Below are 57,671 nucleotides of genomic sequence, written 5' to 3'. Positions count from 1 at the left end.
CAGGGACAGGACTTCGACGAGGACACGCTGGAGCCTTCCGAGGTTGCTCAGGCCATCATGGAGTATCTGGACTGCGAGTGTACCTATTTCCCATCCATGGCAGATGATGACCCCATCATGTCGGCATACAGCTACGCCCAGCGGCTGGGGGTACGGGAGGGCTTTGTTCCCGTGCTCATCAAGGCGGATGATGAAACGCTGTTGGAGTGTCTGGTGATGAACGCCGACCCGGAGAACGATGCGGACTTTTATGAATTTGACCTCAAAACGGTAATGGAGTATCGAAAGAAGATGCTCTCCGCTCCCGTCAAGGACGGAAAGGCGGTTCTGGAGGAATTGACCGGCCAGCGCAAGGAAGAAGCCGAGGACGATGACATGGACTGGGAGGAGGAAGTCCTGGGCGAGATGGAGGGCGGCTATGACAATGACCGCTTCTCCTGCTATTGGGATTCGGATAGCCACATGACCTATCCGCTCATTCTGGCCAAAATTCCGGTCAAGAACCCCTGGGAGATCTTCGCCTACCTGCCCTTTGGAAACTGGAACGAGTGTCCCGACACGCCGGAGCTGATGGCGGTGGCGAAATACTGGTTTGAACAGCATGGAGCGGTCCCTGCCGCTATGACCCATGACGAGCTGGAGTTCCTGCTCCCGGTCCCCGTTTCCAAGGAGAAGGCCATGGAATTGGCCGCGGAGCAGTATGGGTTCTGCCCAGACATTGTGGATCAGGAGCAAGATGACCCGACGGTGGGCAATTTAGCAGATGTTCTGTGGCAGTCCACTGTCTGGTACTTCTGGTGGGATTGAGTAACATCACGGGAGGAGAAAGGCATGAACAAATCAAATCAACATAGCTTGCCCCAGTCGTTAGAAGTGGCCATCGCACTATGGGAGCAACACCTGAATGAATTTGCCGTTCTCCTCTCGGATGCCATCCCTTCCTTAAAGAACACAGACTGGATTATAGAGAAAAAGCGAGTGTTTGTTTGTGGCTCAGATGGTTCCAAGAAAAGAAGGCGAACCGCAAGCGGGCCCTCTTACCATTCTGGCGTTTCGCTGAACCGCTCTGATACAGAACAGATCTGGAATCACTTTCAGGCGTTTGCGGGAGCCATTGGCCTGGATGAGGTGGAGCGGATTCCTGCCAATGAGCAGGAACTGGGACGGTATGATTTCCGAGCGTCCAACAGCCAGACAGCGGATAGTTTCACTTGCCTGATCTATCTGCCGGGCGAGTGGAATCAGGCTGGGGTCCATATCTCTGTATTTATCGGGCCGAGATACCGGGATGCGGATTTGCATGAGACATAAGGAGCACCTATGATGAGAATATGGAGGGGGCACAATGAACTTTAGCGAAGCAATGCAAATGCTTGGAACCAAGTTGCAAGGAAAGTACGGGCATTTAGGATTCAAGTATAAAAAATCCGACAAAACACTTACGAGGCACAGTAAAAATTTCACCTATATGATTGCGTTTTCCTCATTCGGCGGGAACACAAAGGATAGCATAAGCATAGAGGTTTGCTATATAATCAACACCCGTCCATACGACCCTTATGGTTATGCCAAACCAGACGCCAACACACAACCACTGTTTTACAGTTTGAGAGACAATGAAATATATCTTGATATAGGAAATGAAGAAAAAATTGACATTGCCTTTGAGGTTGTTTGTCAATGGATGGATAAAATACTGATTCCAAAAATGAATGAGCTTTGTGCTACCGAGTAATGTGGAAGTGATGGCGGAGAAAGAGCGTGGACACCTATGAACACAGAATCATTGACAGCAAAGCTCCTGGACCTGGTCGAAGGCCGGGAAACACCAGAAAGTTGGCGGAACTGGTGGGACGAGCATGAGCCGGAACTGGAAACCCTGCTGAGTCGGGGCGAATTTCTGAAGCTAAAGCCCTGCCGGCATGGTTTCCAGTGGGTCCCGGTGTTTGGCAGCCAAAAGGGAGCCATCGCCATTCTGGAAAAGAGCGGCACAGCATTTGAGGCCAGCAATCTCTACCAGGAGCGGTATCTGGCGGAGCTGGATGCGTTCTGCAAGAAGCAGAAGCGAGTGCAGCGGGAAAAGCAAAAGGAATTCAAGGCCAGCCACCCAGAACTATTTGGCCGATACCCCAAGTTCTCCAAGGCGTTGGCAAAGGTGCTGGACCCCTCTGATGAGATCAAGCCCGCCACCACGGAGGAGCAAATCGGGAATCAAGAAAGCGTGATGGACTTCACGCTCCCGGCCCAGGTGCGGGAGTTTTTCCTGCTGACCGCAGGCATCAATGTATTCACAGGCGTAATCGTTGAACTCTCTGGAACATTTAATTTGACCATCCACGGAGAGCGGTATTGCGTGCTGGGCGAGTTCTGGAAAGAAGCGGACGGCGACCAGCTCCTGCTCCGCCCCGGAGAGGAAACCATCTGGTACTACGCCCATGAGCAGGACAAGGTCAAGCGACTCTGCAACGATATGACAGAACTGCTGGAGAAGAAATTGGCGAGGTATCTCAATGAACACTGAAAATATATTCGGGAGGAACTGCCATGTCACAGATTGCGTCCTTTTATCTGATAAAAAATAACCGGCGGCAGGAACTGTCCAACGGCGACTGCTCCGGTGCGGTCTATATGGCCATCTGGGACTGGTGTGAGAGCGTGCTGGATATGGATGTCCGTTTTCCTGCTCCCCAGACCGAGGACACCCTGGACTGCGCTCTGCTGGAGGGAGAGCTGGCGTCTAAACTGCTGGCAGCTCTGCGGGAGCGGGACCTCCCGGAACTGGCTGCTGAAATTGCCCCGGACTGGGACCTGCCCACCGAGGCGGTGCAAAGCGGACTGGAAACGCTGCGCTCCCATCTGGAACTGGTGCAGGACGACGCTGCCCTGCTGTATGAAATGATATAGACAAAAAAGGAGTGAAACTTATGGGACTTGACATTTACGCCGGGACGCTGACCCGGTACTATTCTCACAACTGGAAAACTGTTGTTCAGCAGTGGGCGGAGGAAAACGGATACACCTTTAACCGGATCACCCCGGATGGAGAACCCGCCGACAACGAGGAGGAGCTGTCCCCGGCTGAGATCCAGGCGGCAGTGGAGGACTGGCGGGATCAGATCTTAGCCGCCATTTCCCAGCCGAACCAACCGCCCTACACTCCATGGCCGGAGGACAACGAGCGGCCCTATTACACCGATAAGCCGGATTGGGATGCCTTTGGCGCTATGCTGCTGGTGGCCGCCTGTCATACATACGAGGAACCGGTGCCTCTCACCGTGGAGAAGGACTGGGACTTCGGGGAGCATCCCCTGATTGCCCGCCTTGCATCGGACGAGGAGCGGGTGTGGTCCCTGCTTCGGGGCGCGACTTGGTGGCTTCCCCTCACCGACAGCTTTCTATTCCAAGGCCCTCTGCCCACCGATGATCAAACGATGATCGCCACTTTGGGCGGTCTGCGAAAGGAACTGGAGAAGCTGAACCAGCTGGCATGGCAGGCCGATGAGGACACCATCCTTGGCTGGGCCGACACTGAAGGATACCCGGTAGACGGAACCATAGACTCAGATGGACAGTACAGCAAGGCAGACATCCCAGAACACACCCAATATGACACCCAATCCTTGGCCAAGTTTGCCTTCTCCGTGTTCTGGCGGGCCATGCGGTTTGCCGAGGAACAGCAGGTGCCTATCCTGCTTGACTATTAAAGAGAATTCGTCAGGGGGTGGAGACCGTGGAACAAAAACGGCCGGCAGATATAATTCAGGAACTTCTGGACTACCTGTGGAACGGCCTGGGCCTGGAGGAAAAGGGCTGGAAGCGTCTGAAAAAGGGCGACTTCAAAAAGAAAATGAAAAACGGGCTGACCTATCAGATCTGGTTTGACCGGAGCCGCTACAACTACATAGACTACGAAATCGGCCATGGGAATGTGGAGGTGGGCTTCAGCTGTATCATAAAGCAGGGAGATGACTACCTCTACTCTTTCAGAATTGAACCCACAACAGGCGGTTCATTCTTTCGGATGCTGACAGAGGACCTGCGGCTGAACACCGGGCTGCTGGACACCTTTCTGCCCCTGGTCAAAGCCAACTACCTCGACTTCATCGACCGCTTCGAGGCAGACCCCGTGGAGGCATTACAGCCGGTCTGCGCCCCCTTCACCGAGGCGGAGGACTACAGCTGGTTCATCTATGTGCGGGAGCAGATGGTGGAACGGTACGGAACGGCGGAGCAGATGGAGGGGTACCGCCGTCAGGCGGAATTGCGCGGAACGCCTGGACACAAGGCAAAGAACTGGATGGGTTCGATGTTGTTCCACCTCTCCCACGCCAATGATGTGGATCAAGCCTGGGCCTCAAGCCGCACCAGAGAGGAACTGGACCAGGTGGTGGAACCCTTTGTGCAGGCCAAGCGGCAGACAGGACAGTGGACACAGGAGGATGAGGCGGGCTATCAGCTCTACCGGCAGGAAACAGATCCGAAGAAGCGCACCTTTCGGGTATGGTATCTCATCGCCAACCCCCGCGGCCTGCCGAAAGAGTTTGTCCAGAAAGAGCTGGAGTTTCGGTGGAAACTGTTCCCAGAAAAGAAGGAGGAAACCAAATGAGCAATAAAGCTTTCCAGCAAAATCTGGACGACAAAAAAGGCCCCCAGCCCGGAGGTCCCTATCTCATTCAGATGCTGTTCAAAGAGCCGGTAGAAATGCCGGATAAAGAAAAAATGACTGCCATAATGGAGAAGCACATCGGATCAACAGAGTGCTTCTGTTATGATAAGAAAATGGCCGGCTTTGCCGCCCTGGATCATGTCGCGGAATTTCAGGACGGCAAGTGCCCGGTACAGCTGATGGTGATGAAATGCGACAAGTTCAAGGGCAAAGGCTTTGATGCCTTTCTGATGAGCCAGATGTGGGACTGCCAGGAGGACCGTGACCGGATCTTCCGGGAGTACAAATATCAGGTGGTGGCCACCGATATGCTGACTGCGGCGCTTTCAGCGCTGGAGCGTGCCAACCTGGATGCCGACTTTCTGGAGGCTCTGGCAGAGCTGTACCCCACCTGTGAGGCGTTCTATTTCCAGAACTGCGGCAAGCTGTTTCTGGCAGAGGATGTGCGCTCCCATCAGATTGAGGGGCCGGATCGGTTCATCCGCTTTGGCGTCAATGTCCGTTTCTTCAACATCGAGGGCACGGAGGATATGCTCATCGACACGGTGGGCATGAGCACCCTGTTTTTGCCGGATCTCCAGTACCACTTCCACGGCATGGACCCCAACTGGGTGGTAAACCACGCCTATAATGCAGCGTCCTATATTCTGGAGCATGATAACCCCATTGAGGATGGGGAAACCATAGACGGCGTGGCGGATGGCCAGATGTGCCGGGAGATCCAGTGGAAGTGCCAATATGAAGATGCCTTGATCCAGCCGCCCAGAGGGGTGCTGGACATCAACATGGGAAACTATGCTTCGGGAGGACGCTGAATGAATGGCGTTGTGCTCCTGGTAGGCGGACTTCTGCTTGTGGCGGTGATCAAGCTGATTATAGATCGAAATTGGATCGGCCTGCTTCTCTGTGCTGTCGCCCTGCTTCTGGTCTTTGGGGCTGGACACCATACAAAATAGGCCATTTTAAGAATCGAGGAGGTGAAGTATGCAGAATTCAACAAATATGCGGATACTGGAATTACTCCGGTTTCTCTATGAGCGGACCGATGAAAACCATCCCGCCACAGTATCTGACATCATTGCCCATCTGAATGGAAAAGGAATTCAGGCAGTGCGGCAGACTGTTTACGCAGATACCAATGCGCTGATCGATGCGGGGATTGATATTGTGGTGGTTAAGAGTACCCAAAACCAATATTTTATGGGAAACCGCCTGTTTGAGTATCCAGAACTGAAAATGCTGACAGACGCAGTAGCATCCTCGAAGATCATTTCTGCCAAGAAGTCTGAGGAGCTGGTGCAGAAATTATGCCGTCTGACCAGTCTACATCAGGCAAAGCAGCTTCAAAAATTTGCTGCTTTATCCAGCCGTGTCAAACCGCATAATGAAAAGGTTTACTACATCATTGACAATATCCAAACAGCGATTGGAAACCATCAGCAAATTCGGTTCCAATACTATGAATATACTCAAGAAAAAAAGAAAATCTTAAAGCATGATGGATATTATTATGTCGTAAATCCTTATGCGCTGGAATGGAAAAATGACCACTATTATTTAATTGGATATTCTCTGAAGCATCAGAAAATTGCTCACTTCCGTGTAGATCGGCTAACAAGCGTAGAAAACCTTGAAACTTGCTTTATGCCAGTAGAGGGATTTGATGTAGCCTCCTATACAAACAAAATGGTTGATATGTTTACATCAGAGTCATCGAAGGAAGTAACCCTGTTATGTGAAAACGAACTGATGCGTGTAATCATAGACCATTACGGAGAAGATGTCCCTGTTGAGAGGTATGATGACGGGCACTTCACAGCCAAAATTGAAGTGAACCCCAGTGGAACTTTTTATGGCTGGATATTCAAATTCAAGGGGAAAATAAAGATTCTATCCCCAAAAGAGTGCATTACAGAAATACAGCAAATCGCTCAGGAATTTATATAGCGCAAAAGAGGTGTTATTGATTTTTAACACCTCTTTTCAAATGAAATTTTTATCCTTGAAGTGAACAGATGTTCGATATACAATATAAGCAAGATGTTCGCAGTTCGTCGAACAAATGAGAGGTGAATGCTGTGGGCAATATAACTTTTGGATCATTTATAGCCGAGAAACGCAAGGCGCACAAATTCAATTTACGCGATACAGCCAAGCATTTGAATATTGCTTACGGTTATCTGTGTGATATTGAGCAAAGCCGCCGTCCTGCACCCAATGGAGATTTTGTGGAACGCATCTCTGCCTTTCTGAATTTGGATAAATCAGAACATGAGTTGCTTTTGGATCTGGCTGCAAAATCACGCAATACAGTATCTGCTGATTTGCCAGACTATATCATGGAAAAAGATATTGTTCGGGCAGCCTTGCGTGTGGCAAAAGAAGTAGATGCTACCGATGAAGAATGGCAGACATTTATGAAAATGCTAAAGGAGCGTAAACGATAGGGGGGAGAGCTTTGTCAATTCCACAAATCCGTACAGAAGCAATCGAGGCAGTAGGGCGAAAAATCCTGATGGAATATGATCCCTCTCTGCTATCCGGGCAACCATGTCCTGTGCCAATCGAAACCATTATCGAGACAAAGTTTGATCTAATCCTGGAGTTTCATACACTAAGAAAAAACCCCAAGATATTAGGGGAAACAATTTTCGATGACGGTGCTGTTGTCTTATATGACCAGATACAGAGACAGTATCGAATGATTGCAGTAAGAGCCGGTACAATCTTAATTGATGAACGGCTTTGTGATCCGTCAAAATTAGGGCGGCTCCGTTTTACCTGTGCCCATGAGCTGGCTCATTGGGTACTACATAAGAAGTTGTACTCTGGTACTGGAGATGTTGCTGCTTATAACGGAAATGTTTCTTCCGACGAAAGTCATGGCATAATTGAGCGTCAGGCGGATACTCTGGCTTCTGCTCTGCTGATGCCTTTACCGCAGATCAAAAAATGTTTTTACCGGCTTAAAATAGGCCGGACAGATGAACAGCTCATTGCTGAAATGGCAAATATTTTTGAGGTTTCCAAGCAAGCAATGCAGATTCGTCTAAAATCCAGAAACCTGATATAACCAAATGGGGGAATAGAGAGAGGCACTGCCCTCTCTCACGCTCCTCTGCTATGCTATTTTGTACCTAATATGTTCGCAATATTGCGAACAAGGAGGGATGTTCTATGAGAAAAGAAAGCACAACAATCCAAAAATGTAACAGCAGGCTAACAGCTTTGGGGCTTAACAGCGACGCTGCGTTTCATAGAAGTAAGCTGATTCTAAAGATTTACCGTGATGTAGTCTGGGTTCTGAGTGAACGGGCAGAAGAATTACAAGAAACTGCTTGGATTATGGGAGAACAAGATATAGAGTCTGGCCTCTGCTATCTTGAAAATTTTGCACCAGATATTGAACTGCAAGCCTTTGAAGAAAAAGTTTGCTGCCTTGTTCAAAATCAAATGCTAGTCAATATTATTGACCGTGCACTCCTTCGTCTGAAACGGTATCCGGATCGAGGAGAACTTTACTATGAAATTTTGACTAAGCAATTTATCTATCGGTTCAACAGTACAGAGAAAGAATTGCTGGAAGAACTAAATATAGAGCGCAGTGTCTTTTATGACCGAAAACGAGAAGCCATCTATTTATTTTCTGTTTGCTTGTTTGGATATTCTATTCCAGAAGTCCTGGAGGAGCTGCCCCGACTAAATCCCGACTAAATCCCGACTAAATCCCGACAAATCCCCGACCTAATCCCTACTCCCTTCCGACTTCCGACCTGCTATACTTGTTATAGTGGCAGGAATGCGCTAAATTGAATACTTTTCTACATAAGGCCCGGCATTAACCGGGCTTTTTTCATTCCTGCTGCAATATGGCGGCAGGAACATGGCTGGAGGTGAAAACACTTCCGGCCTTTTTCTTTGCCCGGTATTAGGAGGCCGGTATGCGCTGGGAGGCGTACATAGCAAAATATCCATGACACCGTTCAAATTCGCTGACTACCAAGAATTTGAACGGAGGAAAGGATATGACGAGAGTATTCATTTGGAAAAATAACAGCCCACAGGAATGGGAGGAAATCAGTTTTTCAGCGTTCAGTAAGGCACGCCGCAATGGTTGCTTTACTGGGCGCTTTTTTGTTGAAACAGTCAAAATGTTCCGTGATGAAGATGACCGCATTATCATGGAATGTTCTCGCAAAGATTTTGAAAAATACCAACAGGAGGACCGCCACAGCCGCTATCTCCAGGAACATGAGAAAAGTCGCTCTATATTCCCGGCTTCTCATGTGGGAGATCGTGACGGCACAGAGGAAGGTTATCAGGATACAGATTTGTTTGTGGATGAATCTGTTGATACTGCGGAACAAGCTATTCAGAATTTACTTCTTGAGGATTTACACCAAGCTCTATTGAAACTGAGTCCAGCAGAACGAGATTTTATATTGTCCTATTATGAAATGAAAATACCAAATGCAACTTGTTTAGCCCAACGATATGGTATTACTCGGCAAGCCGCAGATAAGCGATTGAAAAAAATTGAAGAAAAAATAAAAAAGTTGGTTGCGATTTTCTAAAAAAGTGGCAGTAGCAAGTGAGAGGGAAATCCTTTCACTTGCACCTTGACAACCTCATATACGAATCATTAAGTTTGATCCTCTTTGGGCGTAATAGCCGCTACATCAGCGGTATATTTTCTGAGAGCTGCCACTCGCATAACAGGCCAACCCATTTTTGCTGTATAGATGAGTTTTCGGTTTATCAGAAATATATCAGGCTGGAATACATCGGATGGCATCCGGTCATGGCATAACAAGGAGGAAAGCTCTCTTACAGCCATAGTCCGAGCGTGATAATAACCGTCGCAGGCCATGGGTAAGACCAAACGAAGTGGAGGTGAAACTCCTGAGAAGCAGGCCAGCCACCTGCGGCTTAATGATTACCCAAATCCCTGGGGTGTCGTGGACAAGTAAGGGATAAAACAGGCGCTAAATTGAAGGAGACTCTGTAATTTGCAGAGCCTCCTTCTTACATAATCAAATCTCAAAACATAGGAGGATGAACATGAAAGAAGATTGGATTTATAAGCGTGGGGATTTATATTATGCCAATTTGAACCCTTATTTTGGATCAGAGCAAGGCGGCACCCGTCCTGTCCTGGTTCTTCAAAACAATGTGGGGAATTTTTTCTGCCCCACTTTGATCGTAGCTCCACTCACCAGTAAATGGATTAAGAAAAAGGAGCTGCCCACACACTATGCATTGGAGAGCGTTCCAGAGCTTGGACTGAAATCTGTTGTTCTGCTGGAGCAAATTAAAACGATTGATAAAAGGCGTGTTTTATCGTACATTGGGCGCGTATCTCGCGAAGAAATGAGAGCGATTGATGATGCTCTGCAAGTTAGTTTAGATATTCATATTCCGGAGGAAATGGAGGCTCCGTAAGGCCACTTACCGGATAAAGGAGGCGTTTTTATGTTTGAAGCAAGAATTGCGGAATTGAACCGCTTTAATGAACAAAATCCTGTCAGCTATGACAAAAGAACCTATACGGTCGATGAGATTCAGGACATTCTGGGTATCAGTCGTCCCACAGCATATAATCTGGTAAAACAGGGTGTATTCCACAGCGTCAGAGTCGGCGGTCATATCCGCATTTCCAAAAAGAGCTTTGATGACTGGCTGGATCACGCAGATGAATGATTTGTCAAGGATGCCGATCTCCAAATCGACATCCTTAACTTTTTTTCTGCTTTCTCTTACAATGAGGCCATAGCAAGAAAAACTTTATAGAGGAGGCAAAAGCCATGCAAAAACAAAGAGTAAAGACCAGTATGTCTGTACCAGAGATGGGCAAAATGCTTGGGCTTGGTAAAGTAGAATCCTACTGGTTGGTTAAAAAGAACTATTTCAAAACAATTCAAGTGGCCGGACGAATGAGAGTTATGCTGGATAGCTTTGAAGATTGGTATGCCGGCCAGTTCCACTATAAAAAAGTGGATGGTACACCGCCCGGAGAGAAATGGAGGCATACTACGATGTCAGTTCCGGAAATGGCGGATCTTTTGGGGCTGAAATCTGGCACAGCTTATGACCTTGTTAAAAGGGGCTATTTTGAGACGACCTTGATTGATCGAAGAATTCGTATCATTACCAGCAGTTTTGAAGCCTGGTATCAAAAGCAAACTCATTATGTGAAAATCTCAGAAAGGAGCAATGAAAATGGCATCTATCGTGAAGCGTAAAAGCAAATATTCTGTGGTGTATGATTACACAGATGAAAACGGAAAACGCAGACAGCGTTGGGAAACCTTCAGCACAAATGCAGAAGCAAAAAAACGAAAAAAGCAAATTGAGTATGAGCAGGACTCTGGAACCTTCTTTATTCCTACGGCAAAGACCCTGAACGATCTGCTCGATGAATATATGTCCATCTATGGTGTAAATACCTGGGCAATGTCAACATATGAAAGCCGCCGTGGTCTGGCGAGAAACTACATAACTCCTATTATCGGAGATATGTTACTATCCGACATCACTCCAAGGATGATGGATAAGTATTACCGTGATCTGCTCTCTGTGAAAACGGTAAGCGTCAACAACCGCAAACCCACAAGCGAATATCTGACCCCGCATACAGTAAGAGAAATTCACAAGCTACTTCGCAGTGCCTTTAATCAGGCGGTGCGTTGGGAACTAATCAGCCGTAACCCTGTCCTGAATGCGACACTTCCCAAAGAAGAACATAAAGAACGGGATATATGGACTGCCGAAACGCTGAGCAAGGCTATGGAAGTCTGTGATGATCCTATCCTCTCCCTTGCCTTAAATCTGGCGTTCTCCTGCTCTTTACGCATTGGTGAAATGCTGGGCCTTACCTGGGACTGCATTGATATTGCACCACAGAGCATAGAAAATGGTTCAGCTTATATATTCGTCAACAAAGAGCTGCAACGGGTTACACGAGGTGCATTGGACGATTTGAGCGACAAAGGTGTTATTAAGAAGTTTCCACCTTGCATAGCCAGTACCCATACTGCTCTGGTCCTGAAAGAGCCTAAAACCAAAACCAGTATTCGCCGCGTGTACCTGCCGAAAACAGTTGCCTATATGCTGGTAGAGAGAAAAAAAGAAATTGATGAGCTGATGGATCTGTTTGGAGATGAATACATCGACAATAACCTGGTCTTTTGCTCCAGCAATGGCCGTCCGATGGAAAGCCAGGTGATTAACCGTGCTTTCAATAAACTTATCAAAGAAAACGGACTGCCTCATGTTGTATTCCATTCTCTCCGTCACTCCAGTATCACCTACAAGCTGAAACTCAATGGTGGCGATATGAAATCCGTCCAAGGCGACTCTGGTCATGCTCAGGTAAAAATGGTTGCAGATGTCTACTCTCACATCATCGACGAGGATCGCTGCATAAACGCTCAGCGATTGGAGGAAGCATTTTACTCATCCAAGACTCCTGACCCTGTTGAAGATACAGAGCCTAAAACTGCGGATACTGCCGTCACTGAAAGTGATGAAAGTGATGCAGCGAAGATACTGGAACTGCTTAAAAATCCCGAAACTGCCGCACTGCTCAAGCAGCTGGCAAAAGCTTTATAAAGTCCCTCCCTCAGAAGAACGCCTCTCACTTTGTGAGAGGTTTTCTTCGTTTGAACCACTTTGCACAGTGACCAAACACTTTTTTTGTTAGCAAGGTTCTGAAAGCATTTTTGAGCGATGTTAGCAAATTCGCGATTTTGTTTGCAACTTCCTCTAATTTCTGCTAACAAATGTTTGCAAGTTCCTTTGGTAAAAATCGAACCTCTGACTTACCGCCTTTCTTAGCAAAAGGCCAAATCTCGTTAGCAAATGTTAGCAAACCAAGGTTTTTTGCAAAAAAGCCACAAAAGCCGCAGAAATAAGAAAAGCCGAAAACCCTGATAAATCAAAGGTTTTCGGCGTGTTTGCTGGCGTCCCTGGCGGGATTCGAACCCACGGCCTTTCGCTTAGGAGGCGAACGCTCTATCCTGCTGAGCTACAGAGACTTATATTAAATTGAGACTGGCAACGATCACTTTTCCCCGTAAGGCAGCTGGTAGAGCACAACCTTAGGAGGGGGACGCTCTATCCAGCTGAGCTATTGGCGCGTATATCAAATGAAATTGTAAATAGTGAGGATTGAACAATTGCTTAGGAGGCGAACGCTCTATCCTACTGAGCTACAGAAACACAATCTTTAAATATTCTACCCTTTTTCCATGAAAAATGCAAGTCCTTTGTATTTCTGGGTAATTTTCCCAAAATGATAATTAAAGTTGCACAAAAACAATGCAGATAAATTGTATAGGATTAACGAAAATATAAAAGCTTGTCAACCACATATTTACAAGTATTATTAAATATGCTACATTTGAAACAACTTGTTGAACAACTTGATATACATGTACAGATAGAATGAAAAACATGTAGAATTTATTATTTTTAATGATCCAAAGGGAGGACAAAAAACAATGAGAAAGAACATTTTCACCAAAGCAACCATGAGACGTGCGGCAGCTTTCGGACTGGCAGGATGTATGGCAGCAGCATCTTTAACAGGATGCGGCTCTTCTAAGACAGAGAGCACTACAGCAGCAAACGCAGAGACCAAAGTCGAGGCAGAAGGCGAAAGCAAGGCAGAAGCAGCAGACGGAAGCGACATTCACGTAGGCATCATCTTTACTGAGGCTGGTTTAAGCGGCAACTCCTTCAACGACCTGGCTTTAGAGGGCGTTAAGAAGGCTGCTGATGATTACGGCATCACCTACGATGAAGTTGAGCCAAAATCCGTATCTGACGAAGAGATCATCCAGGACGAAATGGCTTCTTCCGGCGAATATGACCTGATCATCTGCGTAGGCGCTGAACAGGTAGATGCGCTGACCAACGTAGCAACTACTTATCCAGATCAGAAATTCGCTCTCTTAGACGCAAACTCCGATTTAGACAATGTAGCTTCTTATTCCTGTAAAGAGCAGGAAGGCGCATTCTTAGCAGGCGCTCTGGCTGTTTTAGCAAAGCAGGAAAAAATCGACGATAAATTAAACGACGGTAAAGTGATCGGCTTCATCGGCGGCGTAGACAACCCACTGATCAACCACTTTGCAGCAGGTTATCAGGCCGGCGCACAGTACATTGACCCGGATATGCAGGTTCTGATCGACTATGCAGGCAGCTTCAACGATCCTACCACTGCAAAGACCATTGCAAATACCTTCGTTGAAAAGGGCGCAGACGTGATCTTCCATGCTTCCGGCGCATCAGGAATGGGTATGTTCCAGGCAGCAGAAGAAAAAGGCTTTGTAGCCATCGGCGTAAACTTAAACCAGAATGAGATCGCTCCAGATTACATCATGGCAAGTATGTTAAAGAAGTTAGATTCCTGCGCATACCATGCAATTACCAGCGTTGTTGAAGGCACCTATACCGGTGAGAACCAGGTTCTTGGTTTAAGCGACGGCGGTGTTGATGTTACCACTGAAAAGAGCAATATCCAGGTTTCCGACAGCATCAAAGAGCAGTTAGATGACTTAAAGGCAAAAGTTATTTCCGGAGAGATCGAAGTACCTTACGAACTGAAGTAATAAGGAATGAGATACACATGTCACCTGACGGTGATGTTACCATGAATGAAAGTGAGCAAAACGCATAATTGCGGGAGGTTTAATTTTTATGGATGCGATCAGAATGATGGGGATCGTAAAATGTTTCGGGCCGGTGCGGGCAAATGACGGTATCGACCTGATCGTAAAGCAGCAGGAGATCCACTGTCTGCTGGGTGAAAATGGTACTGGTAAAAGTACCCTGATGAACATCCTGTTCGGCCTTTATCACCCGGATGCAGGAGAGATCTATATTAATGAAAAGAAGGCATCGATCACAAATCCAAATGATGCTTATGCTTTAGGGATCGGCATGGTCCACCAGCACTTTATGCTGGTGAACCAGCTGACTGTTTTAGAAAATATTATTTTAGGAAAAGAGTCCGGCGGATTTTTATTAAACAGAAAAGAAAGCCGCAAAAAAGTAGAAGAACTGGTAGAGCGCTTCGGTTTCCGGCTTCCATTGGATGAAAAAGTGGAAAACCTTTCTGTAGGTATGAAGCAGCGTGTAGAGATCTTAAAAACACTGTACCGCGGCGCAGATATCATTATCCTGGACGAGCCAACAGCCGTTCTTACACCTCAGGAGGTTGAGGAACTGTTTAAGATCCTCCGCCAGTTAAAGAAAAATGGAAAAACCATTATTTTCATTACCCACAAGTTAAACGAGACCATGTCTTTATCTGACCGTATCACTGTTATACGAAAAGGAAAGGTTGTATTTAACTGCGATACCTGTGATACAAACGAAAAAGAACTGGCAACCCAGATGGTAGGCCGTCAGGTTGAGTCTATTGTTACCAAGGCAGAAGATCCTCATGGTCCGGTAGTCCTGGAACTTAAAAATGTGCGTCTGCACAAGCGCGCCCAGGAGACTGTCAGCATCCAGGTACATGCAGGAGAGATCTTCGGTATTGCCGGTGTAGATGGAAACGGCCAGCAGGAACTGGAAGAAATGATCGTTGGAAACAGAAAGACAGAAGAAGGAACTATTTCCATGAACGGAAAAGAAGTCCAGAACCTGTCTGTAAAAGAGCGTAAGGCAATGGGACTGGGCTATATCCCATCTGACCGTCACAAAGACGCTATGGTTCCTGATTTTTCTATTACAGAAAACTTCCTGTTAGGTTATCAGGAAGATCCCAAATACTGCAAAAAAGGCTTTATCGATTACAAGGCACTGGAAGAGGATGCCAAAGTCCAGGTAGAGCAGTTTGAAATCAAGATCGCAGGCGTAAGCCAGCACATTGGACAGCTTTCCGGCGGAAATCAGCAGAAGATCATTTTAGGCCGTGAGACAAGCCATGATCCGTCCTTTATGCTGGTTGCACAGCCGGTACGTGGTCTGGATATCGGTGCTATTGAGCGTGTCCACAAAACACTGCTTCAGCTGAAAAAGGAAGGAAAAGCCATTCTTCTTATCTCTGCGGAGCTGTCTGAAGTCATGAACTTAAGCGACCGTATCGCTGTTCTCTATGAAGGAGAAATGAGCGCACAGTTTAAGGCCGGACAGTACACCAAAGAAGAGATCGGTTTATTTATGGCAGGAAAAAAACAGGAGGATGTGGCAAATGAAATGGATCAGCAGTAAACAGGCTGCAGAACTGGGAAAATCCCTTGCAGCAATCGTTTTGGCTTTTGTGATCGGAGCCTTGTTTATCCTTGTGGCTGGAGAGTCACCGGCAACTGCCTATTCTTCCCTGTTGAAAGGTGCTCTTGGAACACCTCAGGCAGTAGCCAATACAGTAAGTAAAAGTATCCCGTTAGCGTTTACCGGACTGGCAGTAGCCTTAGGTTCTCGCTGCGGTATGTTAAATATCGGTGCAGAAGGCCAGCTTCATGCAGGTGCCATGGCAGCTACACTGACCGGTCTGACACTGAGTTTCCTTCCGGCGCCGATTCTTTTGGTTGTAAGTATCGCAGCCGGTATTGCAGCCGGAATGTTAGTAGGAAGTGTGCCGGGTATCTTTAAGGCAAAATTCCAGACAAACGAAGTCATTGTAGCCATCATGTTAAATTATGTCTGTACTTTATTTACATCATGGCTGGTAAACGGACCGTTTAAGGTACCGGGTTCTACTGCACAGACAGAAATGCTTCCGGAGAACATCTGGTTTGCAAGACTGCTTCCAAAGACCCAACTGACCTGGGCGCTGTTCTTACTGTTAGCAACAGCCGTACTTATGTACATTTTCCTCTGGAAAACATCCGTAGGATACCAGTTAAGAGCCGTAGGTGCCAATGCATCTGCAGCGAAAACAGCGGGTATTCCTGTAAATTTCTATCTGATCATGGCTATGACCTTAAGCGGCGGTATCGCTGCCTTAGCCGGTGTTACAGAGATCTTCGGAAAATATCATCGTTTTATTGAAGGATTTTCTCCTTCCTTTGGTTTCACCGGTATTGCGGTTGCCATTCTTGGAAAGAACCACCCGGCAGGTGTTCTTTTAACGTCTTTACTTTTTGGTGTCCTGGAAATGGGTTCCCTGCGTATGAGCCGTGAAACCGCTGTTTCCACTAACATGGTAACGGTGATCCAGAGTCTGGTCATCTTGTTTGTAGCTGCTCCTGAGCTGATCCGCTGGAGCAGAAAGAGGAGGGGTTAACATGGGAATGATCAATAATTTTCTTGCCCTTACATTGCAGTTATCTGTTCCCATTATTTTAGGTGCTTTATGCGGCACCATTGCAGAGCGCGGCGGCGTAGTTATGCTGGGCGTTGAAGGCATGATGCTCATCGGTTCCTTTGCCGGTGCCGTTGGTTCTTATTTTACTGGTTCTGCACTGGCAGGAGCTGTGATTTCCGTTGTTTTAGGTGCAGTAATGGGCTGGATCTATGGCCTGTTCTGTCTGAAATGGAAAGCCCAGCAGTCTGTAGTTGGTGTCGGTGTAAACCTGTTTGCAAGCGGCATTACAGCCGTTATGTTAAAGGCAATCTGGAATACAGAGGGAATGAGCGGTTCTGTACCGTCTATCTCTAACATTACTGTTCCGGGATTGTGTAAAGTGCCTGTTTTAGGAGCATTTTTCTCTGAACAGTCTCCTTATCTGTACCTGACACTGCTTATTACTTTGGGCGTGTGGGTGGTATTTTACAAGACAAAATATGGTCTGCGTTACCGTGCCATCGGCGATCAGCCATTTGCAGTGCAGACAGCCGGTGTGGACGTAAACCGTTACCGTTATGTGGCAATGATGACAGCAGGCGCCATTGCAGGACTGGGCGGTTCCTATCTGTCCATTTCCCAGAATAACCTGTTCGTTATCGACATGGTTGCAGGCCGCGGTTTCATGGGTCTTGCGGCAAATATTTTCGGCGGCTGGCAGCCACTTGGCTCCTTAGGCGCAGGAATGGTATTCGCGGTAGCACAGGCAGCCAGGTTCTATCTTACCGGTCAGGCGATCCCGTCCCAGTTCGTACAGATGCTGCCATATGTGGTAACATTAGTGGTCCTGGTAGTAGTTGGAAAGCGTGTGAAGGGACCGGAAGCACTTGGCAAACTGGTGGATTAGTTCTATACTTAGTTATAATTGCAGATATGAACATGAATTAGACATAAAGGAGCTAAACCGCCAGTGAAAGAGAACGTTATTAAAGAAAAAAATGTAAAGATCCCCCTGTATGTAACTGTTTATGAGACCATCAGCGAATGGTTAAAAGAGGGAAAATATAAGCCGGGAGATAAGCTTCCAGGCGAAAATATACTGGCAGAACAGTTAAATGTCAGCAGGGGAACACTGCGTCAGGCTATGCTCCTTCTTCAGGAAGACGGGTTTATCGTCAATCAGCAGGGAAGAGGAAATATTGTACTTTCCGCCCAGCGTCCGGCAAAAGCAGGACTGGAAAAGATCGAAAATCCGCTGGTGGATTTCTGCCTGCAGCCAGTAGATAAGGTAGAGACCACCGTAGGCTTCCAGCCGGCCACACAGAAGCACCAGGAGGTATTGAAGCTTCGGGCTTCCAGCATTGTGGCTGTGATCAATATTACATACTACAGCGGTGATACAGTCGTTGGTTTTGCCATGGTATATATGCCATATGAGGTATTAGACAAGAGCAGTGTAGATTTAGAGAATCCGGATACAGTATACCAGTTTTATTCCAAACTGCTGACTTCCGGCGGCCTTTACAGCGATACAAAGCTGCGTCTGGGAAATGCCAGAGAGCGTCTGGCAGGTATTTTAAATATCCCGGAAGGAGAGCCATTTTTAATTCTGGAAGAAGAGCTTTATTCCGAATATGATACCCCGGTCCTTTCCCAGAAACTGTTCTTTACCCCGGACCAGCATGAACTGCATATTAACCGCAGAAATGACCGAAACATTCAAAAACATTAATCATCGTTGGGGAATTTGACCAGAAAATAAAACTGCCCCAACGGATAGGTATGAGCCCAAAGATAAGGGACATATACATAAAAACAGATGGGAGCAGTAAAAAATGAAGACATTTCATATAGAGGCAGAAGAGGGCCAGATCGCAAAGACCGTTCTTATGCCAGGAGATCCTATGCGCGCAAAATACATTGCAGAACACTATCTGACGGATGTGATCTGCTACAGCCAGGTGCGTGGGATGAACGGATATACCGGTTATTACAATGGAAAGAAAGTTTCAGTACAGGGAAGCGGAATGGGTATCCCGTCTATGGGCATCTATTCCTACGAACTGTTTAATACCTTTGGCGTGGATCAGATCATCCGCGTGGGCACCTGCGGGGCTGTAAACCGTGACGTGGAAGTAGGAAGCCTGATCCTGGCTATGGGCTGCTGCAGCAATTCCAATTTTGCTTCCCAGTATCATCTGCCGGGAATATTTGCACCTCTGGCTGATTACGGTCTGTTAGAGTCAGCGGTCAACCAGGCAAGAATCCTGGAAGCGCCTTTCTATGTGGGAAATGTATACAGTTCCGATGTATTTTATGAGGATCTGGCAGGCGAAAAGGGCCAGTGGGAGAAAATGGGCGTTCTGGCACAGGAAATGGAGACTATGTCCTTATACTGTACCGCAGCCAGAGCAGGAAAGAAAGCGCTCACCATGCTGACTGTAGGAAGCAGCATCCACAGCAGCAAAGCCCTTACAAATGAGGAAAGAGAGAAAAATCTGGACACCATGATCCGGTGTGCATTGGAGGTAGCTTAATGAAAGTCGTTTTTGATATGGATACAGGCGTAGATGACTCCCTTGCGCTTATCTACGCATTAAACAGACCCGCTTATGAGATACAGGGCATTGGCTGTGTTTACGGAAATGTGGAGTCATGGCTGGCAGCAGAAAATACCATGAAGATCCTGGATTTGGTAAATGCGCCGGATATCCCGGTAGTTATCGGTGCCAATGAACCTCTTACAGGAAAATGGGCCGGGCGCGTGTCTATTATCCATGGAGAAAACGGACTTGGAAATGTAGAACTTCCAAAAAGTGAGCGTAAGCCATTCGATAAAGGAATTGAAGAATTCTATCTGGAAACCGCAGAACGTTTACAGGGAGAAATGGTCCTGATCACAGTAGGACCTCTTACCAACATTGCAAGAACCATTAAAAAATATCCCCAGTTTGTAAAACTGGTAAAACATATGTACATGATGGGTGGAACACTTTCCATGCGTGGAAATGTATCACCGGTGGCAGAGGCAAATGTAGCCTGTGACCCGGTGGCAGCTGACTATGTTTTCCAGTCTGGAATGAAGATCACAGCTGTTGGACTGGACGTGACCATGAAGGTGCGCTTTAAACGCGCCTATCTGGACTGGATCCAGACACATTGCAGACCGGAGTTAAAGCGGGCTGCAGAGTATCTTGGAAAGGCCTTTGAATGGTATTTCATGGGAAACCAGGACAGAAACTACTGTATGGATGACAGCCCTCTTCATGATCCTTTAGCTGTCATGTGTGCCTCTGTACCGGGACTGGTACTGACACAGACCCGCAAAGCCAGAGTAGAGTGCGAAGGCCAGTATTGCAGGGGAATGATCGTTACAGATATGAGAGAACATCCATTTGAAGCAGAGACTGTGGAGTTTGCAGTGGAAGTAGATGAAAAGAAAGCGATTGGAGAGCTGCTTGCAGCTTTCTGGGAGAAATAGAAAGTGCAAAATACCCCCGCGGTTGCGAGGGTATTTTAAGTTTAATACAACATATCATTGACACCGAAATCAGCAATTCCCTGCATCCAGATCTGACCTTTAAAACGTCTGCCTGGTGCCGGTTCGCCTAAGAGATCGGCTTTGTTAATGGCAATTGTAAAGATCATATCATTGCATTCTATACGCAGGCGGTAGATCTCTTCGTTTGTGAGATCATTTGCCACCAGATTGACGCTTAAGATATTTCCGATAATGGAATACTGGTCACATTCGATACCGCTTGGCATGAAGCAGGTCTCGATAATGGAGTACATATCCTCTTTTATAATGCGCTTGGTGACCATGGAATACAGGTCGATATCCTCTACGGTCAGTGTTTCAATGGCTTGTTCATCGCCCCGGCGTGCGGCTTCTAAGAGGCTTCCACGCTTTCTGGCAGCCTGTTTCAAGTCTTCCGCCTGTTTGGGAGTCTTTTTTACCGGCAGCAGGATCTTTCCCTGGGAAGCAAGTCCGGAGAGGCAGATATTTTTTGCCAGCACTGGAAGACGCTTACTGCGGCGGCTCCTGTATTCAATGGAATTGGTCATATAAAAGATAAGGGAAATGCCTACGCGGTATTCATCTAAAAGACCGGCATATGTTTCCCGCTCCGCATGGCGCTGGATGGAGCATTCAGCAGTAGATGAAATATCACTGCCAGTTACATAAGGGAACGCATATTCCCGCTTAAAAGTCCCTTTTTCTGTCATCTGCCCGATCATGGCAATTCCCATTCCCGGTGCCAGTTCCGCCCGCAGATCATAAAGTGTGGGATGGTCATTTCTTTCTAATACAGCTGTTTTTGATGCTGTCTTTGCAAGCTTACGCATGATCTTATCCATTTCCAGATCACTGTCGCAGCCGCCAAATCCAATGGTGCGCATAAATTTGTGCATTTCCTTCACCCTCTTTCCCTAAGGTTTCTATGTCTATGGTTATTTATTGTTTCCTAAATGTTTTTCGCTTTATTATAGCCTACTTTATGTTAGATTACCAGAGATTTTTTAAAGAAACAAGAAGACGGCATGACGGAACGGTAACAGTATTAACAATGGAAACACCTTGATATAAAATCTTAGAAATATAAAAAAGGGGCTGTGTTTTAAACAGCCCCGGAAATGATTTTGAAAGGATCAGATCAGCCCCATTAACTTCGGTACGCCTAATGATAATGCAGGAATATAGGTAACTGCTAAAAGCAGAAGGAACAGTACCGCAAAGTACGGAAGCAGGGTTTTTGTTACTTCTTCAATACTGATCTTGCTGATTCCGCAGCCTACGAAAAGAACAGAACCAACAGGAGGTGTGATGTTTCCAAGACACATATTAAAGATCAGCATAACACCAAACTGGATATCCGTCATGCCAAGGCTCTGGGCGATAGGCAGGAAGATTGGTGTGAAAATAAGGATTGCAGGTGTAATGTCCATAAACATACCAACTACCATCAAAATAATATTCATCAGAAGAAGGATCACATATTTATTCGTTGAGATGGACATAATACCGGTGGAAATAGCTGCCGGAATTCCAGAGTATGCCATTACGAAAGACATAGCAGAGGATGCGGAGATCAGGAACAGGATAATACCACTGGTACAAGCACTGCTTACAAGGATCTTCATAAAAGATTTTACAGTGATACTACGGTAACAGATAGAGAGGATCAGGCAGTAAAGAACACAAATGCCAGCACCTTCTGTAGCGGTAAAAATACCGCCAACAATACCGCCGATAACAATGATGATAAGAAGCAGGCTTGGAATAGCATCTAAGGTTACCTTGATCGCCTCTTTCATAGGTGTTTTTCCGGAAGTAGGGTATTTATGCTTTTTTGCGTAAATAAAGGCAACTACCATGGAACCAACACCCATAAGGATACCAGGAATGTAGCCAGCCATAAATAAGGTTGAAATGGATACACCGCCTGCTACAGTGGAATATACGATAAACGCACTGGTAGGTGGGATCAGGAGGCCGGTAGGAGCAGATGCGATATTAACGGCAGTTGCAAACGCAGGATCATATCCTTCATCTTTCTGAATGGGATAGATACAGCCACCCATAGCAGATGCAGCGGCAACGGAGGAGCCTGAAAGTGCTCCGAAAAGCATATTTCCCACAATATTAGCTTGAGCCAGTGAACCTGGGATCCAGCCTACAAACAGTTTTGAAAAGTTTACCAGACGTCTTGCAATACCACCATTATTCATGATGTTTCCAGCCAGGATAAACAGAGGAATGGCAAGAAGGGAGAAGCTTTCTACACCGCTGTTCATCTTCTGCATGGTGATAAAGGTGATCTGATCCCATGAAAGAGAGGATATGGCAGTGACAATAGATGCAATAATAATACTTACAGAAATCGGACAGCTTAAAAACAGCAAAATTCCGAAAACTGCAAACAAGACAACGGTTGTAAGTCCGATACTCATGATTCATTCCCTCCTTCAACTGCAATTCCGGTTACATCTTCATAAATATTAATGATCTGAGCCAGAATGATAAATAATCCTGATATAGGAGCCATAGCGTATACAAGGCTTCTTGGAATACCTAAAAGGGCAGAGAATACCTTCTGCGCACTTAAAGCCAGTTTAAATCCACCAATGGTGATAACAAAAATAGCAAAAAGCAGGATTAGAATATCAATAACCGTCATTAAAATACGTTTTCCAGAAGGACTTAAGCTGTCACGTACCAGTACAAGGCACATGTGCTCCCTGGTGATGAAGGCATAGGCAGCTCCGATGAAGCCGGTCCAGATCAGAAAATAACGGACCAGTTCTTCTGTAAAAGCAGCAGGGCTGTTTAAAATATAACGTGTAAATACCTGATATAAAACCAGCAGTGTCATAATGGATAGAAGGACAGTAGCGATGCCGGCTAACAGGCGGGTCATCCATTTTTTGATCAGTGCTAAAAATTCTCTCATGACGAACCTCCCTTATTCTACTGAATCAATAATATCAAGAAGCTTTTTAACTCCTGGGTACTGTGTACAGTAATCATTGATCATGCCGCTTGTAGCTTCACGGAAGGCTTCTTTGTCTACATCATTGACAAATTCAACTCCCATTGTGTTCTTGGCTTCTTCAATCGCCTGGTCAATTGCAGTATCCCAGGCAATTTTGTGACTTTCAGTAGATTCTCTGGCTGCTTCAAGGATGATCTGCTGGTCTTCAGGACTGATCTCTTTCCATACTTTGGCACTCATGACCATAACATCCGGGATCATGGCATGCTGATCTGTTGAATATACTTTGCAGATCTCACCGTGCTTACCTGTGGTAAGAGCGGTTTCATTATTTTCCGTTCCGTCAATAATACCGGTCTGTAAAGAAGTATAAACATCACCATAGGACATAGCTACTGGAATACCGCCTAAAGCTTTCATCATATCTGTCTGGGACTTCATATCCTGGACACGGATCTTTAAGCCTTTTAAATCTTCTGGTTTACGGATCGCTTTATTTTTTGTGTAAAAAGAGCGGGCACCGGAAGTATAATAAGTCAGCGTTACAAAGCCGTCATCTTCCGATGAAAGGAAGAAATCATGCATCTGGTCAGAATCCATTACGTGGTAAAAATCTTCGGTGCTGTCAAATATATATGGAAGGCCGAAGGTATGGTAGGATTCATTATAAGTAGCAAGACCAGGTGCGGATACCTTTGTCATGGAGATAACGCCTGCCATCAGCTGCTCCATATTTTCATTTTCAGATCCCAGCTGTCCGTTTGGGAAGATCTGGATCTGGATTCTTCCATTTGTACGTTCCTTTACCTTATCTGCAAACTCAGTCATTGCAATATGGACTGTATGAGTTTCACTAAGACCGTGGGCAAGTGTAAGTATCATTGGATTTTCAGCAGTGGCTTGTGCACTGTTTTTAACTCCGCTTTGAGCACAGCCTGTAAGACTGCACAGAGACAGTCCTACAGCGGCTATAATTGCTGCCAGTTTTTTCATTTTATTTTATCCCCTTTCTTTCTTACATACCGATCAGATCGAACTGCTCAAAGGAAACGACAACCTGGTAATCCTTTTTCGGATTAGGATATTTTACCAGTACAGACTTTAAAGTCTGGCTGTAATACCAACCGCAGTCAGTCTCCTCAAACTTTCTTCTATGAAGAAAATGTGGAATTTCCTTTCCATCTACCGTTACCCAATATGGAGCTTTTTCTCTGTGGATCATGTCCAGAGACATGGTTTCTACAGAGGTAGTATAGGAACCTTCCTGTTTAAAGGTGAGAACGGTGCGCTCCCCAGCAGCCATGGAAATGAAAGTTTTTAAATAGCAGCCCTTTTCATAATCCATAGAAACACCGTCATCTTCATACAGGACAAAGGAACCATCACAGTCAGGCGCGCAAAGAATAGAAATTCCGTTTGGCTGTTCGGTCATAAGATTTTTCATCTGGTTCGTTGCCATTGGAATGATACTGCCGCCTTTTACAAACAGAGGGATACTTCCAAGGTCTACCGGTATTTCAATCGTCTGTCCACCATCGTAAGGAGTCCTTGTATAGAAATCATAAAATTTATTTCCTTCCGGCAGGTAGATCTTACGTGTTGTGGCGCCTTTTTCTACTACATTTGCTACCAGCAGTGAGTCACCAAACATGAAGTCAATGCCTTCTTCATAGCACTTCGGGTCATTTTGGAAAGCACTGCACATAGGCTCCATAATAGGAAGTCCGGTTTCATGAGCACGTTCCATAAGGGAATACAGATATGGGAACAGGCGGTAACGGAGTTTGATAGCGGTTCTGATATATTCTGTGCAGTTGCTGTACATCCAAGGTTCTGTAACCGTGTTGTCAATATTCGTGGAATGGATAGAGAAACGAGGCTGGAAAATACCATTCTGGATCCATCTGACTAACAGCTCTGCTTCAGGAGCAGGTCCGTAGAAGCCGCCAATATCGCAGCCCTGGTTTGCAACACCAGATAATCCCATACCAAGGATCGTGGCAATATTGTATTTTAAAGATTCCCAACAGGTTAAGTTATCACCGGCCCAGGTCTGAGCATAGCGCTGGATGCCTGCATGACCGGAACGGCATACAACGTAAGGGCGGGTATTGTCAAAGGTTTCATGTATCGCTTCATTGGTGATGTGGCACATAATATTGGACATAACAGACTTTAACTGGCCAATGGTTCCACCTTTTCCTTCAAAAGAGCAACGGCAGTCTTTATCAACCATGCTGTCATATTCGCAGTTGTCATTCCATATGGAACTTGTACCATAATCCAGGACATTCTCTTTTAACATTTCCTTCCAGTTATTGCGGGTTTCCTGGCTGGTAAAGTCTACAAACATGCCTTTTCCGCCCCACCAGGTGCCGATACCAGGTTCTTCTGTTTCACTGGCTTTTACAAACATGCCTTTTGCTTTCATTTCATCCAGTTTTGGATGGATCAGAAGAATTCCCGGCTTTACATTTGGTGATACACAGATGCCACGTTTTTTCATCTGGGCAAAAAAGTCTTTTGGATCTTTGAAGCGTTTTTTATTCCATGTAAATACGCAGCGTTTGATGCCCTGTTCTGTTTCAATGGCACAGTAACCGGAAGAAAGCTGGAAACCATCCACAGGAATTCCCTCTTCTTTGGTAGTGTCGATGAACTCTGCAATAGCATCATCGCAGTCAGCATCCAGTTCTGGATAATACATGGAGGAGCCAAGATATCCTAAAGCGTATTTAGGAAGCATGGCTGACTTTCCGGTAAGATCGGTATAGCGTTCTACAACCTGGCGGACTGAAGGTCCTGAGATCAGGAAAAGGTCAATATCTCCGCCGTTGGTGGAGTAGCTGCTGTAACGGTGCCAGTAATTGCGCTTTTCACGTCCCATGTTAAAGTCACATTCCCAGGTATTGTGATAGAAATATCCGGTTGCTTTTTTGGTAGTCTGATTTAACTTAATATAAAATGGTATGTGCTTATAAAGAGAATCGGTTTCTTTGGGGTCATATCCCATGGAATCACCCGGGCTTAAAACCATGTATTTCTGGGCTTTGTTAAATTCACCGCCTTTTTCTCCAAAACCAAAGAAACAATCATCTGCTTCAATCTGGCTGGTATGGATCCTGCGGTGGTTGCTGTCTTCACGGTAAGCAAGATCTACAATATCAGCATGGATCATGGTTCCTTCTTTATCGTAAACACAGATGCGGAAAGGATCTTTTTCTATAACTACTTTCAGTTCTTTTCCCTGGATCACGGCCTGATCTGTTCCATCTTCCAGAACAGCGTCAGCGGTCTGGATTTTTTTACGGTAGTCCTTTAAAAACGGATCCATTCTGTCTTCCCAGGCAGTTGTAACAAGACTGTAGGATTCTTCTGCAAAATCACCGTCAAATCCGGCTCTGATACGGATGATATAATCGGTGAGGAAGAAAATCCGGATCTCTGTGCAGTTGGTAGCTACAGAAAAGTAATTTTCCTTCTGTTTTACAGTTGTCGCATTCATGCATACTTTCATGAATCTTGGCCTCCTTAAACATAATTAACTTTATGGTTGTTTTGTGATATGATGATTTTCTAAGATATTTATTTGTTGTTTTGCATTGAAATGATAATAAAATAACAAGATAAGAACTAGACAAAAATTGCATATTACAGGTGGAAATTTTACATATCTTGCTATAATGTACGAGAAAAAGGACATTTAACAAAAAGAAAAATTGTTATAAGTACATAAAAATTGTATACAATAAACACAACTTCATTAAAAAATAACCATATAAATAGATATAGGAAAACAATATTGCACAGACAGGAGGATGGAATATGATAGATCAGGCAGGAATCCTGATGGCCCAGGGGAGTGGAATAGCCTGTGAGCGGATTCAGGGAGTAAATGACAATATGTCCCAGTCTCATTATCATGAATATTATGAGATTTATTATCTGGAAGCCGGAGAACGTTTTCATATGGTAGAAGACAAGCTTTATAAAATGGAAGCTGGAGAATTTATAATTTTTCCTCCTTATGTAATGCATCATTCCTATGGAGCGGAGAATATGCCGTTTAAAAGAGTACTGCTGTATTTTTCACAGGAGGAAATATTGTGGCCCTCCATCCTTTCTGAATTAAGAGAGGAAGGCGGCATTTATAAAGTGGGTATAAGGGAACGCCAGGAGATCCACCGGGCAATGGAGCTTATCCTAAAAGAACAGAAGAATCCAGGGGCATATCACGAAGAATATGCCCGCGGGGTATTAAATATGCTGTTATTGTTGATCGCAAGGGAAGAAAGACCGGAAAAAGCGCCTGAAAGAAAAAGCAGGATCGGTGAGGTGATCCGTTATATCCACAGCCATTATCAGGAAGAGATCAGTCTTGAAATGCTGGCACAGATGTTTTATGTCAGCCCATATTATCTGTGCCGCGAATTTAAAAAGAATACCAATAGTACGATCATCCGCTATATTAATGTAACACGTATTATGAATGCACAGCGTAAATTTATGGAAACAAGTAAGAATATTACAGACATAAGTAAAGAAACAGGCTTTTCAAACCTGACTCATTTTAACAGGGTATTTAAATCTGTGACTGGTATGAGCCCTTCTCAGTACCGAAAGCAGTTCAGGGATAATGTAAAATCATAATTTTCCTCATATTTTCTTAAACCTTTTTAGAAATACTTTATGACTGCTTCAAACTTAGGACACAACTTTTCTGTATACTCTTTTACATAAACAAGCAGTCAGAGCTTTTTACATAGAGAAAGACAGATACCCGTTCAGCAGAGTGAGAGGTATCTGTCTATAGAGAAAAATATGTTCGATTGGAATCTTTATGTGCCTGATTTTGTGAGAGGATTTTTTGTCATCTGTGTTCAGATTTTTGAGGCGTACGCGGTGCGTACGTTGATAAAATCTGGACGCAGTTGGCGGAAAATCAGCCACAAAGGCAGGTGCATGGAAGACTCCGATCGAACATTACACAGCCGGCGGGGTTGACGAAATGGGCAGCCTTGCCGGCTCAACCTAATCTCCCCTTTTTTATAAATTGCATAACAGATTACATAATGCATCCACATCTTCTTTTGTAGTCGCCCAGCTGGTGGCAAAACGGATCACCGTATGGGTATCATCATATTTCTCCCAGAAACCAAATTCAACCTGTTTTTCCAGACGGGTCATAAGAGCGTCATCTACAATACAGAATACCTGGTTGGTAGGTGAACCGAAGCAGAGGCTAAAATTCTGCTCTTTTAAAGTCTTTCGTATCTGGTCAGCAGCCTGGATCGCCGGTGCGCCTACTTTTTCATAGAGAGAGTCTGTAAATAAGGTATCAAACTGGATCCCCAGAAGACGACCTTTGGCAAGTAATGCCCCGTGCTGTTTGATGATGGTAAAGAAATGCGGGATCAGACCTGGTTTCGGAATGACCACAGCTTCGCCAAACAGTGCGCCGCATTTTGTTCCGCCGATATAGAAAATATCGCATAAACGGGCAATATCGGCCAGTGTCAGCTGGTTTTCGCTGCATGCTAGTGCATAAGCCAGACGGGCCCCATCCATATAAAGAGGAATGTGGTTTTCGTGGCATACATTGCTGAGCTCAGTCAGCTCTTCTAAGGTGTAAAGGGTGCCGTATTCCGTTGGATGGGAAATATATACCATTCCCGGCATGACCATGTGATCGTGGTTGGCATCATTATAGAAGCCGTCTAAAAGTCCGCGAACCTGGTCCGCGCTGATCTTTCCATTGTCATGTGGCAGAGTGAGTACCTTGTGTCCGTCTGCCTCAATAGCACCGGCTTCGTGGACGCTTACATGTCCGATCTCTGCTGCGATCACACCCTGATAGCTTTTAAGCAGTGCATCGATTACAGTAGCATTGGTCTGGGTGCCGCCTACCAGAAAGAAAACTTCTCCTTCCGGACAGCCACAGGCAGCTTTGATCTTTTCTTTGGCAGCGTCACAATATGGATCCAGTCCATATCCACCTGTTTTTTCAAGATTTGTCTCTACAAGTTTCTGAAGAATGGCCGGATGAGTCCCTTCCATATAGTCACAGGCAAAAGATAAATGTGTGTTCATAGTATTTTTATTATCCCTTCGTTAATGTAAATATAAAATGACCGGTTTTATGAAACCACATTTACAGGCTTTCCGTTGATAAATCCATCAATATTTCCCTTTAAGATGCTTAAAAGTCTCTGTCGGGTCTCCAGGCCCTTCCAGCCCATGTGAGGTGTAAGGATCACATTATCCAGTGTGTATAACGGATTGTCTTCTACAGGCGGTTCTGTTTCCTGTACATCCAGTCCGGCACCTGCGATCTTGTGCTCCTGTAAAGCTTTGATCAGTGCCGGTTCATCAATCAGAGCGCCTCTGGATGTATTGATCAGGAAAGCAGTTGGCTTCATCAGCACCAGAGTATCAGCATTGATCAGATGTCTGGTAGCTGGTGTCAGCGGGCAGTGAAGGGAAACATAGTCGCTGTTTTTCAGTACCGTTTCCAGATCAGTATAATGTACATTTTCCTCCTCTTCTCTAGGAGTTCTTGTATACACAAGAATGTTCATATCCAATGCTTTTGCAATCTTCATCACAGTGCGTCCAATATTTCCGGCGCCGATGATACCCAGAGTTTTTCCGTTTACTTCCACATGAGGAACCTGGAGATTTTTGGTAAAATTGTCATGGTTTCCCTTTGCCAGCATAGCCATCTGGGTCTGCATGGTGGAACTTAAATTTAAGATCATCATAATGGCAGTGTGTGCTACACGCTCCGAACTGTAAGCCGGGATATTGCATACAGTAATTCCCTTTTCCCGCGCTGCATCCAGATCCAGGTTGTTATAACCGGTTCCCGCTTCGCAGATCAGCTTCACTCTGTCCGGCAGCGCCAGGATCTGTTCACGGCTTACAGGCATTTCTTTAGTAACAAGGATTTCTGCATCTGCCACGCGCTCTAAAAACTGATCAGGTGTGGTGTCACTGTAGGTGACTACTTCTGAAGAAAGAACGGAAAAATCAAGATTTCCGTCAAAGTTCATTTTTGCTTCGTTGAAAACAACGGTTTTGTGGTTCATGGATCATTCTCCTTTACGCTCTATATTTGCGGTCTGTTGAGGCGCTTCGCTGTCTGCTTGCGCAGACGGTTCATTCGTTAATGGCTTGTAAAAAATAAATGTCTGCTTCGCAGCCGCTTATTTTTCACTACGCTTCATTATACTAGCAAATTTGGTTTTGCGCAAAGACTGAAGAAAAAATTAAATAAAATAAAAATAATAATGATTACTAATATTGACAAGAGAAGAATTATCATGTATAATACAGACATACAAAACAAAGCAACAAAATAAAAACAAAACACCGGAAGATCCGGTGGAATATCTGATAACAGAAATAAATAAAAATCGAAAAGGAGAATTGACTATGAAGAAATTTGAATGCGAACCATGTGGATATATTTACGACCCGGCAGTAGGAGATCCGGACGGAGGTATCGCTCCTGGAACTGCTTTTGAAGATATCCCGGATGACTGGGTATGTCCGATTTGTGGATTAGGAAAAGATGTTTTCATAGTTGTTGAAGGTTAAGCAGGGAAAAGCACTGAGACATTGAAACACACAAGAGAAAGATAAGCTAAACACAGCAAATAAAAGAAATGGAGGCCAGACTATGACTTACGATTTAAACATTACTTTTGATGACAATTTAGTAACCGGAAATAATACCATTGATACACAGCACAAAGAACTGATCGACCGTATCCGAAATTTCGTAGTAGCCTGTCAGAATGGTGACAGCAAGGTGAAAGCCATTAAAATGTTAGATTATCTGGATGAGTACACTGACTTCCATTTCAAAGAAGAGGAAGAGCTTCAGGAAAAAGCCGGTTATCCGGAACGCGGACAGCATCATGAGAAGCATGAAGAGTTTAAGAAGTCCATTCAGGAGCTGTATGAATATCTTCAGGATTATGAAGGACCTACAGACAAGTTCAGTGAACTGGTACAGAAGAACGTAGTTGACTGGCTGTTTGGACATATTAAGACATTTGACCGTTCTGTAGCAGAATTTATCTTTATGAGAGAAAATCCAGACAGATGTTAAATTAGATCAGGGGACGCGTGAGTAATGCGTCCCCTGTTATGTTGCTATGGATCTGGCAAAGGCTGCCAGTGGCAGCTTCTATAAATTTTTATGAATGCAACTTCATCACTTCATCAAATAAATCTTTATTTTCCTCGATCAACTTTTCATTTCCTACAACGGCAGCCGGACTGTTCTGCAAGATCTTGTGGATCAGCTTGGCAGCCGTTCTTTGGTCTTTCAAAGAACTGTTCCTGATATCCATTATCATTTTATTGATATGATCCGTTGAAATACCAAATAATCTGCGGCGCAGGAAACGCATCCGGCCGTTTAACATGCCGGACGGTGGCAGTGCCTGGGCATAGGCGCTTAAAATATAGCCCCGCAGGTCTTCCTCACTGATCGCCAGGTTTTCAAGCTGTTCTCCTGCAGAGGCGAATGTTTCAAGAGTAGAGCGGATCCGTGAGTCGGAAGTGCTCCACAAGGTAAAATACCGGTTTGGCAGGAGAAAATCCACACCGCTGTCATAGGCACAGCCCTGATAGCGGATAGCAGGTTTAATATATTTGTCAGCCGCAGCCAGCAAAAATGGAAGATGACGGCCCATAAATTCAGAAACATTGCCAAAATCACCGGTCATACGCACTTCTTCCAAAGGACTGTCAATAGCAGCGGCACTTCTGCGTGGGCAGGTGAAAATGCTGTCCGGAAGAGGTGCATCTTCTGTGACCTCATGAAGAGCTGAAAGCCGTTTTGTACTATGTTCCAGAATAGATGCCAGGCTGTTTTCATCTGCACAGGCAAGGAATACAAGCCTGTGTTTATTTAAAATGCAGTCAGCCACCCGGCGCAGGTTTTTAGAAATCTGTTTTGCGGCTTCCAGGGCTTTGACGTCCAGAGTCGCAGTCTCAGTGGTGCCTGGGGTATGTGAGCTGCTGAGTTGCATATCAGTATAATCAGTAGAATTGACTGACTTTTCAACCTCCTGCGCCCGCTCCAGCACATCCCGTATCTCCTTCAAAAAGTCATACATACCTGGCTGGTTCAGCAGATACCGGAAGCAACTGTCCCGCCTGATATACCGCTCTGTAAGGCTGTAAGCCAGAGATGGACCATTGTCAGACCTGGACATGTCATAATCCGGCAGATACTTGTCAATGACCCGTAAAATGGTCTCACAGTCCTCATAATCGCAGCCGCCCATAAGATCCAAAAGCAGTTCCAGACCTTCTTCAAAATCCTCTGTAAGTCCATACCAGAACACGCTCATCATAGGATGACTGTTCTTGCCAGCTTCCCTTTCCGGATACAGTTCATCAAAAGTACAGTCATAAAGCAGTTCCTGTTCCTTGTTTTTCTGCTGTTCTACTGTAAAATGACTGGTATCCAGTTCTGTTAAAAGCATCTGATAGAGGGTCAGGTAATTCCAGTCAGAAGGCTTCAAACCGCTGATATCAAAGAAAAGCTGATAGCAGCCGATCCCCTTTAAAGAAACCGCACTGGAAAGGCAGTGTATATCATGTAAAACGGTTTCAGAGATCACCGGCTCTGCTTCCGGGCCGGGCAGATCTTCCGGCTGTATGAGAAAGTCCAGATTGCACTGGTCATTCTGGTTCCAGATCTGGAAATCCTTTGTGTCCTCCATTAATTTTAAAATCTCTTTTTTGCTTAAAGAAGCCTTTTTTTCTTTCAAATACTGTTCCTTTTCTTCTTCCATGGCTTCCGCCAGACCCGGTTTGGGAACAGTGGTGACAACGGCACTTAAAGAAGGAGTTAAAGCATCTCCAGCAAGTCTGCGCAAAATATCCTGTTTCTCATCCTGAAAGAAGGTATCAAAACAGTTTTCATAAAGAGTAAAATATCCGGTCTTATCCGTTGTGCTCCAGTATTTACCGATCTCCTCAGAAATATGGAACCCAAGATGAGGCGCCTCTCTGGTAAGACAGTCAGAAAGACGGTTTTCTTTTAAAACTGCATGAAACAGATCTGAAGAAACGCCATTTTCGGAAACTTCTTTAAGACCTGTCTTTACAGCAGCTAAAAACTCCTCATCCTGTCCCGGTTTTGCATTGTGCAGGCGGAATTTTAAAGAAGGGAGAGCCGGTGCTGTATCCAGATAAACTTCGATCACATTGTTAAGACCCTTTTCACGGGCGGCACGATGAATGGCAGAGGTGTCCTGATCCAAAATATCTGTTACCATGTCCCAGAAAATCAGGTCCTGCTCACTGCAGCCGGAAAGGTCGATGCCATAATCAATGATCCCGTTATTATTTCCCGGATTTCCCTCATAAGCCGGACTTTCCGCCTGACGTTTGAAAAATCCCTGTTTTACCGGTTCATGGAAATAAGAAAGAAGATCATGATCCACTATGCCCGCTGCAACTGGAAAACGGGATAAATGTTCTTTGTCCAGAAAAGTCAGAACCCGGGCAATATCCATTTTTCCGTATAAAACGATCAGGCAGTTGGAATAACGGTAAAATTTTTCAAACCGCTCCCTGATCCGCCCAAAAGAAATATCCTTGTAATGAAAATGTGCACGGCCAAGTAAATGGGAAGCAGTCTGGCCTTCATAAAGAGTTTCCGCCATAAAGCTGTCTGCATTTTCCTGAATGTCCGTTAAATGCCCCCAGTCTTCATTAAAGACGGTTCCTTCTAAAGACAGTTCCTCATCTTCACTTTCCAGCTCATAGCGCAGTGCTTCCCGACGGAAGAAATAATCTTCTTTTAAGGCATCCGGTTCCTCCATACAGCATAAAAATACATCCATTATCTTTAATAACTGGTCCTCACTCTGGGAACACACCGGATAGCAGGTGTAGGTATTATCCGTAAGGCCGTTCATAAAGGTAGAATAGCTTTTGCTGTCCATATCAAAGAAAATATCCCGGCTGGGATAGCGGGAGCAGGAGCACAGCATCAGATGCTCTAAAATGTGGTTGCTGTCCGACTGGTCTAACTGGGGCGTGCGGTAGATCAGGTTAAAACCCAGTTCCCGGTCATCATTTTCTATATACAGGACTCTGGCACCGCTGCAGGCATGGGAGAGTTCCGTTATACGGGCTCCCAACATGGAAACAGTGGTCTGGTCCATCACTTTATATCCAAAAATCTCTTCGCCTTTTTCCGGCAGAGTTGTCATGTAAGATCCTCCTGATGTTTCAGTTTCAAAATTACTTTTTTCGTATTCGTTCCCAGTATCTCTATTCCCAACTATTTTAACACGGAGATCCTTTTTTTACAATTTTTACAATTCGCCGAATAAATGCAGTAAAAACTGATAAAAATACGTTAAAATATTACTACTATCCTTTGTTGACATTTTAACAAATTAGTGGGATAATCTGTAGTGCATGCGAAAAAATACAATCGCATCTATCCCTTATGATCAATTACGAAAGGAAAGAGGTTAGTAAGATGGCAGCAAAAATCGATTTAACAAAGTATGGCATTACCGGAACCACAGAGATTGTGTACAATCCTTCCTATGAAATGTTATTTGAGGAAGAAACCAAACCAGAACTGGAAGGTTATGAAAAAGGACAGGTCAGCGAACTGGGAGCAGTTAACGTTATGACTGGCATCTATACAGGACGTTCTCCTAAAGACAAATTCATCGTTGTAGACGAGAACTCCAAGGACACTGTATGGTGGACCTCTGATGAATACAAGAACGACAACCATCCAGCATCCCAGGAGGCTTGGAAGGCTGTTAAAGAGATCGCTCAGAAAGAGCTGTCCAACAAGAAACTTTACGTTGTAGATGCATTCTGCGGCGCAAACAAGGACACTCGTATGGCAATCCGTTTTATCGTTGAAGTAGCTTGGCAGGCACATTTCGTTACCAACATGTTCATCAAGCCAACTGCTGAAGAGCTGGAAAACTTCGAGCCAGATTTCGTTGTTTACAACGCATCCAAGGCTAAAGTAGAGAACTACAAGGAATTAGGTCTGAACTCTGAGACTGCAGTTGTATTCAACATCACAAGCCGTGAGCAGGTTATCATCAATACATGGTACGGCGGCGAGATGAAGAAGGGTATGTTCTCCATGATGAACTACTATCTGCCATTAAAGGGCATCGCTTCCATGCACTGCTCCGCAAATACAGATATGAACGGTGAGAACACCGCAATCTTCTTCGGTCTGTCCGGTACAGGTAAGACCACTCTGTCTACAGATCCTAAGCGTCTGCTGATCGGTGATGATGAGCACGGCTGGGATGACAATGGCGTATTCAACTTTGAAGGCGGATGCTACGCTAAGGTTATCAACCTGGATAAGGATTCTGAGCCAGATATCTACAATGCAATCAAGAGAAACGCTCTGCTTGAGAACGTTACTCTGGATAAAGAAGGAAAGATCGATTTCGCTGATAAGAGCGTAACCGAGAACACCCGTGTTTCCTACCCAATCGACCACATCGAGAAGATCGTTCGCCCAATCTCTGCAGGTCCTGCAGCAAAGAACGTTATCTTCCTGTCCGCAGATGCTTTCGGCGTACTGCCTCCAGTATCTATCCTGACACCAGAGCAGACCCAGTATTACTTCCTGTCTGGATTTACAGCTAAATTAGCTGGTACAGAGCGTGGAATCACTGAGCCTACACCTACCTTCTCTGCTTGCTTCGGTCAGGCATTCCTGGAACTGCATCCTACAAAGTATGCAGCTGAGTTGGTTAAGAAGATGGAAAAGAGCGGCGCTAAGGCATACTTAGTAAATACCGGATGGAACGGTACCGGCAAGCGTATCTCCATTAAGGATACCCGTGGTATCATCGACGCTATCTTAAGCGGCGATATCTTAAAGGCACCTACCAAGAAGATCCCTCACTTCGATTTCGAAGTACCTACCGAACTTCCAGGTGTAGATCCTGCAATCCTTGACCCACGCGACACCTACGCAGATGCAGCTGAGTGGGAGAAGAAGGCAGAGGATCTGGCAAGCAGATTCATCAAGAACTTCGCTAAGTACGAGAGCAACGAAGCTGGTAAAGCACTGGTAGCAGCTGGCCCACAGAAATAAAACGAAAAAAGACTGGATCTTACATCGGATGACCATCCGATGCATCTTGTGGGACCGACAGGTCACGCAAGATGAGAGCCGGCGTAACGTATAAGAAAAACGCAGTCCTGTAGCTTATGGGGCTGCGTTTTTTTGCGCTATAAATGAGAAAATTCCGCCTGCTTACGCAGGCGGCACAAGCACGCTAGTGCAGGGATTGTAAGTATGCTATAATGTTAAAAAATGCAAATGGGGGTTATTTACATGAAAATATTAAACTTCGGTTCACTGAATATCGATTATGTATACAGCGTAGACCATTTCGTACAAAAAGGCGAAACTATCTCTTCCAGCCAGATGAACATTTTCAGCGGCGGAAAAGGCTTAAACCAGTCTACTGCATTAGGACGCGCCGGGGCGCAGGTTTTCCATGCAGGAAGGATCGGAAAAGGGGGAGAATTTCTTGTAGAGCAGTTAAAAGAAGCTGGTGTGAACACAGATCTGGTAGTTTTAGATAGCCAGTGTTCCACAGGACATGCCATTATCCAAAATGATGCAGAAGGAGATAACTGTATCCTTCTCTATGGCGGTGCTAATCAGCGGATCACAAAAGAACAGATCGACGCTACATTAGACCAGTTTGATGCAGGAGATTATTTAGTCTTACAGAACGAGACCAGCAATCTGCCTTATCTGATGGAAAAAGCAGCTGAAAAACAGATGAAGATCGTGTTAAATCCGTCCCCAATGGATGAAAAAATAAAAGCGCTCCCATTGGACAAGGTAACGCTGTTCTTTGTGAATGAGATTGAAGCAGCCCAGATCTTAGGACAGAAGGAACTGGAAAGTACACAGGAAGCAGCGGCAGCTTTCCGCTCCATGTTCCCGCAGGCAGCAGTCGTCCTTACGTTAGGCTCTCAGGGTTCTGTTTATATTGACAAAGACCAGGTGATCCCACAAAAGTGCTATAAAGTAAAAGCAGTAGATACCACAGCTGCAGGCGATACTTTTACTGGTTTCTTCGTATCCGCCATCAGCAAGGGCAAAAGCCCAAAAGAGGCACTGGACTTGGCATCAAGAGCGTCTGCAATTGCAGTGTCAAGACCAGGGGCAGCACCATCTGTACCGACTTTAGATGAAGTTGAGAACTGGGAATTTGCGGAGTAAGCAGATCTCAGTTTCTCAATGTGCAAAACCAAATGTCAGTTTGTGGATAAAGCAATCATATTGAAGTATATCTGTTGAAAACTGCGGTTTTGACAGCAGGGAAATATTATTTACACGCATCCATAAATGCCTGAAACAGTCCCATAGCAGCCTCATCTCTGTCCCAGAGATATTCCGGATGCCACTGCACTCCCAGGAAGAAATTCGGGTAATCAGGCTTTTCAACAGCCTCGATAATACCGTCCGGAGCAACCGCAGAAACTACCAGTCCCGGTGCCGGAATATGCACACACTGGTGATGGCTGCTGTTTACAGCAATCTGGGTCTCACCGTGGCAGATGGAGTGAAGGAGAGTATTCTCTGTAATATTCACCCGGTGACATGGGATATTATAGTAAAACGGCTGCTGGTGTGCGATAGGAAATTCCCGTTCTGTCTGGGATGGGATATCCTGATACAGACTTCCACCAAGGCCTACATTTAATACCTGAACACCTCGGCAGATGCCAAAGATCGGCTTTCCGGCGTCCATAGCAGCCGAAAGAAGGCGAAATTCCAGGTGGTCTCTGGCAGCAGATATATTTCCACATTTTAAATGGGTATCTTCCCCAAAAAGAAATGGATTAATGTCCGGTCCTCCTGTAAAAAGAAAACCGTCACAAACGTCCATAAACTGTTTTATATCCTCATCGCTGCATTCCAACGGAAGCAGGATCGGCAGTCCGCCTGCTGCGGCGATGGCTTTTGGATAGGTAGGACGGAGGCTGGTATCATTATTTTCAGTGTTGTGTGATGGTGTGATGCCGATGATGGGCTTTTTTTGAGTCATGGTGTATTACGTCCTTTTTGACATTAATTATATGATAGAAAAAAAAACCACAAAGCAAATGCTCTGTGGTTTTCTTATGTAGCTTATAATTAGCCTTCGATAGCGCCGGTTGGACAGGCAGCAGCGCAGGTTCCGCACTCGATGCAGGAATCAGCGTCGATAACGTACTTGCCATCTCCCTCAGAGATTGCACCTACTGGACATTCGCCAGCACAGGTTCCGCAGCTTACACAACCATCAGTAATTACATATGCCATGATAAAATACCTCCTTATATATTTAGATGTTTTTGAAACTTCAAAAACAATCTCGTTTATTGTTTCTTTATTGTAAACGATTCTGGACAATTATTCAAGAGGAAAATACCCCCTAAAGCTGTATAAATTGTACAAATTTAGGAGCAAAATGGTTAGTCAAAACTATCTAAAACGCCAGTAAATACAAGGGTTTGCGGGTTTAAAGGTAAACCTACAAAAGAAATAGGCTTGCCAAAAAATCCAAAATGTATTATGCTGATAAAAGCGTATAGCATATTTACGTATAGTATATAGAATATAAGGAGGAAATACACATGAAGATCGAAAAGACAATGCTGATCGGTGAACTGATCCACATGGATGAGCTGATCCCTCAGATGCTGATGGGTGCAGGAATGCACTGCCTTGGATGCCCAGCTTCTCAGGCTGAATCTCTGGAAGAGGCATGCATGGTTCATGGAATCGACTGCGATGATCTGGTTTCCAAGATGAATGAGATCCTGGCTGACAGATAAGTTTATCCACAAGAGAACATGTACGGGTAAAGACCCGATGTAAAAAACCGTCTGCTGTAAAGTGCAAGTTGAAAAGCACTTTGCAGCAGGCGGTTTTTGCGTTTAATTTACAAAAGCACTCTTGACAATTGGGCCGATACTTAGTATATTGAGTAATATATTAGTATATTAACACAACACTGATTTGGGAAAATAAAAATAATTTAAAATTTTTAAACACTCAGGAGGTAAACATTATGGATATGACATTGCGTTGGTTTGGTGAAGGAGTTGACTCTGTTTCTTTAGAGCAGATCCGCCAGATCCCAGGAGTAAAGGGCGTTATCACTACTTTATATGATATCCCTGCAGGCGAAGAGTGGCCTATGGAGCGCATTCTTCAGATGAAGGAGAAGGTAGAAGCAAAAGGCCTTAAGGTAATGGGAATTGAAAGCGTAAATATCCATGACGCTATTAAGGTAGGAACACCGGACCGTGAAAAATACATTGCAAACTATATCACTACCCTGGAGCGCTTAGGACAGGCAGATATCCATGTAGTCTGCTACAATTTCATGCCTGTATTTGACTGGACCCGTTCTGATCTGGCAAAGGTACGCCCGGATGGTTCTACTGTTTTAGCATATGACCAGAAAGAGATCGACAAGATCAATCCGGAAAACATGTTCGAGTCCATGGGTGAGAAGTCCAATGGTTTTGAACTTCCTGGCTGGGAGCCGGAGCGTATGGCAAGAATTAAAGAGCTGTTTGAAATGTACAAGGATGTAGATGAAGAAAAATTATTTAACAACCTGGTATATTTCTTAAAAGCAATCCAGCCTGTATGTGAAAAGTACGATATCCGTATGGCGATCCATCCAGATGATCCTGCATGGCCTGTTTTCGGTCTTTCCCGTATCATTACCGATAAGGAGCACCTCTTAAAACTGATGAAGGCAGTAGATGCACCATTTAACGGCGTAACTCTCTGCACCGGATCTTTAGGAAGCAATCCGGAAAATGATATCCCGGACATCATCCGTTCTTTAAAGGGACGTATTCATTTTGCACATGTGCGCAACTTGCAGTATAATGGTTACAGAGATTTCCAGGAAGCAGCTCACTTATCAGCTGACGGAAGCATGGATATGTATGAGATCATGAAAGCGCTGTATGATATCGGCTTTGACGGCATTATCCGCCCAGACCACGGAAGAGCGATCTGGGGTGAGGTTTCCATGCCAGGATATGGCCTGTATGACCGTGCGTTGGGTGCATGCTACCTGAACGGACTGTGGGAAGCAATCGTAAAGCAGAATGGAAACGCACATCAGGAGTAGAAGCAGAAAACAGGAGAAATGAAACCATGAACGCACAGGGAAAAAGATCAGGAGAAACAGCCAGGGAATACGCATACCGTATGATACGGGAACAGGTTATTTCTCTGGAATTAAAGCCAGGTGAAGCCTTTAATGATATGGAATTTGCGGCAAAAATAGGCGTTAGCCGGACTCCTGTGCGGGAGGCGGTGATCCAGTTAAGCGAAGAGTCACGTATTATAGAAATATTCCCCCAACGCGGTATGCGCATTGCGCCAATCGATGTGGAACTGGTAGAAGAAGCCCGTTCCCTGCGTGTGCTTTTAGAAAAGCAGATCGCGGGAATGTGCTGTGAAATGGCAACCGAAGAAGATATAAAATGGCTGCAGGAAAATGTAGGACTGCAGGAATTTTATATGGAAAATTCCCGGCCGGAAATGGTAATGCAGTTAGATGATGAGATGCATCATAAGCTGTTTATGATCTGCCACAGAGAACTGACTTATGGTATGTGCCAGAAACTGGCTATCCACTATGACCGTATCCGCAGCCTTTCTGTAAATACAGTGAAAGATAATACCATTATCGAAGATCACAGGAAAATTATCCAGTTTATTGCCGAGCATAAAAAAGAAAATGCCATGGCCCAGATGGAAAAGCATTTGAGCCGGTGGCAGTTAAATGAAGGAAAATTCCGTCAGGAATTCCCGGATTATTTCAAATAAACAAACGCGCCCCGGATATCCGGGGCGTTAATTTTTACAGATTTTTTAGTTTCTGCAAAGCCTTTTCTCCGATCATTAATTCATAATGTTCTTTGTAATAGGCTTCTCCCGCATATTCATTTGGCAGTTTGGCCGCATATTCAGCCAGCACGTTGCAGACTCTGGAGAAATCCAGTTCATTGCAGTCCTTATTATTTAATACCAGATAATACTGACGGGTGGATGGTTTTTTATAAAGTGCGTTGTGAATGTCATCACAGCTGTCTTCGGCAGCTTTTGCAGCTTCACTGATCTGATCCAGACTGTCAAAACGGAAAGTGCGCAGTTGGATCTGTGGAGCTTTTGCATTCTCTGTTCCTGTGTTTTCGGCAGCTGTATTTACATTTGCCTTAAGTTCCTCTGTTCCGTTTTGTCCCAGAAGTTTAGCCAGGTCACCGGCGCCTTCCAGAAATTCATCTGCCAGCTGGGAAAGGAGATTTTCTGACTCTGCTTCTGCAAAAGGAGAAAACTTGGAGAAGCGGGTATCTAACTCTTCCGGATCTTCTACTTTTGTCACAATAAGCATAATGCTTTCGGAAGACAGAGGAATGGCTTCTACCATTAACGGAATATCTTCCGCTTCAAACCCAACTTCCTGTGCTGCCTGCTGGATCATTTCACGGAACAGGTTTCTGGCCTTTTCAGAGCCATAAGCCAGTTCCGCCAGATTGATCCCCCGTGAGCTTAGATCTAAGCTTGTCAGGGTGCAGCGTATCTGATTGTCACTAATTCGTTCTATTTTCATATAGGATCACTTCCTGTTCTCTTTGTGTTTTGTCGTGTGTTTTAGTGCCACGTGTTATGAAGATAAACTTCTACAATTAGAATATACTACATAATGGGTGGAAATATCAATTAAATATCAATAATATATATTTAAAATTTTTAGTGTGCATTTATCAACAGAAATGAGCTATATGAGCAGAAGATAAAAGAAAAAACACAGGAAATGGCGTTTTTCTTTGACTTCTAAGAAAGAATGTGAATGAAAAGATGTATACACCATGTCCCAGCTATATGTGTAGTCATTATATAGACCATAGACAAGTAACAGCTTATCAGATAAGATAGCCAAAGGAGATGATATTGTAACGAAAGAGAGGTGAAACGAAAGGGAGATCCTGTTTGGAAAATACCGGCTGATTCAAACAGTGGGAGCAGGACGCACGGGAACTGTATGGAAAGCAGTTCACCTGGGATTAAACGAGTACCGGGCCATTAAGTGCGTACCGAAAACGCATAAAGATTACGAAGAATTCAGAAGAGAAGCGTTGGTGCTTAAAGAACTTAAGTATCCGGGGATCCCACTGGTTTATGATCTGGAAGAGGACAGCCACTACTTTTATCTTATTGAGGAATATCTTGAAGGCAATTCTCTGTATGACCTAATCCAAGATCAGGGACCATTTCAGGAAGCAGAAGCCGTTCGCTATGGGCGGCAGATCTGTTCATTAGTTGAATATTTACATCATTCTTGTGATAAACCCATATTACATTTAGATCTACAACCGAAAAATCTGATGATCTGGAAAGGCACGGTACAGCTGATCGATTTTGACCATGCCGGAGACAGCGACAGCGCCAGTTTAAGAAAAGAACGGTATGGTACTGCAGGCTGCGCAGCACCTGAACTATATACAACTGACCAGCTTTTAGACCAAAGGACGGATATTTATGCCATTGGTGCCATCCTCCGGTTTATGCTATACGGAACCCTGAAAGCAGGGGCAGAAACAGACTGTGGGATCACAGTATCAGGGCCGCTTCAGAACATCATTAAAAAATGTATGGAACCAGACAGAACAAAGCGCTATCCATCAGCAAAAGAACTGGAACTGGCACTGGAGCGTTCTGTACGGGGCGGGCGCCTGATCAGCGCAGATAATAATGCGGTATCATCTCTGAATATTGTGATCGCAGGCAGTACACCGGGAGCCGGAGCTACCCATCTGGCTTTTGGCCTTTGCGTCTATCTTACCAAAATGGGGATAAAAGTCCTGTATGAAGAAAGAAATCAAACAGGAGCAGTAAGGCGCATGGCAGAAAGTACAGGCGGGGCGCGGATTGATGGCCGTGGTATCTATCATATTCAGGGATGTCTTATGAAACCCTGGTACGGTCCGGCTGTGAAGCTGGATACAAATACAGAGTTTGAAGTGGTTATAAAAGATTTTGGCACAAACTGGGAAGAGGCAGGACAGACATTAAAAGAGAAGGATCATTTTCTTACGGCAGTGATCAGTGAAAACCTGTGGGAGTACGGGAAGGCAAAAATGATGTTGGAGAAGATGACCGGATCGAAAGAAGAAAATATGGGCCCGATGGCTCTTGTCTGGCGGCATGCCCGGGGAAAGAAGAATAAAGATATGACTTTGGGGCATAAGCCCTTTCTTTTTCTGGAGCCGGAATACATAAGCCCTTTTGAACCTGGAGCAGAGGGAGTCAGCTTTTTAAGATCTCTCTGGGATTGTATACAGAAAGCGGAAAAAAAGCAGAGCATGAAAAAAAGGAGATTTTCGTGGTTTCGACAGTAAAAGTAACCGGGATCATAGGAGCTGGAAGGGGAACCGGGGTAACTCATTTCAGTATCCGGGCGGCTAATTATTTTTGCAGCTGGAAACAGAGGAAAACAGCTGTGATCCAGTGGAATTCCCATAAGGATACAGAACGGATGAGAAATTTTCTGGAGGCTTCCGGAAAAGAAGGAGGCCGCTTTAAGAAAGAACCTTTCCGGGTCCTGGAGGTGGATTTTTATTGTCAGGGCGGACCGGAGGTACTGGCTGCGTGTATGGAAAAAAAATATCAGGAGATCCTCATTGACTTTGGAGAAGTGAGAGATGAGGTCTTTCCGGAGTGGCTTCGGTGCTCTGAAAAGATCCTGATCGCAGACCTGTCAGAATGGAAACTGGAGTCATTTTTGGGGCTGTTTACAGAAAAGGAAAAAACGGGAAAAGACTGGATCTGCCTGACTGCTTTTGGCAGCGAGATCGTGAGAAAAGAAATAGAAAGACAGTTTCGCCTTTCTGTGAAACGGATCCCTCTTTCAGTAGATGCATTTTCAGTGGACATTCAGACCATGGAATGGTTTGCGGATATATTGGTATAAAAGAAAACTGGCCGTATCCTGGAAGATATATGTCACAGGGCCTCCGAAACAGGATGCGGTCTGGTGGGGGAAAGTTACAGTATGAAAAGCAAGAAAAGAAATGAAGATGCAAGACATCGAAAAGATTACCTGGATGGTTTAAAACGTTTTAAGAAACGGGGGATCCCTATTATCATTGACGGAAAAGAATGCAGGGAAGCAGACTGGACCAGGATCTTTGATGTGGGAGAAGACGGAGCCTTTTATATGGGAGACTATGTCTGTTCCGATAAAGGCGGTTTAAAAGAGATCCGTTTTGATAAGGTATATCTTTCAGAAGATCAAAAGAAAAAGAGAAAATAAAAGAAAAAGATAAAAAGATAAAATATCCGGTGGACAGTAAATCGAGAAAATAACCATCTCGGCCTGCAAGCAAATATGGCTGTCCACCGGGTATTTTTTTGTACCGGGAAATGGTTTCAAAACGTTTAAAGTTTTCTGATATATAGTTGTTACGTTTAAAAATAAGTGATAAACTGCATAATAGTTGGAAATATAGCAGAACAGATAAAAGTACGGCAGTAAGGGTTTTGAGAGTACATACAGAATGAAAAGGGAAAAGATATGCAGAACAGACCAACAGGACGAAGCAGAAAACGTACCAGAAGAAAAAAAGGCGGCTGCGGACCGGCGTTGCTTGCAGGTTTTATATTTCTTGCAGCAGGCTGTGGAGCCGGATTTTTATATGGAAAATATTTAAAACCGGGAACGGTGATGGCAGATAAGCGGGATGTTTTCCAGATCAAAGGGAATCAGGTGGCTCTGATCTTAGATAACGAGCTTCAGGAAGCAAAAGGTATTTACGAGGATGGACAGGTATATCTGCCGGTAGACTGGGTGGATGACTATGTAAACCAGCGTTTTTACTGGGATGACGGGGAGAAACTTTTAGTTTATGCCCTTCCGGAGGAGATCGTCTATGCGGATGAGTCCACAGAAGGGGAAGCAGGGCCTCTTTTAAAAGAAAAGGACGGGGAAACCTATCTTTCTTTAGGGCTTGTGAAAAATTATACGGATATCCGGGAAGAGGCTTTTGCTACCAGTGAGATCAAAAGAGTTTTCATTGATACGGACTGGGATACATATGAGACAGCCACACTCCGTCATAAAACAGCTCTTCGGATAAAAGGTGGTATCCGCAGTGAGATCATCAATACAGAAGAAAAGGGAACCTCTGTGCAGATCTTAGAGCAGATGGATAAATGGTCTAAAGTGCGCACAGAAGATGGTTATATGGGCTATGTGCCAAACAGCCGTTTAAGCAAAGTGGAGGAAGAAACACCGGTCAGCGAATTTAATGCGCCTGTGTATACAAACATTTCCATGGATGGAAAAGTACGTCTGGGCTTTCATCAGGTGACAACAAAGGATGCAAATGCTACCTTTGACAAGGTTGCAGATACGGCCCAGGGTATGAATGTAATCGTGCCTACCTGGTTTAATATAACAGACAACGAGGGCAATTATACGTCCCTTGCAAGCAAGGATTATGTAGATAAGGCACATGCTTTAGGAATTCAGGTATGGGCCATGTTTGACAATATCAGTACAGAAGAAAGCGTGAAAAATGTAGACTCCGGCAAATTGTTTTCTTCTACTGCGACCAGAAAAAAGCTGATCGAAAATCTGATGAAAGAGGCAGATACCTATGGCTTTGACGGTTTTAACCTGGATTTTGAAAGCCTGAAATCCTCAGCAGGTCCTCACTATGTACAGTTTATCCGTGAAATGTCCGTATCATGCAGACAGAAGGGACTGGTTCTGTCAGTAGATGATTATGTTCCTGCTGTTTACAGTGCATTCTACAACCGGAAAGAACAGGGAATCGTGGCTGATTATGTGATCGTCATGGGATATGATGAGCATTTTGCAGGAGGAGATGCAGGTTCCGTTGCTTCCATTTCCTATGTGGAAAATGGTATTACCGGCACACTTAAGGAAGTTCCAAAGGAAAAACTGATCAACAGTGTTCCCTTCTATACAAGAGTGTGGACGGAAAAAGACGGAAAGACTACATCAAAGGCCTATGGAATGACAGCTGCCAAAAAATGGGTAGATGAAAATAATGTAGAACTGACCTGGCAGGACAAGGTAGGCCAGTACTATGGTGAAATTGAAAATGAAAACGGGGTCCAGAAGATCTGGATGGAAGAGGCAAAGTCCCTGGGACTGAAAAAAGACCTGGTCAATCAGTATGACCTGGCGGGAATTGCCTGCTGGAAGCTGGGATTTGAGACAGCGGATATCTGGACGATTATGGATGAAGTAAAATAGTAGCAGTTCAGCCATGACTGAACTGCTACAGGAAATAGAGGGATGAAGGATGAAAAAGAAGAGACTTATAATGACGGCAGCGCTGCTGTCTGCTTTTTGCATGTCTGCGGCCGGATGCAGCCTGTATCCGGGAAATAAGGAAACACAGCCTGCAAATGCTTCCCAGGCAGAAACAGAGACAAAAGATGAAACAAAACAACAGCCCACCGGAGAGACAGAAGAAGAAACGGAGAAACCAACCGATGCCCATCCGGAAGATATAGAACCATTTCCACACGGGGAAAAAGAGACAAAAGCGGAACCGATGAAAAACGGAAAGCGCATTGTCCTGATGACGGATATTCATTATCTGGCAGATTCCCTTACAGATAAAGGGGAAGAATTTCAGTACATGGTAGAACATGGGGACGGAAAACTGACCAACTATGTGTGGGAGATCACAGACGCTGCTTTTGAACAGGTAGAAGCTCTTTCTCCGGACGTGATCATTTTAAGCGGGGATCTGACTTTAAACGGAGAAAAAGAAAGCCATAAGGAGCTGGCTAAGAAGCTGGAACAGGTGGAAAAAGACGGGATCCAGGTGGTGGTTATTCCGGGAAATCACGATATCAATAACAGGAATGCAGCTTCTTTTGATGGAAGGTCAAGACAGATGGCAGAGGCAGTTTCTGCCAATGAGTTTGCAGAGATCTACAATGATTTTGGATACGATGAGGCACTGAGCAGGGATCCGGCTTCCCTAAGTTATACTTATGATCTTGGACCGGATATGCGCCTTTTAATGCTGGACAGCTGTCAGTACAGTCCTACGAATAAAGTGGGGGGAATGATAAAAACAGAGACCTATGACTGGATCGACGACCAGTTAGATGAAGCCTGGGATGACGGTGTGATCCTTCTTCCTGTTGCCCATCACAACCTGTTAGACGAAAGTAAGATCTATGTGGAAGACTGCACCATTGAACACAGTGAAGAACTGGTAAACCGTCTGGAAGAGGAAAATGTACCGTTGTTTTTAAGCGGCCATCTCCATGTACAGCATTATATGAGGAATGAGGAAGACAGAGGTATTTATGAGATTGTTACCAGTTCCCTTTCTACACCTCCCTGCCAGTACGGAGCGCTGGAATACCGGGATGATGAAAGCTTTTCCTATCACACACAACAGGTAGATATGGAAAAATGGGCCAGAAAGCATAAAAGTACAGACGAGAACCTGTTGAATTTTAATACCTATGCGCCGGCTGCATTAAGGACCATTTTTTATAACCAGTCTTATGATGCAATGAAGGACTCTGAGGAAGAGGAAACAGGCGATCTTTTTGTAAAACTGACCCAGCGTCAGAAGGAGCAGATGTCCGAGGTATATGCACAGTTAAATGCAGCCTGCTATGGTGGAAAAGCCTATGAAGTGGTAAAAGAGGCTACGACAACACCTGCATATAAGATGTGGCAGGAATATTGTTATCCTATGGTGCTGTTTGAATATCTGGAATACATTGTAGATGATGCAGTAAAGGATTATAACTATCTGGAAGTAAATTGATCGTTAATTATTCTCCGGCCGGATTTTTGACTGATTTCAGGAAAAAGGGAATATACTGGATAAAAAGAAGGTAGCAGGTCTGGAACATGAAACAGTCTCCTTATCAGCTGCTTATGGGAGTAGTCCTTCTTGGAACCGTTGCTTTTTTATCCTGGCAGGCAGGAGGACTGGCGGCAGCCGGGATGCAGTATATACAGTCAGAAAATGGACCCGGAGAGCAAAAACAGGCGGTTGTTGTAATTGATCCGGGACACGGGGGCACAGATCCCGGAAAAGTAGGGATCGATGGTCAGCTGGAAAAAGATATTAATCTGGCAGTGGCTAAAAAGCTGAAAACGTATTTGGAGGCTTCGGATGTAAAGGTGGTACTTACCAGAGATGTGGATACCGGGCTGTATTCCAGCAAAGATACTCATAAAAAAATGGCGGATATGAAAAAGCGCTGCCAGCTGATCGAAGAGGCAAAGCCGGATCTGGTGATCAGTATCCATCAAAACAGCTACCATGAAGAGGCCATCCGGGGCGGACAGGTATTTTATTATAAGACTTCTGTCCGGGGAAAGAAACTGGCAGAAAGTTTGCAGAAACGGTTTGACTATGTTTTAGGAGATAGTAATAAAAGGCAGGCAAAAGCCAACGATAATTATTATCTCCTCCTTCATGTGAAAGAACCCATTGTCATTGCAGAGTGCGGCTTTTTATCCAACCGGGAAGAGGCGAAAAAGCTGGAAACAGAGGAGTACCAGGACCGGCTGGCCTGGACCTTACATATGGGGATCATGGAATATCTGAACCAGAACCAGTAAGAAGGGGCTGACCGGCTAAAAAATGGTGTTGTAAGTGACGTACAAAATATACTGTATACAGATATAGTGTATTATAGAAAGTGACGAAATGTAAAAAATACAAAAAAAGTACTTACGAAACCGGAAAAGAGCCGCTATAATAGTGTTTTGTCAAAACAGAATGCGCAAGCGTATGACGCAGTGAGATTGCATACGAATATATGAGATATAGCAGTAGAGATCAAACGAGTCACCGTGAAACATGAAAACATGTTTCCAGGTCCCCGTATGGTCTCTTTTTTTGCGCTGACGATGCGCATCTGCCTGATCAGGCAGGTTGTCGTATGCAAACATAAAAAAGTACATGAAAATGAAAAAGGAGAAATGAAAAATGCCGCAGAACAAAAGAGAAAGTCTGATCTACAGTGTAATGATGTGTTTTACCATGGTGCTCTGGATGAGCATGTATAATGTTACCCTTCATATGGGTGGCTTCAGCACAGAGGTGCTTCGTGAAGGATGGCTGGGATTTCCAATTGCCGTTGTGTTTGCTTTCTGTATGGACTGGTTTGTAGTATCCGGACCTGCTAAGGGAGTTGCTTTCCGTTTCTTTGTAAACAGAGACAGCAGTGTGTTAAAGAAAGTGATCGTTATCTCTACCTGTATGGTAGTTCCAATGGTGATCATCATGTCTTTCTATGGCGGACTGGAAGCCTGTGTCCGTTCCGGACAGTGGAACCTGCTGCTGATCATCTGGCTTACCAACATTCCTAAAAACTTTATTATGGCGCTGCCTTTCCAGCTGATCGTTGCGGGACCGTTAGTAAGAACTGTATTCAGAAGCCTGTTCCCGGAAGGAAAAGTGCTGGCTTAGGAAAAAGGTGCCGATCTTATTGTACCATGAATGGCAGGTTCTTCGGAGCCTGCTTTTTCATTTTTATACACAAAAATAAAAGATCCTGCAAAACCAGGATCTTCAGAAAATAAAAAAAGCGCGAGACGGGATTCGAACCCGCGGCCCCCACCTTGGCAAGGTGGTGCTCCACCCCTGAGCCACTCGCGCATAATTGAAAATATTTAATTTTCAAAGCAGGTGATGGGAATCGAACCCACGTATCTAGCTTGGAAGGCTAGTGTTCTACCATTGAACTACACCTGCACAGTGCCCAAAGTCGGAATCGAACCAACGACACGAGGATTTTCAGTCCTCTGCTCTACCAACTGAGCTATCTGGGCATCCCGGTCAGCAATGATTTGTATTACCGACAACGGTGATATCATACCTTTTTTTAGAAAAAATGTCAAGCATTTTTAAAAACTTTTTTAAAAACTTTTTCAGAGGGCTATATCAGGTATATTCTTTCCGGCCGCTGGCATCGGGAATTCCTTCTTCTTCCCGGTATTTTGCAACGGTGCGGCGGGAGATGGAGATCCCCTTTTCCGTCAGCTTTTCTCCAAGAAGGCGGTCGCTGTAAGGCTTCTTTTTATTTTCCTCAGCAATGATCTCATGGAGCAGCTGTTTGATCTTACGGGCTGTCACTGCTTTGGAAGGATCGTCGGACTTCTCTGTCGATGAAGTTGAAGTTCCCACATTTCTGGAAAAGAAGAAATTCATGGGATATACGCCCCAGGAGCACTGGAGATATTTCTTGCTTACTGCACGGCTGACAGTGGACTCATGGATCCCTAAGATTTCCGCGATATCTGTCATACGCAGTGGTTTTAAATAATTAGGACCATGGGAGAAAAATGCTTCCTGGCGCTCTAAGATCACTCTGGATACGTCCATCATGGTCTTACTGCGCTGGGTGATGCACTGTTTGACCCATTCGGCCTGGCGGATCTTATTTCCAAGGTATTCTTTTAATTCCTGGGAGTCAGGTGCCTGGTTCATCTGGCGGTAGTAGCTGTTGACTTCAATGCCCGGGTACATGGACTCATTTAATAAAATGTCAAAATGGTCCTTGAACTTTACAATGGTCACATCCGGTATGATATAGCGCAGCTGGTCACGGCTGCTGAAGGATACTCCTGGTTTTGGATTTAAGGATTTGATGATCTGGCAGTAACCGGCTGCTTCCCCGGAAGAAAGATGGAGGGCTCTGGCAATGGCCGGGATCTGGTTTTTCGCTACCATATCCAGGTGATTGTCGATCAGGGACTCCATAACAGGTGTGAGCATTTTTTTACGTTCTAACTGAAGCTTTAGACATTCTTCCAGGTTAAAGGCACAGACCCCTGCAGGATCTAAGGATTTTAACTCTTCTAAAATACGGTCGATGGTTTCTGTATCCGTTTTAAAATAAGCGGCAATGTCTTCCTGTGTTTCCGTCAGGTATCCCCGGTTATCCAGACTGTCCAGACAGAAGTGGATGATCTCGGTTTCCTGTTCGGAAAAATCTTCACTGATCAGCTGGGACCATAGATAGTCAGCTAATGTTTCCCCTTCGTCTGTATTAATGTTCCAGGTGTCTTTAAAGTCGTAGTCGTCATCATTATTCTGACGCTGATATAAATAATAGTTTTCCTCATTAAAAGAATTCAGCCACTGCTGCTGTTCAATAGACTCTTTCTGGCTGTCCCCGGCAGCCGGTTCTACAATGTCGATCACCGGATTTTCCAGTGCAAGATCATTTATGTAGGTATTTAATTCCTGTGATGTCATCTGAAGGATCTCAGCAGACTGGATCATACGTTGTGACAAGACCTGTGACTGTTTGACCTGTAGTTTCAGATCCATAGTGTTTCCCTCTCTTTTTCGGTTAGTGTGTGATAAATTGATCCACAAACACATGCTGACGCGCTTCTTATAGTATAACATAAATCCAAAATGGCTACAATGGCGGGGATTTTATCTGACAGTAATCTAATAGTAATACGGCAGATAATTTGCTATAATAAAGAAAGCAGGCAGCTGTAAAATGTAAGAAGAAAAACAGTTAAGAACAGCTTAAAATAACAGGAGGAGGAAAAAGAATGAAGTACAGAACCATGCGCTTTATTGGAGGAGAGGAGAATGTATCCCTTTTGGGACTGGGATGTATGCGTTTCCCTTTAAATGAGGACGGGACCATTGATGAGGCGCAGGCAGAGGCAATGATCGGAAGAGCATTAAATGCAGGCATCAATTATATTGATACGGCCTATCCTTATCATAAGGGAGAAAGCGAGCCATTTTTAGGCAGAGCCCTGAAAAAATATCCGCGAAACAGCTTTTATCTGGCAACAAAACTGCCGGTATGGCTGGTGAATTCTGTGGAAGATGCGGAAAGACTGTTTAAGGAGCAGTTATCCAGGCTCCAGACCAAATACATTGACTATTACCTGCTTCATGCCTTAGATGCCGGCAGATGGGAAAAACTGGTAAAAGAAGGGATCATTGAATGGGCAGAAGCGAAGAAGGCAAGCGGAAAGATCCGTCATCTGGGCTTTTCTTTCCACGATACATACCCGGTATTCAGAGAGATCCTTACTTACCGTCAGTGGGATTTCTGCCAGATCCAGTATAATTATATTGACACCCAGGTACAGGCCGGGGATAAAGGCTATGAGCTTGCAGCAAAAATGGGCGTTCCTATGGTGATCATGGAACCTGTAAAGGGCGGCCGTCTGGCAAACCTGCCGGAAGAGGCAAAAGAAGCCTTAAATGAGGCAGATCCGGACCGTTCTGCTGCTTCCTGGGCTCTGCGCTGGGTAGGAAGCCATGAAAATGTAAAAGTGATCTTAAGCGGAATGTCCTCTATGGAACAGTTAGAAGATAATCTGGAAACATTTGGAAAATTTCAGCCGCTGACAGAAGCGGAAGAGGAAGCAGTTGAGAAGGCAGCAGACCTGATCCGCAGCCGGGTGAAAAATGGCTGTACTTCCTGCCGTTACTGTATGCCATGTCCATTTGGGGTAAACATTCCGGAAATGTTTTCCATCTGGAATAACTGTGCCATGTTTGATGAGGAAGAAAAAGCGAAGAAAGCATACGCAGAACAGAAGGTCCAGGATGCATCTGCTGACCTTTGCAAAAAGTGCGGGGCATGCGAAAAAGCCTGTCCTCAGGGATTATCCATAAGGGCAGACCTTGAAAAAGTGGCAAAGGAACTGAATACAGAAGAGGCTTAATTTGCAAGGAAGCCTTTTCCGATGATCTCGCTGGAATTGGAGATCAGCATAAATGCAGTTGGCTCTACACGTTTTATGTAATTGCGAAGTTTTAATGCCTGGCTGCGTTTCATGGTGGTCATGATAACGGTCTTATCGTGATGGGTGAAAGCGCCTTCTGCGTGGTATACAGTAGCACTGCGGTTTAAACCATTGATAATGAAATCGCAGATTGGTTTTGGATCATCACAGATGATGTTGAAACATTTGCAAAGATTGATATTTTCAATTACATCATCGATCACCAGTGATTTTGCTGCAAGACCGATGGTGGAGAACAGGCCGGTCTCTACTCCGAAGATAAAGTAGGAAGCAACAACGGATGCAATGTCTACTAACATCAGCACGGTACCGATGTTCATGCTGGAATATTTCTTTAAGATCATGGCAATGATGTCGGTGCCGCCGCTGGATGCTCCAATATTAAAGAGGATCGCGGTTCCTACAGCCGGAAGGAAAATGGCAAACATCAGCTCTAAGAGCGGCTGGCTGGTGAGCGGTGCACTTAATGGGCAGAAACGCTCAAGAAGTGATAAGCTTACTGACATGACCATGGTTGCGTATACAGTCTTTAATCCAAAGCCTTTGCCCAGGAATAAAAATCCTAACAGCAGAAGGGCTGTATTGGTAACAGATGTAAAATCACTGGCGGACCAGTGTGTAAGCTGGCTGACTACAGTGGAAAAACCGGTAATTCCGCCAAATGCGAAGTGGTTTGGGAATTTGAAGAAATAAATTCCTACTACCATGATCCAGATGCTGACGGTAATTAATCCATATTCATAAATGGTACGCCAAAATGGACTTTTTATTTCTTTCATCATCATAATGACTTAAATGCTCCTTGATCATATTTCTTAATTTTATTAAGTGGGCTTTTCATATTCTTAACCCTCTCTTATAATAGTAGGGTAAAGCTACAAGTGCAATCACCTTTTTTACTAACATTGCCACAATAAAATGACTGTGATACGCGGGAGCGCGCAGGTATGAGTCATTCAGGAAGGAGAAGATAAATACTATGGAAAGAGAAGAACAGGAAGCCTGGGAACTGGCAAAACAGCTGGTGCAGATCGACAGCTCAGACCCGGGAGCCTATGAAGAGGAGATCGGTCTGTGGATCACAGACTGGTTTAAAAAGCAGATCACAGACTTTGGAGGTAAGCTGGCAGACCAGATCCATGTAAGTCGTCTGGAAGTTCTGCCTGGACGTTATAATGTAATGGCAAAGATCCCTGGAAAAACAGAGGGACCGGGACTTATTTATATCTGCCATATGGATACGGTTATGCTGGGTGATGGCTGGGATGAAGATATTTCCCCATTAGGTGCTATGGTACGTGACGGAAAAATGTATGGCCGCGGAGCCTGCGATATGAAATCCGGTCTTGCCTGCGCTTTAACTGCCTTTAAAAACATGGTAAAGAAAGTGGGAGAAAGGGGCGAACTTCCGGAGAAGCCATTTTCCATGATCTGCTCTGTAGATGAAGAGGACTTTATGCGTGGCGTAGAAGCTGCTATTAAGGCCGGCTGGGTCACAAAAGATGACTGGATCCTGGATACGGAGCCTACAGACGGACAGATCCAGGTGGCTCACAAGGGAAGAACCTGGTTTGAACTGACCATAACAGGAATTACCGCCCATGCAAGCAATCCATGGAAGGGAGCTGATGCCATTGCAGCCATGGCAGAAGCCATCAGCAGTATCAGAAAAGAGATCAAGGCATGCCCGAAGCATCATGACCTAGGAATTTCTACTGTTACTTTCGGTCAGATCACAGGCGGCTACCGTCCTTATGTAGTGCCGGACAGCGCGAAAGTATGGATCGATATGCGTCTGGTGCCGCCTACAGATACAGCGGCAGCCAAAGCCATTGTAGACCGTGCAATCAGGAAAGCAGAGGAAGAGATACCGGGAGTAAAGGGAAGTTATATCATTACCGGTGACAGGCCTTATGTGGAAAAAGATGATCATTCTAAGCTTTTAGCAAATTTAAAGGCAGCAGTAAAGCAGACAACAGGAGAGGAAGCAGTGGTAGGTTCCTTTAATGGCTATACCGACACAGCAGTGATCGCAGGAACATTAATGAACCATAACTGTATGTCTTATGGACCGGGAAGTCTGGAGCTGGCGCACAAACCAAATGAGTTTGTTCCTTATGAAGATGTGTGCAGAGTGCAGAAGGTTTTAACAAAACTGGCAGAAAACGTATTGTTTGGATAGAAATCCATTAAAATTCCCCTTTATCCTCTTATGTTCTCTCGGAGTCTTTCATGCACCTGCTTTTGTGGCTGATTTTCCGCCAGTTGCACCCGAATTTCATCAACGTACGCACCGCGTACGCCTCAGAAATTTGGGCACAACTGACAAGAAATCTTCTCACAAAATCAGGCACAGAAAGATTCCGAGAGAACATTTTGCCTTTTACTGGAAAGTGTGTTATAGTGTAACCGATACAAAAACTTATAGTTTGGCGAATGACTGAACTATATTTAGAAATCAAGGAGAAGAATTATGAAAGAGACCGCATTAGTGATCATGGCAGCTGGTATTGGCAGCCGTTTCGGCGGCGGCATTAAGCAGCTGGCGCCTGTAGGACCAAGTGGTGAGATCATCATGGATTATTCCATTCATGACGCTATCGAAGCCGGATTTAATAAAGTAGTATTTATTATCCGTAAGGATCTGGAGAAAGACTTTAAGGAGATCATCGGAAACAGGATCGAAAAGCAGATCCCTGTTATCTATGCATACCAGGAATTAAATGCTCTTCCAGAAGGATATGAAGTAACAGAAGGACGTACTAAACCATGGGGAACCGGCCAGGCAGTTCTTATGGTAAAGGGACTGATCGACTGCCCATTCCTGGTAATCAATGCAGATGATTACTACGGAAAAGAAGGCTTCCGCAAGATCCATGAATATATGGTAAATGAAATGACCGAGGACGGCGATGTATATGACATCTGCATGGGCGGTTTCATTTTAAAGAATACCCTTAGCGACAACGGCGCTGTTACCAGAGGCGTTTGCGAAGAGGAAAACGGTATCTTAAAGAAAGTAACTGAGACTTATGATATCCGTATGATGGAAGATGGACTTCATGCAGCTGACGAAGCAGGAAATCCTGTAAAGGTTCAGCCAGAGCAGCTTGTTTCCATGAATATGTGGGGACTTCCAGTAAGCTTCTTAAATGAGCTGGAAAAGGGCTTCCCGGAATTCTTAGACAGCTTAAAGCCAGGTGATATCAAGGCAGAATACCTGCTTCCAAAGATCATCGACAAATTAGTACATGAAGGTAAGGCAAAAGTCCGCGTTCTGGATACACCAGATAAGTGGTTTGGTGTTACTTACAAAGAGGACAAGCAGGCAGTTGTAGACGCAATCAAGGGTCTGATCGATGCCGGAGTTTATAAAGAGAAATTATTTGATTGATCAAATGGATCAAATTCAGGATGAGAAAAGGGCTTTCCGCAATGGAAGGCTCTTTTTTGTATCTGAATTTTATATCTGAAAAGAATAAAACCAACTTTCCCCGCCTATACTATAAAAACGAAACCAGTTACAGGATAACAGGTAAAGTATTTATCATTTATAGTAAACAGATACCGGGGTGGAGAACTTGGCGATGAGATTGTGGAAGTCTTTTCGGGTACAGCGAAGGGACGAGATTTCTTATTATGATACAATGGGAGAGTTTGAAGCGGAGCGGTTTGCCGTAAATTTAAACCAGCTGATCGCAGAGGCAATGGCGGAAAAACAGAAGGCCGGAGTGATATTTCTCTGTATTGGAACGGACCGTTCCACAGGAGACAGTCTGGGGCCTTTGGTAGGTCATAAGCTGCGAAAATGCAGATTAAAAAAAGCAGCTGTGATCGGGACGTTAGACAAACCGGTCCATGCTATGAACCTGGAAGTTTATGCAGCTTATATCCGTACTCATTTTCCGGATCATGTGATCGTGGCCATAGATGCTTCTGTGGGAAGTCCGGATCACGTTGGATTTGCAACATTGGGGAAAGGCGCTCTTCAACCGGGGCTGGGAGTTTCCAAAGAACTGATGGAAGTAGGAGACATTTCCATAACAGGGATCGTGGGAGGTCCCGGAAGCCATGATCCGGTGATGTTACAAAGTGTGCGTCTTTCCATGGTAATGAAAATGGCAGACTGCATTTGCGAAAGCATTACCCTTGTCGAACGATTTTGGGAAAATACAGCCATAATATGACAAAATTTTTGCATTCCTTTTGCTACTCTTAGGTGAGAACGTAAACAGATAAGAACAGCAAAAGGGGTGTTAAAATATGGGCGAATTATATGAACTTTATCCCAAACTGCCAAAGAACATCCGGCAGATCGGGGAACGCGATACAGTGCTGCGGCTTTATGTGGAAGATTATGTAAATACATATTTAAAACGGTTAAAGCCTAC

58 protein-coding genes and 4 tRNA genes (2 of these 62 cut by a window edge) are annotated in these 57,671 nt (G+C 44.9%); 45 read left to right on the top strand and 17 right to left on the bottom strand.

Going from position 1 to position 57,671, the window contains the following annotated elements; all coding sequences use genetic code 11:
• The 18 genes from DW251_RS06000 to DW251_RS05915 all read left to right on the top strand — a co-directional run.
• Positions 1-807: the 3' end of a DUF2185 domain-containing protein gene (locus tag DW251_RS06000; RefSeq protein ID WP_243034887.1), read on the top strand. The gene continues 5,418 nt to the left of window position 1, outside the view; 807 of the gene's 6,225 nt are visible here — the last part of the coding sequence; its start codon lies beyond the left edge, outside the window; the stop codon is at positions 805-807.
• 24 nt (positions 808-831) lie between these two features.
• Positions 832-1,311: a hypothetical protein gene (locus tag DW251_RS05995; RefSeq protein WP_002592905.1), complete on the top strand. Its 480-nt coding sequence runs from the start codon at positions 832-834 to the stop codon at positions 1,309-1,311.
• 34 nt (positions 1,312-1,345) lie between these two features.
• The gene (locus DW251_RS05990; protein WP_002592906.1) at positions 1,346-1,735 is read left to right on the top strand and encodes a hypothetical protein; all 390 of its coding nucleotides are present in this window, start codon (positions 1,346-1,348) and stop codon (positions 1,733-1,735) included.
• 36 nt (positions 1,736-1,771) lie between these two features.
• Positions 1,772-2,521, top strand: coding sequence for an SMI1/KNR4 family protein (locus DW251_RS05985; protein WP_117440299.1), 750 nt, complete (start codon positions 1,772-1,774; stop codon positions 2,519-2,521).
• Between the two features lie 23 nt (positions 2,522-2,544).
• Complete coding sequence (locus DW251_RS05980) at positions 2,545-2,904, top strand: hypothetical protein (protein WP_002592908.1); 360 nt, start codon at positions 2,545-2,547, stop codon at positions 2,902-2,904.
• A 20-nt stretch (positions 2,905-2,924) separates the two neighbouring features.
• Positions 2,925-3,704 carry a hypothetical protein gene (locus DW251_RS05975; RefSeq protein ID WP_117440300.1) on the top strand — a complete coding sequence of 260 codons (780 nt, stop codon included), beginning with the start codon at positions 2,925-2,927 and terminating at the stop codon, positions 3,702-3,704.
• Positions 3,705-3,730: 26 nt separating this feature from the next.
• Entirely contained in the window at positions 3,731-4,606 is an 876-nt protein-coding gene (locus DW251_RS05970; protein WP_118300490.1) for a spondin, read from the top strand.
• Positions 4,603-5,481, top strand: a complete 879-nt coding sequence (locus tag DW251_RS05965; RefSeq protein WP_118300489.1) for a DUF4261 domain-containing protein — start codon at positions 4,603-4,605, stop codon at positions 5,479-5,481. Before DW251_RS05970 ends, DW251_RS05965 begins: the two co-directional genes overlap by 4 nt.
• Positions 5,482-5,622 (top strand): hypothetical protein, encoded by a 141-nt coding sequence (locus tag DW251_RS17885; protein WP_006059618.1) that lies wholly within the window; start codon positions 5,482-5,484, stop codon positions 5,620-5,622.
• 28 nt (positions 5,623-5,650) lie between these two features.
• The gene (locus tag DW251_RS05960) at positions 5,651-6,613 is read left to right on the top strand and encodes a WYL domain-containing protein (protein ID WP_117499825.1); all 963 of its coding nucleotides are present in this window, start codon (positions 5,651-5,653) and stop codon (positions 6,611-6,613) included.
• 131 nt (positions 6,614-6,744) lie between these two features.
• Positions 6,745-7,113: a helix-turn-helix transcriptional regulator gene (locus tag DW251_RS05955; RefSeq protein ID WP_002569119.1), complete on the top strand. Its 369-nt coding sequence runs from the start codon at positions 6,745-6,747 to the stop codon at positions 7,111-7,113.
• Between the two features lie 11 nt (positions 7,114-7,124).
• Positions 7,125-7,739, top strand: a complete 615-nt coding sequence (locus DW251_RS05950; protein WP_002592912.1) for an ImmA/IrrE family metallo-endopeptidase — start codon at positions 7,125-7,127, stop codon at positions 7,737-7,739.
• A gap of 104 nt (positions 7,740-7,843) precedes the next feature.
• Positions 7,844-8,380 carry a hypothetical protein gene (locus DW251_RS05945; RefSeq protein WP_002592913.1) on the top strand — a complete coding sequence of 179 codons (537 nt, stop codon included), beginning with the start codon at positions 7,844-7,846 and terminating at the stop codon, positions 8,378-8,380.
• Between the two features lie 311 nt (positions 8,381-8,691).
• Positions 8,692-9,240, top strand: coding sequence for a sigma-70 family RNA polymerase sigma factor (locus DW251_RS05940; RefSeq protein ID WP_006059623.1), 549 nt, complete (start codon positions 8,692-8,694; stop codon positions 9,238-9,240).
• 487 nt (positions 9,241-9,727) lie between these two features.
• Complete coding sequence (locus DW251_RS05930; RefSeq protein WP_002569115.1) at positions 9,728-10,108, top strand: type II toxin-antitoxin system PemK/MazF family toxin; 381 nt, start codon at positions 9,728-9,730, stop codon at positions 10,106-10,108.
• 30 nt (positions 10,109-10,138) lie between these two features.
• Positions 10,139-10,366: a helix-turn-helix domain-containing protein gene (locus DW251_RS05925; protein ID WP_002569114.1), complete on the top strand. Its 228-nt coding sequence runs from the start codon at positions 10,139-10,141 to the stop codon at positions 10,364-10,366.
• 104 nt (positions 10,367-10,470) lie between these two features.
• Complete coding sequence (locus tag DW251_RS05920) at positions 10,471-10,908, top strand: helix-turn-helix domain-containing protein (protein ID WP_002569113.1); 438 nt, start codon at positions 10,471-10,473, stop codon at positions 10,906-10,908.
• Positions 10,886-12,277 (top strand): tyrosine-type recombinase/integrase, encoded by a 1,392-nt coding sequence (locus tag DW251_RS05915; RefSeq protein ID WP_007862346.1) that lies wholly within the window; start codon positions 10,886-10,888, stop codon positions 12,275-12,277. The genes DW251_RS05920 and DW251_RS05915 overlap by 23 nt, the downstream gene beginning before the upstream one ends.
• A 348-nt stretch (positions 12,278-12,625) precedes the next feature.
• Here DW251_RS05915 and DW251_RS05910 read toward each other — a convergent pair.
• Positions 12,626-12,702 (bottom strand) — tRNA-Arg (locus DW251_RS05910).
• Positions 12,703-13,167: 465 nt separating this feature from the next.
• Here DW251_RS05910 and DW251_RS05905 point away from each other — a divergent pair.
• The 7 genes from DW251_RS05905 to DW251_RS05875 all read left to right on the top strand — a co-directional run bounded on the left by DW251_RS05905 (position 13,168) and on the right by DW251_RS05875 (position 20,385).
• The gene (locus DW251_RS05905) at positions 13,168-14,280 is read left to right on the top strand and encodes a BMP family ABC transporter substrate-binding protein (protein ID WP_182433585.1); all 1,113 of its coding nucleotides are present in this window, start codon (positions 13,168-13,170) and stop codon (positions 14,278-14,280) included.
• An 88-nt stretch (positions 14,281-14,368) separates the two neighbouring features.
• Positions 14,369-15,889: an ABC transporter ATP-binding protein gene (locus DW251_RS05900; RefSeq protein WP_118300488.1), complete on the top strand. Its 1,521-nt coding sequence runs from the start codon at positions 14,369-14,371 to the stop codon at positions 15,887-15,889.
• On the top strand, positions 15,870-16,904 hold the full coding sequence (locus DW251_RS05895; RefSeq protein WP_118300487.1) for an ABC transporter permease: 1,035 nt from the start codon (positions 15,870-15,872) through the stop codon (positions 16,902-16,904). Before DW251_RS05900 ends, DW251_RS05895 begins: the two co-directional genes overlap by 20 nt.
• Before the next feature lies 1 nt (position 16,905).
• Complete coding sequence (locus DW251_RS05890) at positions 16,906-17,811, top strand: ABC transporter permease (RefSeq protein ID WP_118300486.1); 906 nt, start codon at positions 16,906-16,908, stop codon at positions 17,809-17,811.
• A 63-nt stretch (positions 17,812-17,874) separates the two neighbouring features.
• Positions 17,875-18,636 (top strand): GntR family transcriptional regulator, encoded by a 762-nt coding sequence (locus DW251_RS05885; RefSeq protein ID WP_021869693.1) that lies wholly within the window; start codon positions 17,875-17,877, stop codon positions 18,634-18,636.
• Between the two features lie 103 nt (positions 18,637-18,739).
• Positions 18,740-19,441, top strand: coding sequence for a purine-nucleoside phosphorylase (gene deoD / locus DW251_RS05880; protein ID WP_118300485.1), 702 nt, complete (start codon positions 18,740-18,742; stop codon positions 19,439-19,441).
• Positions 19,441-20,385 (top strand): nucleoside hydrolase, encoded by a 945-nt coding sequence (locus DW251_RS05875; RefSeq protein WP_118300484.1) that lies wholly within the window; start codon positions 19,441-19,443, stop codon positions 20,383-20,385. Before deoD ends, DW251_RS05875 begins: the two co-directional genes overlap by 1 nt.
• Before the next feature lie 41 nt (positions 20,386-20,426).
• On the opposite strand, the gene DW251_RS05870 is transcribed toward DW251_RS05875, so the two are convergent.
• From DW251_RS05870 to DW251_RS05850, 5 genes are all read right to left on the bottom strand, one after another.
• Positions 20,427-21,320: a DUF3881 family protein gene (locus tag DW251_RS05870; RefSeq protein WP_021869696.1), complete on the bottom strand. Its 894-nt coding sequence runs from the start codon at positions 21,318-21,320 to the stop codon at positions 20,427-20,429.
• Positions 21,321-21,557: 237 nt separating this feature from the next.
• Positions 21,558-22,859: a TRAP transporter large permease gene (locus DW251_RS05865; RefSeq protein ID WP_118300483.1), complete on the bottom strand. Its 1,302-nt coding sequence runs from the start codon at positions 22,857-22,859 to the stop codon at positions 21,558-21,560.
• Positions 22,856-23,359: a TRAP transporter small permease gene (locus DW251_RS05860; RefSeq protein ID WP_021869698.1), complete on the bottom strand. Its 504-nt coding sequence runs from the start codon at positions 23,357-23,359 to the stop codon at positions 22,856-22,858. Before DW251_RS05860 ends, DW251_RS05865 begins: the two co-directional genes overlap by 4 nt.
• Positions 23,360-23,371: 12 nt before the next feature.
• Positions 23,372-24,394 carry a TRAP transporter substrate-binding protein gene (locus DW251_RS05855; RefSeq protein ID WP_021869699.1) on the bottom strand — a complete coding sequence of 341 codons (1,023 nt, stop codon included), beginning with the start codon at positions 24,392-24,394 and terminating at the stop codon, positions 23,372-23,374.
• A 22-nt stretch (positions 24,395-24,416) separates the two neighbouring features.
• A complete protein-coding gene (locus DW251_RS05850; RefSeq protein WP_118300482.1) occupies positions 24,417-26,918 on the bottom strand; it encodes a TIM-barrel domain-containing protein in 2,502 nt (833 codons plus the stop codon).
• A gap of 308 nt (positions 26,919-27,226) precedes the next feature.
• Here DW251_RS05850 and DW251_RS05845 point away from each other — a divergent pair, with 308 nt between their 5' ends.
• The gene (locus DW251_RS05845) at positions 27,227-28,051 is read left to right on the top strand and encodes an AraC family transcriptional regulator (RefSeq protein ID WP_118300481.1); all 825 of its coding nucleotides are present in this window, start codon (positions 27,227-27,229) and stop codon (positions 28,049-28,051) included.
• Positions 28,052-28,447: 396 nt separating this feature from the next.
• On the opposite strand, the gene DW251_RS05840 is transcribed toward DW251_RS05845, so the two are convergent.
• Positions 28,448-29,491, bottom strand: a complete 1,044-nt coding sequence (locus DW251_RS05840; protein WP_021869702.1) for an aminotransferase class I/II-fold pyridoxal phosphate-dependent enzyme — start codon at positions 29,489-29,491, stop codon at positions 28,448-28,450.
• Between the two features lie 47 nt (positions 29,492-29,538).
• The gene (locus DW251_RS05835) at positions 29,539-30,489 is read right to left on the bottom strand and encodes an NAD(P)-dependent oxidoreductase (protein ID WP_118300480.1); all 951 of its coding nucleotides are present in this window, start codon (positions 30,487-30,489) and stop codon (positions 29,539-29,541) included.
• A gap of 346 nt (positions 30,490-30,835) precedes the next feature.
• Between DW251_RS05835 and rd the strand changes: the two genes are divergently transcribed.
• Both rd and DW251_RS05825 read left to right on the top strand, forming a co-directional pair.
• Positions 30,836-31,000: a rubredoxin gene (gene rd, locus DW251_RS05830; RefSeq protein WP_021869704.1), complete on the top strand. Its 165-nt coding sequence runs from the start codon at positions 30,836-30,838 to the stop codon at positions 30,998-31,000.
• 82 nt (positions 31,001-31,082) lie between these two features.
• Positions 31,083-31,517 (top strand): hemerythrin family protein, encoded by a 435-nt coding sequence (locus tag DW251_RS05825; protein ID WP_021869705.1) that lies wholly within the window; start codon positions 31,083-31,085, stop codon positions 31,515-31,517.
• Positions 31,518-31,605: 88 nt separating this feature from the next.
• On the opposite strand, the gene DW251_RS05820 is transcribed toward DW251_RS05825, so the two are convergent.
• Entirely contained in the window at positions 31,606-34,644 is a 3,039-nt protein-coding gene (locus tag DW251_RS05820; protein ID WP_118300479.1) for an insulinase family protein, read from the bottom strand.
• 275 nt (positions 34,645-34,919) lie between these two features.
• On the opposite strand from DW251_RS05820, the gene pckA reads away from it, so the two are divergent.
• Both pckA and DW251_RS05810 read left to right on the top strand, forming a co-directional pair.
• Positions 34,920-36,527, top strand: coding sequence for a phosphoenolpyruvate carboxykinase (ATP) (gene pckA, locus DW251_RS05815; RefSeq protein ID WP_021869707.1), 1,608 nt, complete (start codon positions 34,920-34,922; stop codon positions 36,525-36,527).
• A gap of 243 nt (positions 36,528-36,770) precedes the next feature.
• Positions 36,771-37,673, top strand: a complete 903-nt coding sequence (locus DW251_RS05810) for a ribokinase (protein ID WP_118300478.1) — start codon at positions 36,771-36,773, stop codon at positions 37,671-37,673.
• Positions 37,674-37,779: 106 nt separating this feature from the next.
• On the opposite strand, the gene DW251_RS05805 is transcribed toward DW251_RS05810, so the two are convergent.
• Positions 37,780-38,502, bottom strand: coding sequence for a gamma-glutamyl-gamma-aminobutyrate hydrolase family protein (locus DW251_RS05805; protein WP_118300477.1), 723 nt, complete (start codon positions 38,500-38,502; stop codon positions 37,780-37,782).
• A gap of 89 nt (positions 38,503-38,591) precedes the next feature.
• Positions 38,592-38,759, bottom strand: coding sequence for a 4Fe-4S binding protein (locus DW251_RS05800; protein ID WP_021869710.1), 168 nt, complete (start codon positions 38,757-38,759; stop codon positions 38,592-38,594).
• 314 nt (positions 38,760-39,073) lie between these two features.
• Between DW251_RS05800 and DW251_RS05795 the strand changes: the two genes are divergently transcribed.
• The 3 genes from DW251_RS05795 (at position 39,074) to DW251_RS05785 (ending at position 41,297) form a co-directional block, all read left to right on the top strand.
• A complete protein-coding gene (locus tag DW251_RS05795) occupies positions 39,074-39,274 on the top strand; it encodes a DUF1858 domain-containing protein (protein WP_021869711.1) in 201 nt (66 codons plus the stop codon).
• A gap of 236 nt (positions 39,275-39,510) precedes the next feature.
• Entirely contained in the window at positions 39,511-40,593 is a 1,083-nt protein-coding gene (gene uxuA, locus DW251_RS05790; RefSeq protein WP_118300476.1) for a mannonate dehydratase, read from the top strand.
• A gap of 26 nt (positions 40,594-40,619) precedes the next feature.
• Positions 40,620-41,297 carry a GntR family transcriptional regulator gene (locus DW251_RS05785; RefSeq protein WP_021869713.1) on the top strand — a complete coding sequence of 226 codons (678 nt, stop codon included), beginning with the start codon at positions 40,620-40,622 and terminating at the stop codon, positions 41,295-41,297.
• A gap of 34 nt (positions 41,298-41,331) precedes the next feature.
• Here DW251_RS05785 and DW251_RS05780 read toward each other — a convergent pair whose 3' ends face one another.
• The gene (locus DW251_RS05780) at positions 41,332-42,081 is read right to left on the bottom strand and encodes an adaptor protein MecA (protein ID WP_118300475.1); all 750 of its coding nucleotides are present in this window, start codon (positions 42,079-42,081) and stop codon (positions 41,332-41,334) included.
• 373 nt (positions 42,082-42,454) lie between these two features.
• Between DW251_RS05780 and DW251_RS05775 the strand changes: the two genes are divergently transcribed.
• The 7 genes from DW251_RS05775 to DW251_RS05745 all read left to right on the top strand — a co-directional run bounded on the left by DW251_RS05775 (position 42,455) and on the right by DW251_RS05745 (position 49,960).
• Complete coding sequence (locus DW251_RS05775; protein ID WP_347474624.1) at positions 42,455-43,870, top strand: serine/threonine-protein kinase; 1,416 nt, start codon at positions 42,455-42,457, stop codon at positions 43,868-43,870.
• Positions 43,855-44,442, top strand: a complete 588-nt coding sequence (locus tag DW251_RS05770; protein WP_021869716.1) for a hypothetical protein — start codon at positions 43,855-43,857, stop codon at positions 44,440-44,442. The genes DW251_RS05775 and DW251_RS05770 overlap by 16 nt, the downstream gene beginning before the upstream one ends.
• Positions 44,443-44,523: 81 nt before the next feature.
• On the top strand, positions 44,524-44,784 hold the full coding sequence (locus DW251_RS05765; RefSeq protein WP_118300473.1) for a hypothetical protein: 261 nt from the start codon (positions 44,524-44,526) through the stop codon (positions 44,782-44,784).
• Positions 44,785-45,045: 261 nt separating this feature from the next.
• Complete coding sequence (locus DW251_RS05760; RefSeq protein ID WP_021869718.1) at positions 45,046-46,755, top strand: glycosyl hydrolase family 18 protein; 1,710 nt, start codon at positions 45,046-45,048, stop codon at positions 46,753-46,755.
• A gap of 49 nt (positions 46,756-46,804) precedes the next feature.
• Positions 46,805-48,301 (top strand): metallophosphoesterase, encoded by a 1,497-nt coding sequence (locus tag DW251_RS05755; protein WP_243034886.1) that lies wholly within the window; start codon positions 46,805-46,807, stop codon positions 48,299-48,301.
• An 86-nt stretch (positions 48,302-48,387) separates the two neighbouring features.
• Positions 48,388-49,107 (top strand): N-acetylmuramoyl-L-alanine amidase, encoded by a 720-nt coding sequence (locus DW251_RS05750; protein ID WP_021869720.1) that lies wholly within the window; start codon positions 48,388-48,390, stop codon positions 49,105-49,107.
• Positions 49,108-49,477: 370 nt separating this feature from the next.
• A complete protein-coding gene (locus tag DW251_RS05745) occupies positions 49,478-49,960 on the top strand; it encodes a hypothetical protein (protein WP_021869721.1) in 483 nt (160 codons plus the stop codon).
• A 117-nt stretch (positions 49,961-50,077) separates the two neighbouring features.
• On the opposite strand, the gene DW251_RS05740 is transcribed toward DW251_RS05745, so the two are convergent.
• The 4 genes from DW251_RS05740 to rpoN form a co-directional block, all read right to left on the bottom strand.
• Positions 50,078-50,149, bottom strand: a tRNA-Gly gene (locus DW251_RS05740).
• 25 nt (positions 50,150-50,174) lie between these two features.
• Positions 50,175-50,245 (bottom strand) — tRNA-Gly (locus DW251_RS05735).
• A gap of 4 nt (positions 50,246-50,249) precedes the next feature.
• Positions 50,250-50,322: transfer RNA gene (locus tag DW251_RS05730), tRNA-Phe, on the bottom strand.
• 112 nt (positions 50,323-50,434) lie between these two features.
• On the bottom strand, positions 50,435-51,826 hold the full coding sequence (gene rpoN, locus DW251_RS05725) for an RNA polymerase factor sigma-54 (protein WP_021869722.1): 1,392 nt from the start codon (positions 51,824-51,826) through the stop codon (positions 50,435-50,437).
• Between the two features lie 236 nt (positions 51,827-52,062).
• Here rpoN and DW251_RS05720 point away from each other — a divergent pair, with 236 nt between their 5' ends.
• Positions 52,063-53,199: an aldo/keto reductase gene (locus tag DW251_RS05720; protein ID WP_021869723.1), complete on the top strand. Its 1,137-nt coding sequence runs from the start codon at positions 52,063-52,065 to the stop codon at positions 53,197-53,199.
• Here the strand turns inward: DW251_RS05720 and DW251_RS05715 are convergent.
• The gene (locus tag DW251_RS05715) at positions 53,196-54,059 is read right to left on the bottom strand and encodes a YitT family protein (protein WP_118300517.1); all 864 of its coding nucleotides are present in this window, start codon (positions 54,057-54,059) and stop codon (positions 53,196-53,198) included. The two genes, DW251_RS05720 and DW251_RS05715, sit on opposite strands and share 4 nt — an antisense overlap.
• Positions 54,060-54,259: 200 nt before the next feature.
• On the opposite strand from DW251_RS05715, the gene DW251_RS05710 reads away from it, so the two are divergent.
• The 4 genes from DW251_RS05710 to DW251_RS05690 form a co-directional block, all read left to right on the top strand.
• A complete protein-coding gene (locus tag DW251_RS05710; RefSeq protein WP_021869725.1) occupies positions 54,260-55,462 on the top strand; it encodes a M20 family metallopeptidase in 1,203 nt (400 codons plus the stop codon).
• Between the two features lie 291 nt (positions 55,463-55,753).
• Positions 55,754-56,674, top strand: a complete 921-nt coding sequence (locus DW251_RS05705; protein WP_118300471.1) for a sugar phosphate nucleotidyltransferase — start codon at positions 55,754-55,756, stop codon at positions 56,672-56,674.
• Positions 56,675-56,867: 193 nt separating this feature from the next.
• Positions 56,868-57,467 (top strand): spore protease YyaC, encoded by a 600-nt coding sequence (gene yyaC, locus DW251_RS05695; protein WP_021868667.1) that lies wholly within the window; start codon positions 56,868-56,870, stop codon positions 57,465-57,467.
• Positions 57,468-57,543: 76 nt separating this feature from the next.
• Positions 57,544-57,671 carry the start of a LysM peptidoglycan-binding domain-containing protein gene (locus tag DW251_RS05690; protein ID WP_118300469.1) on the top strand. Its footprint extends 1,051 nt past the window's final position, so 128 of the gene's 1,179 nt are visible here — the first part of the coding sequence; the start codon lies at positions 57,544-57,546; the stop codon falls past the right edge of the window.

Source organism: Clostridium sp. AM22-11AC, assembly GCF_003473545.1.
Taxonomy (GTDB): Bacteria; Bacillota; Clostridia; order Lachnospirales; family Lachnospiraceae; genus Enterocloster.
The sequence above is the reverse complement of the archived record's forward strand: the minus strand, read 5'-3'. Positions and strand labels throughout refer to the sequence as shown.

What these genes read in the sequence shown, in the direction of transcription:
- DW251_RS05995 (WP_002592905.1), top strand. Translation starts at nt 832, where the DNA reads ATGAACAAATCAAATCAACATAGCTTGCCCCAGTCGTTAGAAGTGGCC.
- DW251_RS05990 (WP_002592906.1), top strand. Translation starts at nt 1,346, where the DNA reads ATGAACTTTAGCGAAGCAATGCAAATGCTTGGAACCAAGTTGCAAGGA.
- DW251_RS05985 (WP_117440299.1), top strand. Translation starts at nt 1,772, where the DNA reads ATGAACACAGAATCATTGACAGCAAAGCTCCTGGACCTGGTCGAAGGC.
- DW251_RS05980 (WP_002592908.1), top strand. Translation starts at nt 2,545, where the DNA reads ATGTCACAGATTGCGTCCTTTTATCTGATAAAAAATAACCGGCGGCAG.
- DW251_RS05975 (WP_117440300.1), top strand. Translation starts at nt 2,925, where the DNA reads ATGGGACTTGACATTTACGCCGGGACGCTGACCCGGTACTATTCTCAC.
- DW251_RS05965 (WP_118300489.1), top strand. Translation starts at nt 4,603, where the DNA reads ATGAGCAATAAAGCTTTCCAGCAAAATCTGGACGACAAAAAAGGCCCC.
- DW251_RS17885 (WP_006059618.1), top strand. Translation starts at nt 5,482, where the DNA reads ATGAATGGCGTTGTGCTCCTGGTAGGCGGACTTCTGCTTGTGGCGGTG.
- DW251_RS05960 (WP_117499825.1), top strand. Translation starts at nt 5,651, where the DNA reads ATGCAGAATTCAACAAATATGCGGATACTGGAATTACTCCGGTTTCTC.
- DW251_RS05945 (WP_002592913.1), top strand. Translation starts at nt 7,844, where the DNA reads ATGAGAAAAGAAAGCACAACAATCCAAAAATGTAACAGCAGGCTAACA.
- DW251_RS05940 (WP_006059623.1), top strand. Translation starts at nt 8,692, where the DNA reads ATGACGAGAGTATTCATTTGGAAAAATAACAGCCCACAGGAATGGGAG.
- DW251_RS05930 (WP_002569115.1), top strand. Translation starts at nt 9,728, where the DNA reads ATGAAAGAAGATTGGATTTATAAGCGTGGGGATTTATATTATGCCAAT.
- DW251_RS05925 (WP_002569114.1), top strand. Translation starts at nt 10,139, where the DNA reads ATGTTTGAAGCAAGAATTGCGGAATTGAACCGCTTTAATGAACAAAAT.
- DW251_RS05920 (WP_002569113.1), top strand. Translation starts at nt 10,471, where the DNA reads ATGCAAAAACAAAGAGTAAAGACCAGTATGTCTGTACCAGAGATGGGC.
- DW251_RS05915 (WP_007862346.1), top strand. Translation starts at nt 10,886, where the DNA reads ATGGCATCTATCGTGAAGCGTAAAAGCAAATATTCTGTGGTGTATGAT.
- DW251_RS05905 (WP_182433585.1), top strand. Translation starts at nt 13,168, where the DNA reads ATGAGAAAGAACATTTTCACCAAAGCAACCATGAGACGTGCGGCAGCT.
- DW251_RS05900 (WP_118300488.1), top strand. Translation starts at nt 14,369, where the DNA reads ATGGATGCGATCAGAATGATGGGGATCGTAAAATGTTTCGGGCCGGTG.
- DW251_RS05895 (WP_118300487.1), top strand. Translation starts at nt 15,870, where the DNA reads ATGAAATGGATCAGCAGTAAACAGGCTGCAGAACTGGGAAAATCCCTT.
- DW251_RS05890 (WP_118300486.1), top strand. Translation starts at nt 16,906, where the DNA reads ATGGGAATGATCAATAATTTTCTTGCCCTTACATTGCAGTTATCTGTT.
- deoD (WP_118300485.1), top strand. Translation starts at nt 18,740, where the DNA reads ATGAAGACATTTCATATAGAGGCAGAAGAGGGCCAGATCGCAAAGACC.
- DW251_RS05875 (WP_118300484.1), top strand. Translation starts at nt 19,441, where the DNA reads ATGAAAGTCGTTTTTGATATGGATACAGGCGTAGATGACTCCCTTGCG.
- DW251_RS05870 (WP_021869696.1), bottom strand. Translation starts at nt 21,320, where the DNA reads ATGCACAAATTTATGCGCACCATTGGATTTGGCGGCTGCGACAGTGAT.
- DW251_RS05865 (WP_118300483.1), bottom strand. Translation starts at nt 22,859, where the DNA reads ATGAGTATCGGACTTACAACCGTTGTCTTGTTTGCAGTTTTCGGAATT.
- DW251_RS05860 (WP_021869698.1), bottom strand. Translation starts at nt 23,359, where the DNA reads ATGAGAGAATTTTTAGCACTGATCAAAAAATGGATGACCCGCCTGTTA.
- DW251_RS05855 (WP_021869699.1), bottom strand. Translation starts at nt 24,394, where the DNA reads ATGAAAAAACTGGCAGCAATTATAGCCGCTGTAGGACTGTCTCTGTGC.
- DW251_RS05850 (WP_118300482.1), bottom strand. Translation starts at nt 26,918, where the DNA reads ATGAAAGTATGCATGAATGCGACAACTGTAAAACAGAAGGAAAATTAC.
- DW251_RS05845 (WP_118300481.1), top strand. Translation starts at nt 27,227, where the DNA reads ATGATAGATCAGGCAGGAATCCTGATGGCCCAGGGGAGTGGAATAGCC.
- DW251_RS05840 (WP_021869702.1), bottom strand. Translation starts at nt 29,491, where the DNA reads ATGAACACACATTTATCTTTTGCCTGTGACTATATGGAAGGGACTCAT.
- DW251_RS05835 (WP_118300480.1), bottom strand. Translation starts at nt 30,489, where the DNA reads ATGAACCACAAAACCGTTGTTTTCAACGAAGCAAAAATGAACTTTGAC.
- rd (WP_021869704.1), top strand. Translation starts at nt 30,836, where the DNA reads ATGAAGAAATTTGAATGCGAACCATGTGGATATATTTACGACCCGGCA.
- DW251_RS05825 (WP_021869705.1), top strand. Translation starts at nt 31,083, where the DNA reads ATGACTTACGATTTAAACATTACTTTTGATGACAATTTAGTAACCGGA.
- DW251_RS05820 (WP_118300479.1), bottom strand. Translation starts at nt 34,644, where the DNA reads ATGACAACTCTGCCGGAAAAAGGCGAAGAGATTTTTGGATATAAAGTG.
- pckA (WP_021869707.1), top strand. Translation starts at nt 34,920, where the DNA reads ATGGCAGCAAAAATCGATTTAACAAAGTATGGCATTACCGGAACCACA.
- DW251_RS05810 (WP_118300478.1), top strand. Translation starts at nt 36,771, where the DNA reads ATGAAAATATTAAACTTCGGTTCACTGAATATCGATTATGTATACAGC.
- DW251_RS05805 (WP_118300477.1), bottom strand. Translation starts at nt 38,502, where the DNA reads ATGACTCAAAAAAAGCCCATCATCGGCATCACACCATCACACAACACT.
- DW251_RS05800 (WP_021869710.1), bottom strand. Translation starts at nt 38,759, where the DNA reads ATGGCATATGTAATTACTGATGGTTGTGTAAGCTGCGGAACCTGTGCT.
- DW251_RS05795 (WP_021869711.1), top strand. Translation starts at nt 39,074, where the DNA reads ATGAAGATCGAAAAGACAATGCTGATCGGTGAACTGATCCACATGGAT.
- uxuA (WP_118300476.1), top strand. Translation starts at nt 39,511, where the DNA reads ATGGATATGACATTGCGTTGGTTTGGTGAAGGAGTTGACTCTGTTTCT.
- DW251_RS05785 (WP_021869713.1), top strand. Translation starts at nt 40,620, where the DNA reads ATGAACGCACAGGGAAAAAGATCAGGAGAAACAGCCAGGGAATACGCA.
- DW251_RS05780 (WP_118300475.1), bottom strand. Translation starts at nt 42,081, where the DNA reads ATGAAAATAGAACGAATTAGTGACAATCAGATACGCTGCACCCTGACA.
- DW251_RS05765 (WP_118300473.1), top strand. Translation starts at nt 44,524, where the DNA reads ATGAAAAGCAAGAAAAGAAATGAAGATGCAAGACATCGAAAAGATTAC.
- DW251_RS05760 (WP_021869718.1), top strand. Translation starts at nt 45,046, where the DNA reads ATGCAGAACAGACCAACAGGACGAAGCAGAAAACGTACCAGAAGAAAA.
- DW251_RS05755 (WP_243034886.1), top strand. Translation starts at nt 46,805, where the DNA reads ATGAAAAAGAAGAGACTTATAATGACGGCAGCGCTGCTGTCTGCTTTT.
- DW251_RS05750 (WP_021869720.1), top strand. Translation starts at nt 48,388, where the DNA reads ATGAAACAGTCTCCTTATCAGCTGCTTATGGGAGTAGTCCTTCTTGGA.
- DW251_RS05745 (WP_021869721.1), top strand. Translation starts at nt 49,478, where the DNA reads ATGCCGCAGAACAAAAGAGAAAGTCTGATCTACAGTGTAATGATGTGT.
- rpoN (WP_021869722.1), bottom strand. Translation starts at nt 51,826, where the DNA reads ATGGATCTGAAACTACAGGTCAAACAGTCACAGGTCTTGTCACAACGT.
- DW251_RS05720 (WP_021869723.1), top strand. Translation starts at nt 52,063, where the DNA reads ATGAAGTACAGAACCATGCGCTTTATTGGAGGAGAGGAGAATGTATCC.
- DW251_RS05715 (WP_118300517.1), bottom strand. Translation starts at nt 54,059, where the DNA reads ATGAAAGAAATAAAAAGTCCATTTTGGCGTACCATTTATGAATATGGA.
- DW251_RS05710 (WP_021869725.1), top strand. Translation starts at nt 54,260, where the DNA reads ATGGAAAGAGAAGAACAGGAAGCCTGGGAACTGGCAAAACAGCTGGTG.
- DW251_RS05705 (WP_118300471.1), top strand. Translation starts at nt 55,754, where the DNA reads ATGAAAGAGACCGCATTAGTGATCATGGCAGCTGGTATTGGCAGCCGT.
- yyaC (WP_021868667.1), top strand. Translation starts at nt 56,868, where the DNA reads ATGAGATTGTGGAAGTCTTTTCGGGTACAGCGAAGGGACGAGATTTCT.